This is a genomic window from Thermovirga sp., from assembly GCF_017656375.1.
Classification (GTDB): domain Bacteria; phylum Synergistota; class Synergistia; order Synergistales; family Thermovirgaceae; genus Thermovirga.
On sequence record NZ_JACDOB010000001.1, the window covers coordinates 1 to 57,671 of the forward strand.

A 57,671-nucleotide genomic window follows, 5' to 3' on the forward strand; every position below is an offset into this window, starting at 1 on the left:
CGTCGGGCTCATAACCCGAAGGTCGCAGGTTCAAATCCTGCCCCCGCAACCAATAAGGCGGTGTAGCTCAGATGGCGAGAGCATGCGGTTCATACCCGCAGGGTCAGTGGTTCGATCCCACTCACCGCCACCATTAGTTAAGATGACAAGAGGGTGGATTAATTCCTCCCTCTTATTTTATGTTGTAGTAGGAATTATGCTTTTTTTGAAAAAGATATTAGAATATAAAGTCGGCAGGACGATCAGTGTTTTGCGCAGAATAAAAGGCAAGCCAATCTTTTGGTAGGATGGACAGCATGGGGCTTAAAGTGAAAGATGATTATTGGTACATAAGGCGAGTTGTAGAAGCAGGTGAAAGGCAAGGGTGGTTGAAAAAACCTTCTAAAATGGTTGTTGCTGTTTCTGGGGGGAGTGATTCAACAGCTTTATTATGGCTTCTTTGTCAGGTTTGGGATCCTGATAAGCTTGTAGTAGCTCATTTGGACCATGGCATACGGAAAGAAACGTCAAGAAGGGATGCTATGTTTGTAAAGAATCTAGCTGAATCATGGGGGCTGGATCTAAAGCTGCAGAGAGTTGAAGTTCCTAAGCTATGCGAGAAGGGAGAAAGCATAGAAGTTGCCGCGAGGCGAATTCGCTATGATTTTCTCGAAGAAACTGCACAGTCAGTAGGGGCCGAATGGATAGCTTTAGGGCACACTGCAAATGACCAAGCAGAGACAGTATTGCACAACATAATAAGGGGTTGCGGCATAAAAGGACTTTCTGGGATACCCCAAAGGCGAGGGAAAATAATACGACCCATCATTGATTTTTCTAGAAGAGAGCTCATGGAGCTTCTAAAAAGTAAAGGGATAGAGTGGGTGTCTGATGAAACGAACGAAGAGACTGTGTATACAAGAAATAAAATTCGGCTTGATTTAATTCCTTACATAGAGCGTAATTTCAATAAGCAAGTTATCAAACATCTTTTAGGTATAGCAGAAATTGCAAGGCCGTTATCCGATTTAGTAGAGAACCAGGCTTCAAAAGTAGACCTTTGGAGTAAGAGGGAAGTATACGGGCTACTAAAAGCCTGGGACAAAGATGTAATTCTTAAGAAAGGTATAGATGGCGCGGTGGAAGTTATTCTGCTGGAGGGGAAAAGAAGAAATTTAAGGCCTCTTTCCAGGGAACGAGTTCTTGTTCTTAGAGAGTTATTGAAAAAGAGAAATTTTTGGCGTTTCCAGTGGGAAAAGAATATTGAGATAGCAGGAGAGAGAAGTTTAATAGCCCTTTGTTGCGGATCAGATTTAGAGAATAAAAAAACAAGAGAGCAAGAGCGTATAATCCCTCAAGGGGAGGAGCAAGGAGAATTAGACTGGGATAGATGGAGTATCAGTTGGAAGAAAATTCGGCATGAAGGAAGAAAAGTGAAGCTAGGTGTCTTTTCAGCGTTTATTCCTTGTAACAATAGCTATAAAATTATGAGTCTTGAGCAATTTTTGGCTTCCCGCTCCGTGGGAAAAGCCTTAAAAGAAAAAGTTAATATAGAAAAACATCTTATGAAGAGAAGGCCAGTTGTAACAGATGAGAAAAGTATCTTTTGGATTCCTGGAGTAGGTGGCCTAAGTTTGAAAATAGTTGGACAAGAAAGAGAGTTGTTAGTGCTAAAAGCTCATGAAGAAAGGAGATCTTTATAGGATGAATAAATATGAATTAGGAGGCGTTCTCCTAGGTAGGGATGTTATAAAAAACAAAGTAAAAGAACTTGCTAAAGAAATCTCCTTGTATTATAAAAATAAGCCAGTGCACGTAATAGGAGTGCTCAAGGGTTCTGTTATCTTTCTTTCGGACCTTGTAAGGGAAGTTGATAGATCAATCCAGATGAAGTTGGATTTTTTAAGTGTGTCTTCATATGGAGCATCTACAAAATCTAGCGGGGTTGTTAAAATAAACAAGGATCTTGACGAAAGTGTGGTAAACAAAAATTTATTGATAGTTGAAGATATAGTTGATACAGGTTTGACTTTACAATATTTAATCAATATTCTTAGAGAAAGGTCGCCAAAGGAAATAAAAGTATGTTCTCTTTTAGATAAACCAGAAAGGCGAATTGTAGATTTAAAAGCAGATTTTTATGGTTTTACTATTCCAGATGAATTTGTGGTTGGATATGGCCTAGATTATGGAGGTTATTGGAGAAACCTGCCAGACATTCATATATTACGCAAAGTTGACTAAATAGCAGGACTTGATAGAGCCCCTAATATATAGAAAGGTGGGAAAACCTTGGGACGAATGGCAAAAAACTTAGGATTGTATTTGGTGCTTATAGTACTCGTAGTAAGTTTAGTTAATTTGTTCTTGTCGCCCAATAATGCGCCGTCTGAATATGAGCCTATTTCTTACAGTGAGTTTCTATCTGCGTTCAGGTCGGGGCAGATTGAGTCTGCGGAAATAGATGGAAACACCATAAGGGGAGAAAGGTTAGACGGGAAAAAGTACTCAACCATAGGAGTAGGTGTCGGGGAACTGGCAAAGGAAATGGCCGATAAAGGCGTAAATGTTAAAGTATTACCTCCACAGCAGGCGCCTTGGTGGGCTTCTATGATGACTTCTCTGTTTCCGACGTTGCTTTTGATAGGTGCATGGATTTTCATTCTGTATCACATGCAAGGTGGCGGGAATAGGGTCATGGGGTTTGCCAAAAGCAAAGCAAAGCTTTACTTGGATAACAGACCCAAAGTTACTTTTGCTGATGTGGCTGGATGTGATGAGTCAAAGGAAGAATTGGCTGAAGTTGTGGAGTATCTCAAAGATCCCACCAAATTTTCAAGATTGGGAGCCAGAATCCCTAGAGGGGTGTTATTGTTAGGCCCTCCAGGTTCGGGGAAGACATTGCTTGCCAGAGCTTGTTCAGGGGAGGCCGATGTGCCATTTTTTAGCATAAGCGGATCTGATTTTGTTGAAATGTTTGTGGGAGTAGGTGCTGCTAGAGTAAGGGATATGTTTGAGCAAGCAAGGAAATATCAGCCATGCATAGTTTTCATTGATGAAATAGATGCAGTGGGACGTCACAGAGGCGCTGGATTAGGAGGAGGCCATGACGAAAGAGAGCAGACATTGAACCAGCTATTGGTGGAGATGGATGGTTTTGATGAGAACAGTGGAGTTATCTTAATAGCTGCTACTAACAGGCCAGACATCCTTGATCCTGCCCTTTTGAGGCCTGGTCGTTTTGATAGGCAGATAGTTGTGGATAGGCCCGATCTGAACGGACGTGAAGCTATTTTGAAAGTGCATGTCAAGAAAGTCAAGTTGGGTGATGACGTGGACCTAGCAGTTATAGCAAGAAGGACTCCTGGATTCGTCGGCGCTGACTTGGCGAATCTTGTAAATGAAGCAGCCCTTTTAGCCGCTAGAAAAGGGAAAGACAAGATAGGAATGGAGGAATTTGAAGAAGCCATAGATAGGATTATAGCAGGCCCTGAAAGGAGGAGTAGGCTTATCTCTGAAAGGGAGAAGGCAATAATAGCTTATCATGAGGTAGGACATGCTCTTGTAGCCAAACTTTTACCAGGGTGCGATCCAGTGCATAAGGTGTCAATTATTCCTAGAGGGCATAAAGCTTTGGGTTACACATTGCAGCTTCCAGAGGAAGATCGGTTCTTAATGTCCAAAAAGGAATTGCTGAACAGGATTTCTGTATTGCTTGGGGGTCGTGTAGCCGAGGAGTTGCACTTTGATGATGTGACCACAGGAGCGCAAAACGACCTCGAAAGGGCAACACAGATAGCCCGTCAGATGGTTACAGAATTTGGTATGAGTGACAGATTGGGGCCTGTAACGTTGGGCAAGAAACATCACGAAGTGTTCTTAGGAAGAGATATAATGGAAGATAGAAATTACAGTGATGAGGTAGCTTACGCTATAGATCAAGAGGTTCGAAGGATTGTTGATGAATGTTATGAGCAAGTGAAAGCTCTATTACAACATCACAAGGATGTCCACATAAAGGTTGCGGAAGTGCTTCTTGAAGAAGAAGTGATAGAAGGTGCAAGATTAGATGAAATCCTTAAAGAAGGTTTGAACGAGGAACAAAAGACAAGTGATCAAGGTGACCACGAAGACTCAGAGGGGTTGAAGGAGGCCAACCAGGAAATTTAAACTTGTTGGTATACGCTTGTAATCCTCCACAGAAAATTGCTGCGTTATAATATAAGGATGCCCAAAAATCACCACGGGTGTCCTTATTTTTTAAATAAAAGGAGTGGATAAAAAATAGCTATGGATGAGCATTTTAAATTAGTTGTTCCATGGTCTCCTGCAGGAGACCAGCCTGTTGCTATTTCCAAGCTAGTAGAGGGTTACAGAAAGGGGTTAAGCAAGCAGTGTCTAATGGGGGTTACTGGCAGCGGTAAAACTTATACCATGGCATGTGTCATAGAAAAGCTGCAGCTGCCGGTTCTAGTATTAGCCCATAATAAGACGCTGGCTGCTCAGCTATATAGTGAGTTTAAAAACTTTTTCCCTCATAATGCTGTTCATTATTTTGTGAGCTATTACGATTACTATCAGCCGGAGGCTTATGTTCCGGCTAGCGATGTTTATATAGAAAAAGATGCCTCAATAAATGAGAAGATTGAGAAATTGCGTCTTGCTACGACTAAGGCGTTATTGGAAAGAAACGATGTAATTGTTGTCTCTAGTGTCTCTTGCATTTATGGAATAGGCAAGAAAAAGAATTACGAAGAAGCAGTATTGGAAGTAAATACCGGATCTATTTTTTCGAGGAAAGAATTTTTTAAAAGGCTGGACCGTAATTTCTATAAGAGAAATGACTACTCATTAGAACCAGGTACTTTTAGAGTCAGAGGTAACGTAATAGATATATTTCCTGCATATAGCGATAGCGCTGTAAGGATTGTATTTGAAGACGAAGAAGTCGAGGAGATAATGGAGATCGATCCCTTGAGCGGGAAGATCTCGGGAAGAAAAAATAGGATAAGAATTTATCCTTCACAGCACTACATTACATCTGAGGAATCCATAAACAAGGCACTAAAGGAGATAGAAAGAGAGCTTGAAGAACGATTGCAGGAGCTTAGAAGAGAAGGGAAATTGCTTGAGGCTCAAAGGCTTGAAAGCAGGACAAGATACGACATGGAAATGCTAAAAGAAGTGGGATATTGTTCGGGAATAGAGAATTATTCAAGATATCTTGATGGACGAGAGCCTGGAGAACAACCAGGAACCTTGCTGGATTTTTTCCCCGAGGATTTTTTAATTATTATTGACGAATCCCACATCACTATTCCGCAGATAAGAGGAATGTACAATGGAGATAGGTCAAGGAAACAAACTCTGGTCGATTTTGGGTTCAGGCTTCCGTCATGTTTGGATAACAGGCCGCTTAAGTGGGAAGAGTTTGTGGAGTACTTGAGAAAAGTCTGCTTTTTATCTGCTACCCCGGGCGATTGGGAGCTTTCAGTATCGGAGCAGGTAGTCGAACAAATAGTTCGTCCCACAGGTGTTGTGGATCCTGAAGTTGTGGTTTCCCCAGCAGAAAATCAAGTTGACGACCTTTTGGAAAGGCTTAGGGAAGTTCTTGCAAGAGGGCAGCGAGCTTTAGTAACGACCCTTACAAAAAGATCTGCAGAAGATATGGCAGAGTATTTTCAGGAACTTGGACTACCGGTTAAATATATACATTCAGAGCTGGATGCTTTCGAGAGGGTAGAATTGTTGAAGGAGCTCAGAAGAGGTGATATTTCGATACTTATAGGTGTGAACCTCTTAAGGGAAGGTATTGATCTTCCCGAAGTTTCTCTTGTTGCTATAACAGATGCCGATAGAGAAGGTTTTTTGCGCTCTCACAGGTCACTGATTCAGATGATAGGAAGAGCTGCAAGAAATACGGCAGGAAAAGTTATTTTATATGCTGATCGACAGACGGATAGCATAAAGGCCGCCGTAGAAGAAACAGAGAGGAGAAGACGCCTACAGGTGGAGTTCAACAGGCGAAATGGCATTGAACCAAGGTCGGTCAATAAAGAAATAATTTCCATACTTCCGCAGGGTCTTCAAGATACGCAGAACTTCGAAGCTTTTGATTTAAAAACAGAGAAAAAATGGACTAAAAGTGAGTTGGAAAGGTTGATGTGGGAGGCAGTGGAGAAATTGGATTTTGAGAGAGCAGCGGAAATCAGAGATATTATCAATGAGAAGTTCCAAGGTGGTGGAGAGGTTGCCCCGAGAGATAATAGTAAGAGGCGCAAGAGAGCATAATCTTAAGAATATAGATTTAAAGTTACCTAAAGATAATCTGATAGTGATTACAGGCCCATCAGGGTCTGGTAAATCATCTTTGGCATTCGACACCATATGTGCAGAGGGTCAGCGTAGATACATAGAATCCCTTTCGTCATATGCAAGGCAGTTTCTTGGTGTTCAGGATAAACCTGATGTGGACGACATTGAAGGGCTTTCTCCCACCATATCAATTGAGCAGAAAGGCATATCCCATAACCCTAGATCGACTGTTGGAACGGTAACCGAAATTTACGATTATTTGAGGCTGCTATTTGCGAGGGTAGGGGTTCCTTATTGTCCTACATGTGGCAGGGAACTTAAAAGATACACGGTGGATCAAATTTTAGATTATTTGTACAGGAAATTTTTGTCGGAGAAAGTAGAGATACTTTCACCTGTTGTTATGGGTAAAAAAGGGGAGTTCAAAAACCTATTTGTGCAATTACAAAAAAAGGGATTCTTGAGGGTCAAAGTTGATGGTTATACCTATTGGCTAGAAGAAGAAATCATTTTAGAGAAAAACAAAAAGCACAGTATAGAAGTGTTAATAGACAGGGTCACTGTTAACGAAAAAAACAGGAGCAGATTGTCCGAATCAGTAGAGAATTCAATAGAGTTGAGTAAAGGGTTTGTGAAGATAGAAAAGGGCAATCAACAAGTGATCCTTTCAGATCGTTTTGTGTGTCCTTTTTGTGATATTTCCTTCCCTGAATTAGAGCCCAGGCTTTTTTCGTTCAATAGCCCTTTTGGGGCTTGCCCAGATTGTGAAGGCTTAGGGAGCCATCAGTATTTTTCGGAAGATTTGGCAGTTGATAAGGAGCGTCCTATCTTAGAAGGGGGGATTTTACCCTGGAGTAAGAGGAATCATTATATGCTGCGAAAACTTAAAGCGCTATTTGAAGCTATGGGTGAGAAATTGGAGGACAAATCATTTGCTGATCTAAGAGAAGACCTACAAAAGATAGTGTTATATGGTTCTTCCATGAAGGTTCCGATGAAGTTCATGGAGAGAGGCACAAGCATAGATTATATGGGACGGTACGAAGGTTTGATACCGTGGCTACAAACGAGATGGCGTGAGACTGAATCAGAATCGGTCAGGAATGAACTTTTGACCTATATGGACGAAGATATTTGTAAAAGTTGCAATGGGGCCAGATTGAGGGAGGAAGCCCGTAACGTTAAGATAGACGGCTACTCAATAGTGGATTTTATCAATATGCCTGTAGAAGAGCTTATAAAATTGTTAGAAAGCTTGCCCCTTGAGGGAAGTAAATCATATATTGGAGCGCAGATATTGGAAGAGATAAAAAAACGACTCTCCTTTATGGTAGATATAGGAATAGGGTATCTTTCTCTTTCCAGAAAATCAGACACTTTAAGTTCTGGTGAAAGCCAAAGAATACGCTTAGCAACCCAAATAGGAGCCAAACTTAGTGGGGTCTTATATGTGTTGGATGAACCAACTATTGGTCTTCATTCGAGAGATACAGAAAGATTGGTAAAAATTTTGAAATCCATAAGAGACCAGGGTAACACAGTTTTAGTAGTGGAACATGATAGAGATACTATGAAGATGGCAGATTACATTGTGGAAATTGGTCCTGGTCCTGGAGAGCATGGAGGGCAGGTAGTAGCAAAAGGCCCTCCCAAAAAAATAATAAAAAGCAATTCTCTTTCAGGTGCATATCTTGAGGGGCGTAGTTCTGGTATTGTGGTATGGCCTGAAAGGAGAGAACCAAGCGGGTGGTTAAGTTTTTCTAGTGCCTCGGAAAATAATTTAAAAGAAATAGATATCAAATTACCTTTAGGGCTTCTAACGTGTATTACGGGCGTATCTGGTTCAGGGAAAAGCACTCTATTATACGAGATTATCTATAAGGGATTAAAGAAGAAGCTTGATAAGGCTTACAAAGGGAAAATCGGGAAACAAGGAGAGATAAAAGGTTGGGAGCAACTTAAAAATGTGGTAATGATAGATCAAAGTCCTATTGGGAGAACCCCTCGCTCTAATCCAGCCACATATACGGGAGTATTTACTCCCATAAGAGAACTTTTTGCTCAGTTGCCAGAAGCTAGAATAAGGGGATATAAACCCGGGAGATTTAGCTTTAATGTCCATGGTGGGCGTTGTGAGGCCTGTCATGGCGAAGGAGAAGTTAAAATATCCATGCTTTTTATGCCGGATATGTATGTAAAGTGCGAGGTTTGCAATGGAACGAGATATAACAGGGAAACCCTTGAAGTTCGATTTAAGGGTAAAAACATAAGCGACGTCTTGAATATGACCGTTAGTGAGGCTTTGGAATTTTTTAAAGATGTCCCACGAATAAGGAATAAGCTCTCAGTATTGGAACAGGCAGGTATGGGATATGTGAAGCTGGGCCAACCTGCTACCACCTTGAGTGGCGGAGAAGCTCAAAGAGTAAAGCTGGCAGAAGAGCTTTCGAAAAGATTTAAAGGAAAAACATTATACCTTTTAGATGAGCCTACGACAGGATTGCATTACTCTGATGTTAGAAAACTTTTATTATTGATTCATAAATTGGTCGACAAGGGGAATACAGTTGTTGTAATTGAACATAACTTGGATTTTATAGCTTCTTCCGACTATATAGTCGACCTCGGCCCCGAAGGTGGAATGGGGGGTGGATATGTAGTTGCGACAGGTTCACCATATGAAATACTTAAGAATAAAAAATCGTATACAGGCCAGTATCTTGGCAAATATCTGAAGGAGATAGGGATGGTAAAAGGATAATGAATAAAAAAGATAAGAATAAATATGGCAAAGAAGATAAAAAGTTGGAGGATGTTTGTTTTGGTAAAAATGCAACTGTAAGCTTTATTGAAGAACACCCAGAAAGATGTCTTTCGGTGTATATTGCAGAGAACGCCAATAAGAGTACATACAATAAGATCCTTGCCCTTTGCAAGAGCAGGGGGATACCTTTCCATAAAGTGCCAAGAGAATATTTGGACAAGCAGACGAGTTATTCTAATCACCAAGGAGTAATGGTTAAAATAACTTCTTTGGATATATTTGAGATTGGGAAACTTTACGAAATAGCGAATGAACATGATAAGGGCCCTTTACTTTTCGTGGTTTTAGATCATGTGGAGGATGTGCAAAATTTTTCGTCCATAATAAGAACGGCAGAGGTTCTAGGAGCCTCGGGTGTTGTTTTTCCAAAGAGAAGATCGGCTTTACCTACAGGAACAGTACTAAAAGTTAGCTCCGGAGCTGCAGCTAGGTTGCCTTTGATTAGAGTTAACAGCATATTTAATGCTCTGGAGGTCATAAAAAGCAAAAACCTGTGGGTAATCGGTCTGGATATGGATGGAGAGAGCCTCTGCAATATGGAATTGCCAGAAAGATTGGCGATTGTAGTAGGCGGAGAAGATAGAGGATTGACTAGGACTGTTAAAAACAGTTGCGATGAGTTGGCTAAAATTCCTATGAGTGGAAAGACTGGTTCCCTGAATGCAGCTGTAGCAGCCTCTATAGGCATATATGAATGGCGGAGAAGTGTTGACAAGCTTCAATAAGCCAGGTAAAATGCAACTTGCTCGCTCGGGTGGTTAGTTCAGAGGGAGAACGCTTCCTTGACGCGGAAGAGGTCGCAGGTTCGAGTCCTGCACCACCCACCAAATAGCCTAAAGAAGCGCCTAAAAGGCGCTTTTTTTTTTACCTTTCCGTTAATATCCAGTTTAAGATTTTCAGCCAGCTTAAGTTTTTGGATTTATAATACATAATATATAAACTAGGAGGTAAGTGCATGGCTGTTAAAGGTGTAGGAGTAGATATTTGCAGCATATCAAGGATCAGGGAAAAAATTCAGAAGGCAGAGTTCAAGAAAAAGGTTTTCACAGAAGAAGAAATTGTTTATGCTGATAAACACAAAACTCCTGAAAGACATTATGCTTCTAGCTTTGCGGCCAAAGAAGCTTTTGTAAAGGCCGGAAAGTGGGGCATTGGGAAGATAGGGTTTAAAAACGTATGGGTAGAAAGAACCGATAATGGACCGGTTTTAAGATTCTCTCAAAAAGTTCAGGAATTGTTAGAGAAAGAGAAAATAAGTGGTGTTCATGTTAGTCTTTCTCATGATGATGGATTTGCTGTAGCTTTTGTTGTAATTGAAGAGGAGCGTGGTGAGTAAAGTGCGTCTTTATACCTGTGAAGCTATAAGAAAAATTGAAGACATATTTGTTGGTGAATATGGGTTTGATTTTTCCCAACTGATGGATTATGCCGGGATCGCAACAGCCCAGGCAGTACTATCCAGATTCCCAGATATTAAAACTGCGACTGTCCTTTGTGGAGGAGGTAACAATGGAGGGGATGGTCTAGTAGTAGCAAGACAATTGCTTTTAAAGGGCATTAGTGTAAATGTTTTAGCAGCATCAACATTTGAAAAAGCTACCCCTCAAACCACTAAGAATAAAATAATTCTTGAAAAAATGGGAAAAACTATACATGAAACAAAGAAGATTGGCGATTCAGAGCTGATGAATCTGTTAAAACAGAGTGATGTTATAGTAGATGCCATTTTAGGGATAGGAGCCAAAGGGGCCCCAAGAGGAGAATCCTTGAGATTAATTAGGGCTATAAATCAAAGTGATTGCCCAGTAGTTTCAGTAGATTTGCCTAGTGGGATTGATGGATCCACTGGCCAAGTAATGGGAGAAGCTGTTCGAGCGACTGTGACGGTGACATTTTGGGCACCAAAAGTAGGGTTATATGTGATGCCAGGCAAAGAATATTCAGGCGAAGTTGTGGTAGCAAACAGCGAATTCCTTTCAACTTGCTTTTTTCCAGATGTGGCAGGTGTAGTAGAGAAGGATTTGTATTTGATAGATGCTCCTGAAGCTAAGGCACTCCTGCCAGAGGTGGCCTTAGCAACGCATAAAGGCAAAAGAGGAAGCGTTCTCATCTTTGCGGGTTCTAAAAAATATAAAGGCGCAGCTATTTTATCGTCTCTTGGAGCCCTAAGGGCTGGTGCGGGAAGGGTAATACTTGTAGTACCAGTGGGATGTTGCCTAACTGGGGTAGGTCCGGAAACTATAGTATTTGAAGTGCCTTCCATGGATGGCACTTTGTCGGCTGACAGTTATGATATGGCAATGGATGAATTCGGTCATATCGTTTCTGCGATAGTAGTGGGCCCTGGTGTGGGGAGGACTAATGGAGTTAGAGAATTAGTAGCAAAAATATGGAAGGATTCTTCTGTATCCACTTGTATAGATGCCGATGCTATCTACTTTTTGCCGGCAATTATGGAACAGTTCGCCTGTCGGAAAGACAATATTCTTGTAACTCCCCATGAGGGAGAGGCTGCTCGTTTGTTAGGTGTCAATTCGGCAGAAGTGTCTGCTAAAAGGCTTCAAATGGCAAGGCTTATAGCTGAAAAATATGCTACAGTTCTTTTAAAAGGGCCGGGGACGATTATTGATGATGGAAAGAAAACTGCGGTGATAAAGGATGCACATCCGTGCCTTTCTGTTCCTGGCTCAGGAGATGTTCTAAGTGGAGTTATTGGAGCCTTTATGGCTAGAGGACTTGGATGTTATGATTCGGCACTTTGTTCTGCCTATCTACATGCGAGAGCAGGGGTTACTCTGGGGTTATCCGTAGGCAACGATGGAGTATTAGCTAGTGAGATAGCCGGCCTGATACCAAAAGAAATTAGAAGATTATCGCAGCAGGAGTCCAATCATGGCTAGCTTCAATGGTAAACATGTGGCAAAGGTGTGGACGAATAGTCCTGAGCAAACTTATTTATTAGGTAAAAAGGCCGCCGAGTTTGTATATGGTGGGCTATGTATTATGTTAAGTGGGGATTTGGGAAGCGGCAAGACAGTTTTCGTAAAGGGGTTGGTGCATGGCTTGGGGGAGGATGAAGCTAGAAGCCCATCGTTTAATTTGGTTAACGAATATGATGGAAGAATGAAAGTAGCTCATGCAGATTTATATAGGCTTAGGGAAACAGATGGTTACGAATTGGGACTTTTTGATTATCTGAATGACGGTTATGTAGTAGTTGTGGAGTGGTGTGAAAGGTGGACATCCCCACCCTCTTATGATCTATGGAGTTTTTCTTTTGAACTTGTAGGTATAGAGGAAGGGAACTTTTATGAGATAGGGAATAAAAGAAAAATCAATTTAAGCTGCGTTGGAGAAAAGGCTTGTAAGAATTTATCTATGTATTTAGATGACATAAATGTGGGGGAAATAAAGGTATGTCTTTATTGATAGGTTTAGACTGCAGCACTAAATGGACTGCGTTAGGAATGGTGGAAGATGGTAAGCCATTAGGGGAAATAAATGCCATATTAGGTAGACGGCAATCTTCGCAGCTTCCTCTTATGCTCAACACCCTGATGAATTTTTTGGGAAAAGGTATGGAAGAAATAACTCATATAGCGGTTGCAGTTGGGCCTGGCTATTTTACAGGGCTCAAAGTTGCTCTTTCTTATGCTAAATCATTGGCATTTGGGCTTGGTGCAAAAATCATCCCAGTCTCAACTCTTTGTGCCCTAGCATATCCTCATCTTGAGGAAGGGATGGAAGTAGCCTCAGTTTTCAGAGCCAAGAGCGATTGGGTTTACGTTGCAGCTTATAGGAAGCACAATTCGCAAATAGTGACAATATATGAGCCCACCTGTGTTAGAGTCGGTGAAGTTGCGAGCATCTTATGGGAGAAGTTGGCACCAAATGTGGTTGTCCTAGAGGATTTATCGGACTTTCTGCTTGAAGTGCCTACTTCCCGTAATGTTATTTTGATTAGAGATGGAACTGTCTCAGGTCTCAACGTGGCTAGATTGGGCTTGAAAAAAATACATTCTGCCGTTGCTCCCGCAAGAGTTGAGCCTCAATATTTGAGAGAACCAGACATAGGTTGATAAAAACTAACTATAGTTTATATATGAGGTTTTTTATAACCACACTTGATATTTTCGTAGTAAGATATATCATATATGAGAGATGAGTAATATAGTGAAAATTCTAACACAAATCCAGCCATAAATGTTACATGTCAAACTTATAGTTAACTTATCCTTTATAAGGAAGGAGGTGTAGTGATCTAAGGTTGTTTTGCTTTTTAGTCTTAATGCCTATTAGTTAGGGGGGATTGGCTGTATGAAACTTATTGAGAAACATCCTATTCTTGAGTATAAGCACGGTAGGTTAGTCACTTTTACCTTTGATGGTGTTCCCATGCAGGGATATGAGGGTGAGCCTATCGCTGCAGCTCTGCACGCCAATGGAGTGAAGGTGTATCGAGAAACGCCTATACGCAAGCAGCCAAGGGGATTTTTCTGTGCTATAGGCAAATGTTCATCATGCTTTATGGTTGTCGATGGAGTCCCTAATGTGAGGACATGTATTACGCCGCTTCGTGAAGGTATGAAGGTCGAAACACAACGTGGCAAAGGTATTGTGAAAATGGACCTCTAAGTGAAAGGCGGTGGATGTTTTGCGAGAAACGGAAGTGTTGGTTGTAGGCGGTGGACCAGCTGGGCTTAGTGCTGCAATTGAAGCTGCTTCTTTTGGTGCGAAAGTTACTCTGATGGATAGTGACTTGGCGCTTGGAGGGCAGCTAATCAAGCAGACTCATAAATTTTTTGGATCTAAGAATGAGCGTGCTGGTACAAGGGGCTTCAAGATCGCGGAAGAATTATTTAAGGAATTGAAGGAAAGAGAAGAAAATATTGAAACTTTTACCAATTGTACGGTGACAGGTTACTACAAAGAAGATGGAGTTGTTTCCTGTGTAAAAGGTGAAGATGAGTATTTTCATGTAAAGCCCAAAAAGATAGTTATGGCAACAGGGGCGCAAGAAAGAATAATTCCTTTCCCCAATAATCACCTTCCTGGAGTTTATGGGGCAGGTGCGGTGCAAACTTTAATGAATGTATATGGCGTTGTACCGGGCGAAAGGGTCTTGATGGTGGGTGCAGGAAACATAGGCCTTATAGTGAGTTATCAGCTCATGCAAGCAGGAGTTAAAGTCGTGGGTATAGTGGAGGCCATGAATAAGATTGGTGGGTATTGGGTGCATGCTGCTAAGGTAAGGCGACTTGGTGTTCCCATATACCTGAGGCATACAGTGAAAGAGGCAATAGGGGATCGTTTTGTGGAGGGAGCAGTTATACAAGAGATAGATGAAAAGTTCCAGCCAACGGGAAACGAAAAGAAATTGGATGTAGATATAATCTGCCTCGCCGTTGGGCTTACCCCTACTTGTGAACTTTTATGGCAAGCTGGTTGTAAGATGTCATTTGTTCCTCAGTTGTGCGGTTATGTAGCTCAAAGAGATAAAAATATGAGGACCAGCCACCCTGATATTTGGGTTGCTGGTGATGCTGCAGGAATAGAGGAAGCCTCTTCTGCCATGGTGGAAGGTCGTATTGCGGGCCTTGGAGTTGTAAAGGCATTAGGATATGGGGCCCCAGAGGAAATTCAAGGAAGGTTAGAGGAATATCACATGCGTTTAGCTGATCTTCGCGGTGGAGAAGTTGGAGCCAAAATTCGCGAGGGGATAGCTCTTTGTTCTGTTGAAAGTTGGGAGGTGTAAGCCAGTGGACGAAAAGGAAAAACTTTTTAATAGTGGAATTCTGACAGGAGAAAGGAAAGGGGCTATAAAACCTCCCAAGGAGTTATGGGAAACCAAAAAGAACGGATTGGTAGTAATTGAATGTCCCCAGAGGATACCATGTAATCCATGTCACACCAGCTGTCCTACAGGAGCAGTGAAACCATTTGAGGACATAAACGACCAGCCGCAGATTGACTACGAGAAGTGCACCGGCTGCGCCCGTTGCGTTGCTGTGTGCCCAGGGCTTGCATGTTTCGTTATAGACCTTACTTGGGGGGCTGAAGATAAGGCATTGATAAAACTTGCATATGAAATGCTACCAACTCCTGAAGAGGGCCAGGTTGTAGATTGCCTCAACCGGTTTGGGGAGCCTGTGGCCAAAGGCAAGGTAGTGAAAATTACGGAACCCATGAAAGATAAAACTCTTGTCGTCCATGTGGAAATTCCTAAAGATCTTGTAATGGATATTAGGGCCATAAGGGTGGTGTAGATAAATGTCTAATAAACAAGACGATATAATAATTTGCCGTTGTGAAGAGGTAACTCTGGGGGAGATAAGAGAATGGATAGCAAAGGGATATGACACCTTTGACGAGCTTAAAAGGGTTCTTCGTGTGGGCATGGGGCCATGCCAGGGACGTGGGTGCAGAGACATTATTCTGCGGGAAATAGCGAAAATGACTGGCAAACCTTATGCTGAAATCCCTCCAGGGCGATTCCGCCCGCCTGCAAAGCCAGTAAAACTTGGAGCGATAGCAAAGGCTGGTGAAGCTGAATGACGTGGAAGAACACTGCAGATGCGGTTATAGTTGGTGGAGGAATACAGGGGTGCTCTATAGCGTATCATTTAGCCAAATTTGGCATGAAAAATGTTGTTGTCCTAGAAAAGAATACTGTGTGTTCAGGGTCTACTGGAAGATGTGGAGCTGGTATTAGGGCCCAGTGGGGTACTGAGATGAACTGTCGTTTTGGGTTGGCAAGCCTTGAGAAGTTTGAACAGCTCCATGAAGAATTAGGCATGGATTGCGGATTGCACCAGGGCGGATATTTGATGGTGGCTTACAAGGAGAGCGAGTTTGAGCAGCTCAAAAAAAATATTGCATTGCAAAACAAACTTGGCATAAAAAGCAGAGTAGTAACTTATGATGAGGCACGAGAGATATGCCCTGGTTTGTCTGCCGATGACGCTGTAGGTTTTACATATCATAATAGAGACGGTCATGCTGATCCATTTTTGACTACTTTTGCATATCAGGAAGCCGCTAAGCGTTTAGGAGTCATTTTCCACAAATTTACTGAGTGTATGGACGTTAAAGTTGAAAATGGAGAGGTAAAGGGAGTGTCTACCAATAGAGGGGATATTTATGCTCCTGTTGTTGTCAATGCCGCTGGTGGTTATTCTCAGGAAGTGGCTAAAATGGCAGGAGTAGATATACCAAATTTTTCAGAGAGGCATGAAATTATCATAACTGAGCCTGTGGAAAAGGGAGTTTGCCCTCCGATGCTAATGAGTTTTTCGGGTAACTACTACATCCAACAAAGACCTCATGGTTCTATAATAGGAGGTTGCAGCCCTGAAGGCCATCCTGAGGATTATACTTGTGGAAACTCTTGGCAATTTCTCGAAAAGATGTCCAAGACCATCACTAAATTGCTTCCCAGAACGAAAGGCATAAGAGTGGTTAGACAGTGGTCAGGTTTATATAATATGACCCCAGATAGGCAACCTATTCTTTGTGAAGCCGATAATGTAAAGGGATTCTACTTGTCTGTAGGTTACTCTGGTCATGGATTTATGTTTGGACCTATATCTGGTGAACTTTTGGCCCAGAAAATACTTGGTCAGGAACCCAGGATATCCATAGAGCCCTTGCATTACAAGAGGTTTGAAAGAGGAGAACTTATTATAGAGCCTGCGGTAGTTTAGAGATGGCCTATTTAAGCGACGGGGAGTGGGATAACCTACTCCCCTTTTTATGTGAAAAAGAGGGGACATAAAGTGGACGGAATACGTTCACTTTTTTCTGAATATTTTAGATCATATCAAAACATAACAAAAAGGGTTGTCCTTTTCCTCACAAAATGGCATAATGTCTGATGGTTTATTGAAGCCCGAGCAAACCCTTGGGAGGAAGGTGATTTTTTTGTCGAAGAGCTTTACGGTTGAGGTTAATAAGAAGTGGTGTAAGGGATGCGGCTTGTGTATAGCTGTATGTCCCAAGAAGGTTTTAGAATTGGACTCCGACGTAAAATGTGAGCCAGTTCGTATGGAAGATTGTATTGGATGCAGACAATGTGAAAATATTTGTCCCGATTTGGCAATCACCGTTGAGGAGAGTGGACAGTAATGAGAAAAGCAGAATTTTGGCAGGGTAATGTTGCAATTGCGCATGGTGCTATTGCGGCTGGTTGTAGGTTTTTTGGTGGGTATCCTATAACTCCTTCATCAGAAATCGCTGAAGTTATGGCAGAGGAATTACCAAGAGTTAATGGTAAATTTATACAGATGGAGGACGAGATAGGAGGAATCGCAGCAGCGATAGGAGCTTCTATAGCTGGAGTCAAAGCTATGACGGCTACTTCCGGTCCTGGTTTTTCTCTTAAGCAGGAAAATTTGGGATTAGCCTACATGGCTGAAATTCCTCTCGTCGTTGTGGATGTTATGAGAGGAGGTCCATCTACTGGGTTGCCTACCTCTATTTCTCAGCAGGATGTTATGCAGGCTAGATGGGGAACCCACGGAGATCATGCTACCATTGCTTATTCTCCTGCATCCGTTCAGGAGTGCTATGAGATAACAGTAAAAGCCTTTAACATGGCTGAGAGGTTTAGGCAGCCTGTTTTGATAATGAGTGACGAAGTTTTGGGGCATATGAGAGAAAAGGTTTATGTTCCAGCAAAGGAAGAAATAAAATTGGTAAACAGGAAGAAGCCGACTGCAGACCCTGAAGAATTTATGGCTTATAAGGCTGATCCGGAAGATAATATCCCCCCAATGGCTGGATTTGGCGATGGATACCGTTGGCATGTTACTGGTTTGACGCACAACGAGTGGGGTTTCCCGACCAATGATAAAGACGAAATAGCCAAAAAATCCAAGAGGTTGATGGATAAGGTTGATGCATATAGGGATGAGATAGTGGAGTATGATACAGAGTTCACAGAAGATGCGGATATCATAGTTGTGAGTTATGGCAGTGTGGCAAGAAGCGCCTTAACGGCAGTAAAGCTAGCAAGAGAAGCTGGAATGAAGGTTGGCTATTTTAGGCCTGTAACTCTTTGGCCGTTCCCAGATAAAGAGATAGAAGCCCTTGCAGAGAAGGCGAGGCGTATCGTTGTTCCTGAGCTTAATTATGGTCAAATGGTTTTAGAAGTAGAAAGAGCCGTTCACGGCAAGGCTGATGTGCTTCCTCTCAATATGGTCAACGGAGAGCTCTTTAAGCCTAAGGATATTTTGCAATTTGTTAAGGAGGTGGCTTAAATATGCCCCGCCCCGAGATAGAAAATTGGTTGCGTAAGAGGTTTTTCCCGCATATATGGTGTCCTGGGTGTGGACATGGGGTAATACTGCATGCCTTGCTCAGAGCTCTAGTGAGCTGTGGCAAAAAGAAAGAGGAGACTGTGATAGCTTCAGGTATAGGTTGTTCTAGCAGGATGCCTGGATACATAGATGCTTGTACTGTGCACACTACTCACGGGAGATCTTTGGCTTTTGCGACAGGTATAAAGCTGGCGAATCCCGACCTTACGGTAATTGATGTAATGGGTGATGGCGATTGTTCTGCAATAGGTGGCAACCATTTTATTCATGCTTGCAGGCGTAACATAGATATAACGGCCATAGTAATGAATAACAATATATATGGTATGACTGGAGGGCAAGCTTCTCCAACTACACCTCCTGGCTCTAAAGCGACTACTGCTCCTTATGGAGCAATAGATCCCCCATTCGATATTTGTCAGCTTGCAATTGGAGCAGGGGCTACTTATGTGGCTCGTGCAACCATAGCAAACCCAGTGATGTGCGAGAGATATATAAAAGCAGCTATTGAGCATAAAGGTTTCTCTGTGGTAGAAATAGTATCAAGTTGCCATACCCAGTATGGTAGGAGAAACAAGAGGAGAACTCCAGTAGATAATCTTAACTATCTCAAGGCTGCCTCTGTTCCTGTCGCAAAGGCGAAGGAAATGTCGGAAGAAGAATTGGCTGGCAAGATTACTATTGGTGAGTTTGTCAAGATAGAGGGTAAACCGGACTATACTGAGTTGTACGAAAAGGTTATAGAAGCTGCAGGGGGGAAGCATCATGAGTAGCCGCTACGAGATTCGTTTTGCAGGTTCTGGAGGACAAGGAGTTATCTTGGCTGCCGTTGTAACTGGTGAAGCGGCTGCGCTTTACGAGGAGTTGAATTCTGTTCAAAGCCAAGCTTATGGGCCAGAGGCAAGGGGGGGCAAATCCAAATCGGAAGTTGTAATATCGAAAGATGAGATTGATTATCCTAAAGCTATGGAGCCAGACCTTCAAATTATCTTAAACCAAGCCTCTTGTGATGAGTTTGCTGTTGATACAAAGAAGGGCGGAGTAGTGATTCTCGACGATACATATGTTAAGGAAGCTCCCGAGATAGATGCTGAAGTTTACATGGTCCCTATAGTAAAGACAGCTAGAGAAAAGATAGGTCGCGAGCTTGTAACCAATATGGTGGCTTTGGGTGCTATGGCTAAAATTCTGGAGAGAAAAGGAATAATAAAACCGGAAAACATCAAAAAAGCTATTTTAGCAAGAGTTCCTAAAGGGACTGAGGAGTTAAATGCTAAAGCATTTGATGAAGGGTATGCTTTGATTAACTAAAAAGAGCTTAAACAATTACAATATGAGGAGGATGCCAGTGGCCTTTGACTTTTTGTGCTGGTATCCTCCTTTTGCTTTTAAGAGGGAAGAGCAATTGAATGTGTAGCTGAAAGGACGGTTGTCGCTTACATGGATTTAAAAAAGGGTGAGAAGATAAGACTTTTGGTGGAGTCTGTCAACAGCCAGGGAGATGGAGTAGCGCGGTTAGGTAAAGAAAGGTTTGTGTTTTTTGTTCCGGGGGCGTTACCAGGAGAAGAAGTGGAAGGCGATATTAAAATATTAAAAAAACACTACGGAGTTGTGAAATTAACTAACATATTCACTTCTAGCCCTTATAGAACAACTCCTTCGTGTCCTTGGTACAATGCATGTGGAGGATGTTCCCTGCAGCATGCAGATTATTCAATGCAACTGGAAATAAAAAGACGTATAGTGTCAGATGCACTTATGAAAAGCGTAGGCATAGAATCTTTGCATAAAGTATTGGAGTGTATTCCTTCACCTCAGAAATGGTGTTATCGAAACAAAGCGTCTTTCCCGGTCAAAAAAAGCAGAAAAAATTTAAATATAGGATTTTACATGAAGGGGTCGCATCGTATTGTTCCTATAAGCTCCTGCAATATTGTGACGAGGGATCTTGATGGCCTTTATAAGCTTTTGTTGAAAAATATATCTTTTCTTGGTATTGATGGCTATGATGAAAAGAGAGGCACAGGTGATTTAAGGCATATTGTTTTAAGGCAGACCACTAGGGGAGATAAAGCCGTTATATTAGTTCTCAGGTGTTTTGGCCGAAGGAACGAAAAAAAACTTAAGGAGTTTATATTATCACTGAGTAGAATTTTAGGTGAAAAAGTTTCCTTTCATGTAAACTTGAACCCTCATAGGGGTAATAGGATTTTTGGAGAAAAAACTATTACGATTGCAGGAAAAGACAGTCTAGAGGAAGTGATATGTAAAGAGGTTGTATCTTTTGGCCCAACTTCTTTTTTTCAAGTTAACAGAGAGATAGCCGAATTGTTATTCAGAGAAGTTAAGGATTTGCTTGAAGCAGAAGGTGCAGAACAAGTAACTGAACTTTACTGTGGGGTTGGTGCAATCACCGTAACTTATGCAAGAAGCGTAAAATCGGCAACTGTTGTGGAATCTTGGCCAGAATCCGTTAGATTTTTGCGAAAGAACATAGAAGTGAACAAGATGAGTAACGTTCATGTTTTAGAAGGTGAAGTGGAAAACTTTCCAGGTAATATATTATTTGGAGAAAATAAAGTGGTCATTTTAGACCCACCAAGAAGTGGATGCTCTAGAAGTGTGCTAGAAGGTATCAATAGAGGAAGACCTAAAGCTGTGATATATGTATCTTGTAATCCAGCTACATTGGCAAGGGATATAGCTACGCTTGTTGATGGTGGATACGAACTTGCTTTTGTTAAGCCCTTTGATATGTTTCCCATGACAGCTCACGTTGAGAGCCTTGCATTGTTGACCAGGAAAGATACATGAATGTTGGAGCAACAATAATTTGGTTTGCGTATCTTGGAGGTTGAAAAAAACAACCAAGCTATATATAATAACTCGGGCAGAGGGCGGACATAGCTCAGTTGGTAGAGCATCGGCTTCCCAAGCCGAGGGTCGCGGGTTCGAATCCCGTTGTCCGCTCCATTAATGTCATTAATGTCTAGATAGAATAAAATGGAGGGGATATCCCTCCATTTTTTGTATAAACAACACTAACGCTTTAAAGAGTATGGTGAAAAATAAACGTTTTTTCTGAAATTGCATTAAAATTGACAATAATTTCTTGCGAGTCTAAAATTAATAGGACTTTGTGTTTTGCATAACGTATAATCTTTTGAAGGGGGGTGCTAGCGGTGGCTAAAAATTTAACGGAGGAGATAAGGGCGTCGGAGGAGCAAGCGCAAAAGATACTTTTAGAGGCAAAGACCAAAGCCTCTCAAATAATTTCTGAAGCTCGCACAGAGTCAGAGCAAGCTGTAAAATCATTCAGGCAGCAAATGCATAGGTCCTTCAGGGATGAGTTGGTAAGTATAGAAAAAGAGGCTGAAAAAGAAGTTGAAGAAGCATTGCGTGAAGGACAAAATAAGGCAGAGAGCTTAATAGAGAAATATAAAAGTAAAGTTGACGAGGTAGCTGCCTGGATAGCGGGAGAGGTGATGACCCGGTATGGCAGTAACTAAATTTAAAAAGGCTTCTTTAGTGTTATTAGGAGAGGTGGAAGAAGAGGTTATTTCTATTTTGCAGTCTATGGCGTGTTGTGAGATCTTGCCGGAGACAGCAGAAGCTAAAACTCACAGCTGGGCTGAAGTTATAAAGTCCACTGATGAGGCTTTGTCTGACGTGAGGTTCTTGTTGCGTTTTTTGGAGCCTTACTTTATGGAAGAATCGGGGAAATTGGAGCGTCTTCTAGGTGAGAAACCTACATTTACTATGGAGGAGCTGGAGGGTACAGCTAAAAATACAGATTTGGCTAGTTTATCAGCTAAAGTGCGAAAAGTTGAAAGGCGTTTGCTGGAGATAAGAACGACATTTTCAAAGATTGAGTCTAATGAGGGGATCTTGAGGAAGCTTGAGGGCTTTCCGTATTCGTTGTCTATCATTTCAAGCGGCACTTCACGGATATCTAGCGTGGTTGGCACTTTACCTGTTGTATATCTTGAAAAATTCAAAGATGCTGTACAAGAATTATTGGCCACTGATGGAGAGGTTTTTGTTGCATCTTTTGGGCCCAAAGAAACGGACGCTACAGTGGTATTGATGTACGATAAGGAAAGGGCAAATCAGGTTGGAGAGATATGCGAAAAGGTTCCATTTACTAAATTGGACTTCCCAGGAGAATTAAAAGACACCCCTGAGGAAGAGTTATCCAAATTAGAACAGGCAAAAGATAAGCTTGCCAAAGAAGAAGAAAGTCTTAGAAAAGAAGCTTCGATGCTTGCCTCTGAATGGGTTCCAACGCTCAGGAAGTTGTTGGACTATTACTCTGTCGTTAGAACTCGTTATGAAACGTTGATTGGTACTGCTAGGACTCAAAAGACAAGTTTTATCCGTTTTTGGGTTCCAGAGGCCTCAGTAGGGCGTTTGAAAAAGGAGCTAGCTAAGTTTGAAGAATGCATAGAACTTAAACTAGAGGATCCTGATGAGAGCGACCAGCCGCCAACCTTACTGGAAAATCCTAGATGGGCTTTGCCTTTTGAGCCTTTGACCAGGCTGTATGGTGCTCCAAAATACGGGGAAATAGATCCTACGGTTCCTATGGCACCATTTATGTTTTTGTTTTTCGGGATGTGCTTAGGTGATGGTGGATATGGGATTCTGGTAGCCTCAGCGATAATATATTTGCTCTCAAAGTACAAAATTGTGGGAGATACAAGGAATTTCCTCAATCTTTTACTTCTAGGAGCTTTTTCGACCATAGCAGTGGGAGCTTTAACGGGTAGCTGGATGGGAGATATGGTTGATGCGTTCCCATTCCTTGCTTTGCTTCAACCAATCAAGGAAAAACTTGCTGTTTTGAATCCTATGTCTGATCCTATAACCTTTTTAGGAATATCCCTTGCTCTTGGTGTAATTCAAATCCTTTTTGGGCTTTTCATAGCGTTTTGGGACAGTCTTAGAAAAAAGGATTACATGGCTGCGTTTGGTGATAATGGTGGTTGGATTTCTCTTATAGTTGGTCTACTTTTGCTTGGAGGAGTTAAGAGTGGTTTCCTTTCTGGTTTTTCTGCTGGATTACTTGGGAAAATGCTTTCAATTTTGGGTGCAGTCGTGTTGATTGCTACACAAGGTAGGGAAAAATCTGGACTTTTCAGAAAATTGCTTTCTGGAGTGTTGAGCTTATATAACATAACTTCGTACTTAGGGGATATATTGAGCTACAGTAGGCTTTTGGCTTTAGGATTAGCTACATCGGCAATAGCAATGATAGTCAATACGTTAACTACGCTAGTAATATCTATACCGTTCATTGGCTGGGTATTGAGCATCATAATATTTGTGGGAGGACATCTTTTTAGTGTGGTAGTAAATACTCTGGGAGCATTTATACATTCTTTGCGTTTACAATATGTTGAGTTTTTTAGCAAGTTTTATAGTGGAGGAGGAAAAATCTTCCAACCTTTGGAGTATAAGACTCGTTACGTCAAAATTGTTGGGAATAATCTGTTAGATCAATGAGTAAAATTTAAAAGAGCAAAATAAAATAATTCATTTGAGACAACTTTAAAAGTTTTCGAGAGGGGTGTAAAAGACAATGGAAATCCTTGGAGTTATGTTGGCAGTTTTGGGTGCAGCGTTAGCAGCAGGATTGGCAGGTTCTGGTTCGGCTATAGGCGTTGGAATAGCGGGAGAGGCAGGAGCGGGAATTATGACTGAAGATCCAGGGAAGTTTGGCTTGGTGCTTCTTCTGCAGGCCTTGCCCGGAACTCAAGGTATATATGGTCTTCTGACGGCCTTTTTTGCCATATTAAAGGTGGGTCTGTTGGGTGGAGAGGCAATTGAGGTAAGCGTGTGGCAAGGCTTAGGTGTGTTTTTTGCCTGCCTGCCTATAGCTATAGCTGGTTATTATTCTGGCATAGCTCAGGGGAAGACTTCTGCCGCTTGTATCCAACTTATAGCCAAGAGGCCCGAGGAGACGGGTAAGGCTGTTATTCTTCCGGCTATGGTTGAGACGTATGCTGTTTTGGCTCTTTTGATGAGTATAATTCTCCTCAACAGCATCAAATTATAATATTGCTGTGAGAGGTGAACGTTATGTCTTTGCAAGATATAAAGAAGAAAATTGAATCAGAAGCAGAACAAGAAGCAAAAGAGATAATTGAGAAGGCTAGAGAACAGGCGGAGAAAATAAAACTTTCTGCAGAGGAAGAGATAAGGAAAATAAAAGAACAATATGATAAAAAACTTGAAGCTGAAAGGCCTGAGATTTTCAGGCGTAAGAGGATAGTTGCTAACTTAGAAACCAAAAAGATGGAATTGGGGTCTAAAAGATATTTGGTTGATCTTGCCTTTTCAAAATCAGTTGAGCATTTGGCTAGTATGGACAAAAATAAATACCAACAGTTTGTAAGTGCTCTACTTGAAAAAGCAGCAGGCGATGGGGAAGGTCTATTGTTAGTCGGTGAAAATGAACAGGTTATAACAGAGGAATGGATAGAAGGTTTCAATAAAAAACACAAAACTCATATCGTGTTAGATAAGAAACGTATGAAAACAGCCGGAGGTTTTATCCTAAGTAAAGGCAGGGTGGATGTAAATTGTACCTTTGAGGCATTGGTTAAAAGCCTTAAAGAGGATATTGAAATTGATGTGTTTAACAAGCTTTTCTCGTCCTGAGGAAGTGAGGTTTTTGGAATCATGATTCCTAAAAATGGGTACACCTATGCGGTTTCCAGGCTTAAGGCTATGGCAAATAGGCTGTTAGATAACAATAGCATTATTAGACTGTGGGAAAGTGAAACCTTTTCTTCAGCGATGAAGTTGCTCTCTGAGACACATTATGCGCAGTGGCTTTCTGAGATGAAAAACGAGAATGACTTTGAATCGCTGATATCGTCTGAACTCAACTATGTGGTGTCAGAAACACGTTCGATATCTCCTGATAAGAGGATACCAATATTGTTTCAGTTGCCTTTTGACTTCCATAACATAAAGGTGCTTGTTAAAGACAAAATAACTCGCACTGGTAATCAGGGAAGAAGAATAGACCTATTAACTTCCTTAGGAAATGTTTCAGTTGAAGATCTAATTTTAGCTGTCGAGAGTGAAGATTACAGACTTTTACCTTTTGGTTTGCATGCTGTGTTGCCTGAAAGTCTCTCCATCTGGGAACAGAGCCATGATGTGCTCATGGTGGAAAAGAGGCTTGATGCGGCCTTGTTTGAATTGATGAAAAGTATTGCGGAAAGCATAGAAATAGAAGGCGTTAAAAAATGGGTCCGAGCAAAGATTGACGCAGAAAACATTCGAAATGTGTTGAGGCTTGTTAGATTTGGTTTGGAAATAGGGAAGATATCTTCATTCCTTCATGAAGGTGGATTTATCTCGAAGGAAAAGCTGTTGCTTTTAGTGAACGAACCCTTAGAGGGATGGGGACGCCTTGTAGGATTTGCCGACGCTGCTATGGCTCTGTCTGAAATTACTGATTTTTCTGATACAGAAAAGTCTTTGACGGAGCTTGAAAAATCCTTGGATGATTATGTGACTGGTGTTTTAGGTCCATATCGTTACGATGCTTTTGCTCCTGAAAACATTTTAGCCTTTCTGTGGGCTAAAGATATAGAGGCGAAAAATTTACGTATAATCTTGGTGGGTAAGGCTAACGATGTAGACAAGGATGTTATAAGGGGGTTGCTTAGAAATGTCCTCTAATAGCCTCAAGTTAAAAATGGCAGCGGTTGGCGATTACGAGAGCATACTGCCTTTTCAGGCGGTAGGGGCGGAACCTTTCTTTCTGGATGAAGGGGAAAAAGACAAACTTCAAGAGTTACTTTTTCGTTTTGCTAGGGAGGGTTATGCTGTAGTTTTTCTTCTGGATACTATATTTAAAGAGAGAAAAGATTTAGTTACGGAAATAAACGAAAATTACGACGTTAGTATAATACCTATTCCGGGAGTCAAAGGCTCCATAGGAGCAGGTGTAGAAGCAATAAGAAAAAGTGTGGAAAAAGCAGTCGGAATGGATATATTTGCTGTAAGATGATGAGTCAAATTAAATTAAAGGATTTGATAGGTGGTGGCCATGGAGAAAATCATTAAAGGAGCCATAGCGAAGATTTCTGGACCCCTGGTTGTAGCAGAGGGTATGACCGGAGCTTCCATGTACGATGTTGTCAGGGTAGGAGAACTAGGTTTGGTGGGTGAAATAATCGAATTAAAAGGGGATTTGGCGTCTATACAGGTCTATGAAGAAACTTCAGGCTTGAAGCCTAAAGAACCGGTAGTAAGCACTGGTGCGCCCTTAAGTGTGGAGTTAGGACCGGGTTTAATTGAGCAATTTTATGATGGAGTTCAAAGACCTTTGGCGCTTATAGAGCAGGCAGCACAAAGCCCATTTATAACAAGAGGGATACATGTGCCTTCTCTACCAAGGGATAAGAAATGGCATTTTAAGCCAGTTGTTGAAATGGGGACAGAGGTTGAAGGTGGAGATGTGCTGGGCATAGTGAAGGAAACAGTTCTAGTAGATCATAAGATTATGGTTCCTCCTGGCGTGAAAGGGAAGGTAAAGGAAATAAAAGAAGGAGAATTTACAGTAGAAGAACCTATCGCTGTAATAGGTACTGAAAATGGAGATGTCGAGGTGGCCATGTTACAACGCTGGCCGGTAAGGTTGCCTAGACCTGTTGCTAGGAGACTGCCGCCCAATGTACCTTTGGTAACAGGACAGCGTGTTGTTGATACGTTCTTCCCGATGGCTAGAGGTGGAGCGGCATGTGTGCCGGGTCCTTTTGGCTCGGGTAAGACTGTTATTCAGCACCAGTTGGCCAAATGGGCAGATGCAGAGATTGTGGTTTATGTTGGTTGTGGTGAGCGTGGAAATGAGATGACCGACGTGCTTTTAGAGTTCCCTGAGTTGGAAGACCCAAGATCAGGGCAACCTCTCATGAAGAGAACAGTTCTAATAGCCAATACTTCCAATATGCCAGTTGCTGCGAGAGAAGCTAGCATATATACGGGAATTACCATTGCTGAATATTACAGAGACATGGGTTACTCTGTGGCACTGATGGCTGATTCTACCAGCCGCTGGGCCGAAGCTCTTAGAGAAATTGGGGGAAGGCTGGAGGAAATGCCTGGAGAGGAAGGATATCCTGCTTATTTAGGCACGAGATTGGCCTCTTTCTATGAGAGAGCGGGTCGTGCGATTTGCTTGGGAAAAGATGGCAGAGAAGGATCAATAAGTGCTATCGGTGCTGTTTCACCGCCAGGTGGAGACTTGTCAGAGCCAGTTAGTCAGAATACCCTTAGGGTAACAAAAGTTTTCTGGGGACTGGACGCAAGCTTGGCATATCAAAGGCATTTCCCCGCCATAAATTGGCTTTTGAGTTATTCCCTTTATGCTGAGTCGTTGGGCGAATATTGGGATGATCGTTACGATGGCGAATGGAGTAAGATGAGAACTCAAGCTATGAGTTTGCTGGAAGAAGAGGATAGGCTCAAGGAAATAGTTAGATTAGTGGGTATTGATGCTCTATCTAAGGAAGAGAGAATGATCTTGGAAACTGCAAAATCTATAAGAGAAGATTTTCTGCATCAGAACGCTTTCCATGAAGTGGATACTTATGCCTCAATGGATAAGCAGTTCAAAATGCTCAAGACGATATTGTATTTCCATGAATTAAGCATGGATGCATTAAAGAAAGGTGCACTTTTGAATGACATCTTAAAATTGGAAGTAAGAGAGAAGATAGCGAGAATGCGCTATGTAAGCGAAGACAGGTTAGAAGATATAGATAAGCTTGAACCTGAAATAAAGAGACAAATCGAAGGGCTTTTACCAGAGGGGGGCTTTAGTGATGTTGCTGCCGAAAGAGTATAAAACTATTTCAGACTTGTCAGGACCCCTTGTTGTAGTAGAAAAAGTTGAAGATGTACGTTACGACGAGCTAGTGGAAATAGAGCTTGGAAATGGAGAAATAAGACGAGGCCGAGTGTTGGAGATAGCCAAGGATAGGGCGCTTGTCCAGATCTTTGAGGGAACCACCGGGATTGACGTTCAATCGACGAAAGTGCGGTTCACAGGTAAGGTCCTTACCTTGCCAGTAAGCAAGGATATGCTAGGTAGGATTTTTAATGGTAGAGGAGAACCCATAGATGGTGGTGCTCCTATAATCCCTGAAAAGAAATTAGACATTAATGGGTATCCTATGAACCCATATTCGAGAGATTATCCTTCTGAGTTTATTCAAACTGGAATTTCAACAATCGATGGGATGAATCCTATGGTAAGAGGGCAGAAACTGCCTATTTTTTCCGGTAGTGGTATGCCTCATAATAGGATAGCTGCCCAGGTTGCTAGGCAGGCGACGGTTTTGGGGGAGCATGAAGATTTCGCTGTTGTATTTGCTGCCATGGGAATAACCTTTGAAGAGGCTTCTTTCTTCATGGAGGACTTTCGTAGGACGGGTTCTATTGAGAGAACAGTAATGTTTGTAAACTTGGCAGATGATCCGGCTATTGAGCGAATAACAACTCCCAGATTAGCGTTGACGTGTGCGGAATATTTGGCCTTCGAGCACGATTATCAAGTGCTGGTCATTTTGACGGACTTGACCAACTATTGTGAGGCTCTTAGGGAAATTTCAGCAGCGAGGAAGGAAGTTCCAGGAAGGCGAGGATATCCAGGATATCTTTACACGGACCTTGCAACGATGTACGAAAGGGCTGGCAGATTGAAAGGAAAGAAAGGTTCTATAACTCAGTTCCCAATACTTACCATGCCTGAGGATGATAAGACCCATCCTATTCCTGACCTTACCGGATATATAACGGAAGGGCAGATTATATTGAGTAGGACGCTCCATAGAAAGGGTATTTATCCTCCCGTAGATGTTTTGCCGTCCTTGTCTCGATTGAAAGATAAAGGTATAGGTAAAGGAAAGACTAGGGAGGATCATGCTGATTTGATGAACCAGCTGTTTGCTGCATATGCCCGAGGTAAGGAAGCAAAGGAGCTTGCAACTATTTTGGGTGAGGGAGCACTTACGGAAGAGGATAAGGCTTTTGCGAAATTTGCCGATGAGTTTGAGAACACCTACGTGCGACAAGGTGAGTATGAGAACCGCACAATCGAGGAGACTCTAGAGAAAGGGTGGGACCTATTGACCCTTATTCCTGTTTCAGAGCTCAAACGAGTTCGAGATGAGTATATTGAAAAGTATCTAAAACCCAGACTGGAGAAAAAATAGCTAGTATTTTAAAACCATATGATCTAGATAAAATAAATGAGCATCACGATTGGAAGGTGACCTTATGGCAAAAAAACTAAACGTCAACCCTAATAGGATGGAACTTTCCAGGCTAAAAAAGCGACTCGTAGTTGCCAAAAGGGGGCATAAGCTGTTAAAGGATAAGCAAGATGCTCTTATAAAAGCGTTTCTTGATTTAGCCAGGGAGATCAAAAAGCTTCGGGAAGAAGTAGAAGAGGAGCTAGCAGAATGTTATAGGAGTTTTCTTTTGGCTAGAGCACAAACGCTACCTGCTATGTTGGAACAATCTTTGATGATAACTGGCACCAAGATAAATCTTTCTGTTAAGTATAAAAATGTAATGAGCGTAGTGGTTCCAGAATATCAAGTGGAGCAAAGTGGGAGCATACTGAACTATGGATTAGCGACGTCCCCAGGTTCTTTAGATGTGGCTCTTGAACGATTTTCCAGTGTAATACCCAAGCTTATTTCTCTGGCTGCTAAAGAGAAGAGCTTGAATTTAATGGCGGCAGAGATTGAAAGAACGCGCAGAAGGGTTAATGCCCTAGAGCATGTCCTCATACCATCCTTTGCTGAGACCATACATTATATAAAAATGAAGCTAGATGAGCAGGAAAGGGCTACTTTGAGTAGGTTAATGCGTGTAAAGGAGATTGTAAGATCTCATTAAATGTAGTTTAGTAGCTAGGAGTAATGTGTCTGCCCATTATGGTAAAATATGAGTGGAGTATCCAAAGCGGTCGCTGTCTCCTAGTGAGATGGAGGAAAGTCCGGACTCCAGAGGGCAGGGTGCTGGAGAAATTCCAGTGGGTGCGAACCTAAGGAAAGTGCCACAGAAACATACCGCCTTGTGCTCTAAAATTGGGTTCAATTTTAGAGCACAAGGTAAGGGTGAAAAGGTAAGGTAAGAGCTTACCAGCTGCAGGGTGACCTGTAGGCTAGGCAAACCCCGCCCGGAGCAAGGCCGAATAGGAGGGGATGAGGTGGCCCGCTGACCCTCGGGTACGGCCGCATGAGGCATGGCGCAAGCTGTGTCCCAGATAAATGACCGCCTTGTACAGAATCCGGCTTATTGGATGCTCCATTTTATTGCGAAAATAGTTTATTTGATTAAAGATTGGGACTTTTGACCTCAGTGGAAACGTTAAGGGGGGTCAGAAGTCCTTTTTTTTGTGTTTAAATAGTGGTAAAGTGGTAGAAAGTGGCATGAAGTGTCACAAAATGGGAGGAATTCCCATGTTGGTTGGGACGTACGAACATAGAATGGATTCAAAGGGTAGAGTTGTTCTTCCTTCGAAGTTGAGGGAGGAGATAGGAGAAGGTGCTTTTGCAACGATAGGTATAGATCGTTGCGTCTCTATTTACTCGGCCGCAGAATGGGAAAAAGTATTAGAGCGCCTAGGGCAGTTGCCTTTTTCTAAGGGAAAGGCAAGAGATTTTAGCAGGCTACTGATGGCATCTGCTTATGAAGCCCAATTTGACACATCTGGAAGAATTTTGATACCTCCTCATTTGAGAAATCATGCTTCTTTGAAGCAAGAAGTGACAATCATAGGAGTCGGAGATCATATTGAGCTTTGGGATACGTCAATCTGGAAGGAATACATGGAAAGAATCCGCAGTGAGCTTCCGAATATAGCTGAGGAGGTGGAGGGGCTGTGATAGAACATGTTCCCGTTATGGTTGAAGAAGTCTGTGATGCTGTTAGTCATGCGCCTTCTCTTCATAAAATTGTAGATGCCACTTTAGGTTTGGGAGGATACACAAAAGCCTTTTTAACGCGCTGGCCAGATGTTTCTGTTCTTGGAATAGATAAAGATCCTTTAGCTATTCAAGTAGCAAAAGATAATTTAGCTGATTTTCACAACAGAGTTAAATTCCACAACGGCGATTTTAGAAATTTAGCAAATATTTTGTTAGAAGAAAATTTTATGGAGCCGGATGCAATAGTTTTTGATTTAGGAGTTTCTAATCTCCAGATATCCCAGGGAGAAAGAGGGTTTTCTTTTGATATAGATGGTCCCTTAGACATGCGAATGGGAGTTGGAGGAACTTTAACGGCAGATGAAATAGTAAATAGTTACTCTAAGGAAGAGTTGGCAAATATTTTTCGCAGATATGGAGAAGAAAAATATGCAGCCAGAATTGCTTGGGGGATATGTAAATATAGGCAAGAGAAGGGATCAATCAAGACAACTGGTCAGTTAGTGGAAGTTATTAGAAAAACCCTGCCAGCTCCCGTGCAAAGAAAAATGGGAAAAAACCCTGCAAGGCGAGTTTTTCAGGCATTAAGGATAGAAGTAAATGATGAACTAAGAGCGTTAGAAGATGTCATGGCTGCATGCAAGAAGGTTGTTAAAGGAGGAACGATAATAGTAGTTGTGAGTTATCACTCCTTAGAAGATAAAATAATTAAAAAACAATTTAAAGAGTGGGCGACTACAGGGCTTGGCAAAATGCTAACAAAAAAAGTCTTGAAACCTTCGGAGGAGGAAATATCAAGAAACAAGAAGGCTCGGAGTGCCAAATTGCGTTGTTTTATTTTTAGTAGCGAGGGCAAGGATGCCTAGGGGGGCGATGCTAGTGAATAACGAGCTCACTTCTGTTGCTAAATACAAGTTTGATGTTTTCTCAAAGGACATAAAGCTTAGTCGTATTATGGTTGTTGCTCTTATTTTAATTTTTTTGGCTGTTGGAGGTTTGTTAAGTATAAGGCTTTACGCTTTGAATCTTGAATATCAATTAGCCCGTTTGGAGGAGAAGGTCACAATACAAGAAGAAATAAACTTGAAATTAGAAAAAAAGTTGGCAACACTGGTTAGCCCTGGTCGAGTTTTTGACTATGCGAAAGCAGAACTAGGGATGAATACCAATAGTTATGTTGACATAGTGCGTATAAAAAATAATAATGGCACGGTGTTGGCAGCGAAAAATCTAGAAGTTGGAAAAGATGGAAACCAAACTAATATAAATAGTACTTCCTTGTTGGCAAAACTGTTGAATTTTGTGACAGAGAAGGCGTTTGCTAGATAGTTATTAGTATGCCCATTCCCCAAAATGAAAGGCTTTAGTGACTTATGAAGAGAAGCATAGGCATTCACTGGATTTTGCTTTTTTTAGTATTTTGTTTAGTTTTTTTTAGACTTTATCAACTCCATTTTTACCCTGATCCTAGGATCAAGCAGCAGTCGGAATCTCAATATTGGTCAAAGTTAAGTTTGAGTTCCCCTCGAGGCCGTATAGTTGATAGGAATGGGGTTCCTTTAGCTATTTCTGTTCCTGCTATTACTTTTTTTGTGGACCCTCTTTTTTGGAGGCCGGAAAATGCAGATTTACTAAAGCCTATTATTTCGAGAGAGAGGTATTTTAGGCTCAAAGGTAATCTCAAGGGAAGATATTTCCCTGTTGCAAAGAAAGTCGACCTTGAAAATGCAAACGAGATAATAGAAAAAGATATTCCAGGGTTATTTTGGGTAAAGGAGTATAAAAGATTTTACCCACATGGAGAGTTGATGCCGCAGGTATTGGGATTTTGCGACATAGATGATAGAGGCTTATCAGGGCTTGAATATCTTTGGGATTTTCTATTGTACACACCTCCGGAAATGCTAACAGTTACTAAAGACGCATCAGGTAAAATAATAAATTTTCCCACATATAGTGACAGAAGTTGGGATGGGAGCCGTAAGGGAGAGGTTCGTCTTACTATAGATTCGAGGGTGCAGCATGTCGTGGAAAAATATTTAAGAAAAGCCTTTGAACTCCACCACGCTGATTGGGCTGCCGCTGTCTTAATTAATCCTAAAACAGGAGAAATATTAGCTTCCTCGAGTTTCCCTGATTTTGATCCCAATATAAGAAAGACTTTTTTAAGGTCGGAATCATTGCGAAATAATGTCATTTCAAGAGTTTATGAACCAGGGTCAACTTTAAAACCTGTAATGATGGGAATAGCATTAACGGAAGGGAAGGCTTCACCTCAAAAAGATCATTTTTATTGTACTGGTAAAATACGGGTTGCAGATACTACTATACATGACGTCAAACCTCATGGAAGCTTAGACCTTGAAGGTGTAATAATCAATTCATGCAATATAGGTATGGCAACCATAGGTATGAGGTTAGATCCGAAAAAAACATACAATCACTTAATTAGGTTTGGATTTGGGATGAAGACGGGTATAGAGCTTCCTGGAGAGGAAAAAGGCTTGCTTAATACTCCGGAATTGTGGAGAGGTTCTGTTCCAGCAAATGTAGCAATAGGTCAAGGGATAGGTGTTACTCCTTTACAGCTTGCAAGGGCAATAGCAGCTATAGCCAATGGGGGTTATATAGTAAAACCTTTTATAGTGAAGGAGGCGGTTACTCCTGAAGGTGAAGTGGTATACAGGGGCAAACCGGAAAGGCTAGGACAAGTTATATCCACTGAAACGTCTCGTTGGCTCAAAACTGCTATGGAAAACGTCGTAAAGCGAGGAACAGGGCAAGCTGTTTATAGAAAAGATACCAGGATAGCCGGAAAAACTGGGACAGCTCAGGTTGCTAGAGGGGGCGTTTATCAAAAGGGAGTATTTGTTTCTTCTTTTGTGGGTTTTTGGCCAGTGGACGATCCTGAAAACTTGCTTTTAGTTGTTATAGGATATCCCAAAGGAAGGGAGTATTTCGGCAGTGTTGTAGCAGCCCCTGTTTTTAGGGATGTTATGGAGGAAATATTGAAAATTTCCAAGTGATTGTTGTTCGTTTGGTAAATTCTATAAAGTTGACAGGGGGAGCAGAAATGATTACGTTGAGAGATCTAGTTGCCTTACTTGAGGAAAAAAGATATTTAAAAGGAATTTTTGTTCCTGATGGTGCCGTTATAGAAAGTTATTTTGATGTTGAGATCCATGATTGCTGCCACAATTCAAAAAAAGTTACAAGAGGTTCTTTATTTGCTTGTATTAAAGGAAGTAAATTTGATGGACATGAATATTCGCAAGATGCCTGTAGAAATGGTGCATGTGTCATATTGGCAGATAGACCAGTCAAAGCCGATGTTCCCTATATCGTGGTGGATAGCGTTCGTGATGTCTTAGGAGAAGTGGCTAGCGCAATTTGGGGGAGGCCTTCAGAAAAGCTAATTATGGTAGCTGTGACTGGAACCAATGGTAAAACAACTACAACATACATGGTCAGGTCTATCTTGGAGGAAGCTGGAATAAAGACGGGATTGCTGGGTACCGTGATTTATGACGACGGGAAAAATATATCAGAAGCTTCTAGGACTACTCCGGAAGCTTCTGATATTCAAAGGTTACTGGCAAATATGATAAAAAACGATTGCAAGGCATGTGTAATGGAAGCTTCATCCCATGGGATCGCTCAAGGTAGATTGAATGGGTGTAATTATGATGTGGCCATATTTACCAATTTAACGCCAGAGCATCTAGATTACCATGGAGATATGCAGTCTTATTTTAAAACTAAATCCACACTATTCACAAGCTTTATGAAAAAGGGGGAAACAGGTTTTGTCGTAAACGGGGATGATGAGTACGGAAGAAAGTTGATTGATAAATATCGAGATAGAGTCATTTCTTTCACAATGAAGGAACTTGTTCCAGGTGGTAAAGAATATTTAAGGGCTTTAATAAAAAAAATGGATCTTTTAGGAACACCCGTCGAAGTTAAATCATCAATTGAAAAATACGATGGCATAGTTGTTAATATTCCCATAATTGGAGAGTACAATGTGGCAAATGCCTTGGGAGCAATTGGTGCAGCTGCCCTTTTGGGAATAGATGCAAATTTTGTAGTTAACGGCATAAACAGCATGGGGGATGTTCCAGGAAGGTTGGAAAAGTATATGTTTAAAAACGGCCCTACAGCTGTGATAGATTATGCTCATACTCCAGATGCCTTAGAAAAAGCTTTAGGGGCTTTGAGAAAAATATGCAACGGCAAACTTTGGGTAATTTTTGGCTTAGGAGGAAACAGGTATCAAGCGAACCGCCCAATAATGGGCGAGGTGGCTTCGAAGATGGCTGATAGGGTAATTATTACCTCGGATAATCCCAGGAACGAGGACCCTTACCAAATCGCGATGCAGATTAAAGAAGGAGCTGATAGAATAGGTGGGGTTCCAATAGACATAATTTTAGATAGGAAAGAAGCAGTGTTTAGCGCGCTGGATAGCGCAGCAGAGAATGATATCGTATTGATAGCGGGGAAAGGGCCAGAGAGAAACATCATATATGCTGATAAGGTTATCCCATATAATGATGGAGAAGCAGTTGAAGAGTGGGGCACCTTGAGAGGTAGAGAAAAATGGAGCTAGAGAAAGCTTTGCTCTTGGAAGAAGTTGCGGAAAGATTAGAAGCGATTTTTATAAAAGGTAAAAATATATTTCTAGATAAAGCTATAAGCATTGATACTAGAACTATGGGTCGAGCACAAGGTTTTATTGCCCTAAGGGGATCTAAAACAGATGGGCACGATTATGTCAAAGACGCACTTAAGAAAGAGGCAAGTTATTTGATTGTTGAAAAAAACAGGTTAGATGACATTATACCTGCGGCAAGACAGCAACAAGTTTCAATACTTGCAGTAGAAGATACTGATTTAGCTTTGAAAAAGCTAGCACAATACATTTTTACTGAAAAGAGCAAACTAAAAGAAGTTGTTGCTGTTACTGGAACTGCTGGGAAAACTACCACCAGAGAGTGTTTAGCTAGGATGCTGAGCTCTAAGTTTAGGGTTCATTCTGCTATTAAAAGCCACAATACATGGATAGGTTGTGCTTTGACTATAGTCTCTATGCCTCTTGATACAGAGATCTTAGTTCTTGAGATGGGAACTAATCATCCTGGAGAAATAATGGAAATGGTAGAACTATTCCCACCTTCCATAGGGGTTATTACATCGGTTGGCCCCGGCCATCTTGAAGGGCTTTCTGACATATATGGAGTAGTTAAGGCTAAAACTGAAATTTTAACTTCTCGTAATTTGCACTCTCTTTATTATAATGCCGACATAAGTCTTTTAAAATCGGCTGTGGATGGGTATCCGTCTAGGTTTAAGAAGGTAGGAGTAGGCTTTGAAAGAGGTGAAGTAAAGTTAACTGTAAACAAGTTTGCATTGAATGAAGATAAAGCGCATCTAAGGGTTGTGGTTAGGGAAGGCAATGATAAATATGTCATTGATTCGTCCTTGTTTGGTTCGCAAAATGCCTACGCAATTGGCCTTGCTGTGGCAGTATCAAAAGATTTATCTGTATCGCCTGCGGGCATTGCTATAGCGATGAAAGATTTTTCCTCTTTAGAAGGACGGGGTAAGATTGGCAAGACACCGAGTGGTATTTTGTATGTGGATGAAACATATAATGCCAATCCACTCTCACTAAAGGCTTCTTTAGATAATATTAGAACGTTGGAGATAAAGGGGAAAAAAGTGTTGGTGCTAGGTAGCATGAAAGAACTTGGGGATCACAGCGACTATTGGCATAAGGCTGTTTTAAGAGAAACTGAATTTGCAGATGTCGTAATTTTGGTGGGAGACGAGTGGCCTGCTAGGGGGTTAGCTCCTTCCATCATCAGGTGTAAAAATAACCAGCAGGTTAGCTCGTTATTAAAGAAAATACTAAAGCCAAAAGATGTGGTCCTTTTGAAGGGATCAAGATCCAATAGACTGGAAGAGATAATTCATAATATGAGGGAATGGTAATATGAATAATTACTTTGTATTACTTATAGGAATCAGCGCATTCTTTGTTAGTCTGTTGTTGCAGCGCTTATGGATATCTTACTGCGTGAGAAAAAGTATGTCGCAAAGAATGAAAGAGTATGGTCCAAGCCACCATCTTACTCTTAAAGCTGGAACACCCTCAATGGGTGGAGTAGTTTTTATCCTTACGTTTCTGTTTTTTGCGTTAATTTTTTGCTTTGTAGAAAGTTTTGACTTGAAAACGTTACTGCCTCTTGTTGGAATACCTTGTACTGCTGGGTTAATTGGGTTTCTAGATGATTTTCTTAAACATAAGAAAAATTCCAGCGAGGGCTTTTCTAGCTTGGGCAAATTTTTTCTTCAAGTGTTTCTCTCTATGCCTTGGGTGTACTTCCTAGTGGTAAGTGGTAATACTCAAATTTTGTATGGAATTGAAGTCTGGGGATCAGTAGCAGGTTTTCTCTTTTTATTTTTGTTAGTAGGCTCGATGAATGCTGTCAATATAACAGATGGCTTAGATGGCCTTGCAGCTGGTTGTTGTGCTATTTCTTTTGTTGGCATGTTGTTTCTTTTTAATTTTTCAAGATTGGAGCTTTTAGTTTGTGTGGTGGGGCTTGCAATTTCTGTTTCATTTTTGTGGCACAATGCTCATCCTGCAAAAGTTTTCATGGGTGATACAGGGTCTCATTTTTTGGGAGGTCTTTTAGCGTCTCTTTGTATATGCTCAGGCAACGCAATGATGCTAATACCTTTTGCCTTTATTATGGGTATAGAGACAGTCTCTGTAATATTACAACTGTGGTCCATTCATTTAAGGGGCAAGAAAATATTCAGAATGAGCCCTATACATCATCATTTTGAGCTTATAGGCTGGAAGGAAACCCAGGTAGTAACTAGGTTTTGGTTATCTCACGCTGTGGGTATGTCTGTTTTAATATGGGGGATCGGGCAAATTCTACCTAAGTGAAGTTAAAAACTTGCATTACGGAAATATCCTACGTGTAAGGGGAGAAAAAATTGAAAATCACAACAAAAGTGAAAGATCTAAAAACCGGTAGCAAAGTAACAATCGTAGGAGCAGGAGTTAGTGGGAGAGCGTTGGCTCTTTTAGCTGCTCGTTCAGGTTTTTCTGTTTTTGTAACCGATAGAACAAGTATTTCGCAAGAAACACAGGAGGAGTTCAAAAAAGATGGCATAAAATATGAAGAAGATGGGCATACAGAAAAAGCACTAGAAACCGACGCTTTGGTATTAAGTTCAGGGATACCTCCGAAATCACCAATAGTTAAGGACGCCATAAATAGAGGCATTCCTATAGTTGGCGAGCTTGACTTTGTGTTCCCATACATACAAAGCAAGGTTATTGGGGTAACAGGAACCAATGGGAAAACTACTACCACGTCCCTCATAAGCCATTTATTAAAAGAAGGAGGATTTAAAGTCGAGGCCGTGGGTAATATAGGTAATGCCTTGGCTGATTATGCTTTTTCGGATTATGAATGGCTTGTGGTAGAGGTAAGCAGCTTCCAACTTTATTGGAGCGAGCGAGCAAGCTTCGATATTTCGGTTATAACAAATATTGTGCCCGATCATCTTGATTGGCATGGTTCTTATGAAGAATATTTCATGGCTAAAACGAAGATATTTAAGTTAACTAATGATAAGGGCATAGGTATCTGTCAAGCTAGTGATATGGACAAGATAAAGGAAATGTTACGGACAAGACTTAGAATAATTCCTTTTGTAGGTAAGAGAACTAATTGTACAGGAGATGGCATCTTTTTTGAGGATAAAAGCTGCATGTTATGTGACAACAGCAATAAAATTAAACTGTTTAACCTGAAGAAAGTTAATTTAATAGGAGCTCACAATCTAGAAAATGCATCCATGTCTGCTGCTGTGGGATACTATGCAGGTTTAAGTCCGCAGTTGATAGAAAGTGGAATTGAAACTTTTAAGGCGCTACCTCATAGATGTGAAGAGGTTGTTCAATTTTCTGGTGTAAGGTTTGTCAATGATTCTAAGGGTACTAATGTGGCTGCGACTGTTGCAGCGTTAAATTCTATAGAAGGCAAAATAATAATAATTTTGGGGGGGAAAGGTAAAGGAGAGGAATATACTGCCCTTGCTGAAGCTGTAAAGCAACGTACTGAAGCAGCAGTGTTAATTGGGGAGGAAAAATTCAAACTAGCAGAGGCTTTAATGCAAAAGAGTTACTCGAACTTTCATGTAGTCGATACTATGGAAGAAGCTGTAAAAAAAGCTGTACGCTTAGCTTCTCCTGGAGTCACGATTTTACTTTCGCCTGCGTGTACTAGTTGGGATATGTATAAAAGTTACAAGGCAAGGGGAGAACATTTTAGGAAAATTGTAGAAGAGATAACTGGACAACAGAAGGGATAGAAATGAAGGAAGCCCTTCAAACTTTGGGAACTAATCAAAAAGATGCAGGGCCATACAAGGATAAAAGAGGTAAAGGGATTCTTTACTTGCTGTTGTGGGGAATTCCTTTGCTGCTTAATACGTTAGGAATCATAATGATAACCTCCGTTGGTACAAGCTTTTCGATAGTTAGATGGAATGCTCCTTTTGTCCTAGCTATTAAACAAATTCAATGGACTATTATAGCTGTCTTAGGAATGCTGACTTGCTATGCTATTCCATTAAGATTATGGAAAAAGTATTCCGGCTTATTGTGGTCTTTTGCGTTATTCTTAATGTATTTGACGTTACTCCCAGGAATGCAAAAAGTATATGGCGCTTCTAGATGGATAAACTTGGGTTTTTTTTCAATTCAACCATCGGAGGTGCTTTTTGTTTTTTCTGTTATACATGTAGCTAGAAAAATGCATGAGAAGAATATCACAAAAAGGTGGGCCTTTTTAAGGCTGTTTTTTATATTTATGTTATCTGTAGTTCCGTTTATTTTTCAGCCTGACTATGGCGGGGCAATCTTGTTATTTGTTCTTATGATGGGGATTTATGTAGAAAAGTTTGGATGGCTTTATCCTTTGGTAATAGGGGGAAGTATGGGGGTTTTGGGGTTTATGCCTTTGCTTGTGTCTAGTCCTTACAGGATGGCAAGAGTGCTTGCGTTTTTGGACCCGTGGCAGGATCCGAGAGGTAAGGGGTTTCAAATTATTCAAGGGTTTATTGCCTTCGCTAATGGAGGACTTTGGGGGGTAGGTTTAGGGCAAGGGCTGCAAAAGCTAAAGTACCTTCCTGCTGCTCATACAGATTTTATCTTTGCTGCTATAGGAGAAGAACTTGGATTTGTAGGAACCTCATTGGTTTTACTGCTTTTTGTTTTATGGTTTGTGACGATATTGTGGTTTTACGTTAACATACAAGACGCCTTTGTGCGTACTTTGCTGTGGGGAATAGCAATATCTGTAGCCTTACCCTTGATTGTCAATTTAGGTGGGGTGTTAAAGCTATTTCCTATGACTGGTGTTCCGATGCCATTTATAAGCTACGGAGGTAGCTCTCTAGTAATGATGTGGGCGAGAGTTGGTTTTTTGTTGAGAGGTATAAGAGATGGGCTATCAGAGTAGGAATTTCAAGTTGGCCATAGGCGCAGGTGGTACAGGAGGACATATAATACCAGCTTTGGCCTTTGCAAATTGGTTGAAGAATACTGAGCCCCAAGTGGATATTAAATTCTTTTGTGGTTCTAGGGAAATAGAGAAGGAGGTATATAACGTTCACTCCTTTGCCCCTTATATTTTACCTATTGAAGGTTCTCCTATGTGGGGTAACCCGTTGCGGCGAGCTAAGAGGTTATGGCGGTTGATAAGGTCTTTTGGTATTACCCATAAGCAATTTAAGCGTTGGATGCCGGATGCAGTTATTGTTTTTGGGGGATATGTATCTTTGCCTTTGTTGTATGCTTCCCTCAAACTAAAACTTCCTGTTTTTGTACATGAACAAAATGTTGTAGCTGGCAAAGTAACAAAGCTTGCGAGCATGATAGGCATAACGGTATTGTCGGGCTGGGAAAAATTAGAAGGGGTTAAAAAATATAAACATGTTGGTGTTCCTGTAAGAGAATTTCAATATTTGCCCAGATTGGAAGCTTGGCATAAACTTAATATAGGAGGTTCGTTTCCATCAGGTCCAATAGTATTGAGCCTTGGGGGGTCTCTTTTTAGTGAAAAAATGCAGAATCTAACGCTGAAGTTGGCGGAGAGAGAGTGCTTCAAAGAATGGTTTTTCTTATCCCTTGGGAATGCGGCTTGTCCTAAGAGATTGAAGGAGAATGTGTATTTATTGCCAAGAACGTGGGAAATCTATAAGTTGTATTCCCTGGCAGATATAGTTATTACAAGAGCAGGTGCCTCTACTTTGGCAGAGCTGGTTGATTGGAATATTCCGGCAGTTATTGTTCCATGGCTGCAATCCGCAGATGGTCACCAATTGGCCAATGCAAAGTTGTTCGAAAGAAATGGTTATGGTCGCATATGGATGGAGACTGAAAACAATATAGAAATCTTGGAGAGAAACCTACTGGAATTGAATTCAAGCTTACCCAAGAAAGGTACAAGAACTTCAAGACGTTTGGGAAATAGGCCGTCTGAACTAATTTGGATGGAGATAGTGGAAAATGTGAAAGGAGATGTGAATATTGACAGCAAGGGGCAATAAGCTAGATAAATATAAACGATTTCATCTAATGGGCATAGGTGGGGCAGGAATGAGTGGTTTGGCTTTATTGTTATCCCAGTTGGGATATGAAGTTAGTGGTTGTGATGTTGCCCATAGCTGTTACGTAGAGAAGATAAGTAAGAGGGGAATAGATTTCAAAATAGGCCATGGTAAAGATCATATTGAAGAGTTTGCGCCCGACGCATTGGTGTGTAGTAGCGCGATACCAGCGGGAAATGCAGAGCTGAAATTTGCCTCAAGCAAGGGAATACCCATTTTTAAAAGGGCTGAGGTTTTAAGCTGGCTTTTCAATGATCGCTCCGGAATAGGTGTGGCTGGAACACATGGAAAGACTACTACTGCGTCAATGATAGGTTTGATGTTTGAGCTAGCTAACATGAACCCAACAGTAGCTATAGGTGGAGAATTGTGTGATATAGGTGGCAATGCCAAATTAGGGGAAGGCTCCCATATGATAGCCGAGCTAGATGAGAGTGATGGTTCTTTTGAGCTGTTTCGCAGCGAGGTTGCTGTTGTAACAAATGCTGATTGGGATCACGTTGATCATTATCCTCATTTTCATTCGGTTGTTAATGCCTTTGAAAGATTTTTATGTAACAGAAAAGATGATGGGGTTGCGGTACTTTGCGGAGAAGACAAAGGTGTACAAGTGCTTATAGAAGATAGTGCTTTAGATAACGTGGTTACCTATGGATGGGGAACTTCGTGGGACTGGGGAGCTATTGATGTGTCTCATAAAGCCGGTGGAGGGACAAGCTTTAAAGTTTTACATAAAGGGAAGTTTATTGATACCGTAGAACTTAGGGTATCTGGAGATCATAATGTTTTAAATGCGTTGGCTGCATGTGCTGTGGCCAATTTGTATTCTATACCAATGGAGGTTATCAAGGAAGCGTTAAAACGATTTAGTGGAGCAAAGAGACGCTTGCAACACATGGGTAAGATAGGAGAAGTTGATATATTCGATGATTATGGTCATCACCCTTCAGAAATTAATGCTACATTGATGGCGCTGAAGAAGATATTCCCTGAAAGAAGAATTACTGCAATCTTCCAGCCCCATAGGTATACCAGAACTGCTGCTATGTATAAAGAATTTGCCGAATCTCTAATGGTAGCAGATAAAGTGTTTTTGATGCCAATATATCCAGCTGATGAAGCTCCTATTGAAGGGGTAAGTTCGAGTTTGATATATAACGCCATCATTGACAAAAATAGAGAAAAATTTAGCCTTTGTTCAAATAGTGATGAAGTTGTTGATAGAGTTTGTGAAGGGGTTGAAAGCGGAGACGTTATTCTTACAATAGGTGCGGGCGATGTGTTTATGGTAGGAGATAAAATAATTAAAATACTGCAGGGTAGGGATTTGAGCATTAATGCAGTGGCTGTCGAAGCTTAAAGAAAATTTATCTGGGAATATATCTGAGAATTTATCTTTGGCATCCATAACCTCTTTTAAAGTGGGAGGGCCAGCTAAAGTATATATATGTCCAAGGACGGAGAGGGATATTTCAGAAATCATGTCCTTCTCTTATAGAGAGAGTATCCCCTTGTGGGTTTTAGGTGGAGGAACAAATGTTCTGGTTCATGACAATGGTTTATCTGGAATAGTCGTTGGTACATCTAAGCTAAGGGGGATGACATGGGAAGTAAAAGGTCCTAACGTATATGTTCGTGTGGATAGCGGGGTTACTTTGCCAGAATTAGTGGCGATTTCATTGAAAAATGGATGGTCCGGTTTGGAGTTCGCTGCGGGGATACCTGGAACTATCGGAGGGGCGTTAGCAGGTAATGCTGGGGCGAATGGTAGAGCTGTGGGATACTTAGCTGAGTGGATAAGGACAGTAGAGAGAGATGGAAGGATCATTGAATGGAAGAAGGAAGATCTTAAGTTCTCCTATCGATATTCAAGCGTGTATTCCCCTAGCAGAGTTATCTCCCAGTGTTGCCTAAAACTTGATGTGTCTGATAGGACTAAAGTTCTCGAGAGGTTTATGGAATACAAAAGGCGAAGGGGTTTTCAACCTAAAAACAAAAGAACTGCAGGTTGTGTGTTCAAAAACCCTTCTGCTGATGTAAGTGCTGGAATGTTGCTTGAACAAGCGGGGTGTAAAGGCCTGACAAAGGGAGGAGCTTTTGTCTCTCGAGAGCATGCAAACTTTATAGAAGTAAGGGGAAATGCCAGAGCTTCAGATATATATTTTCTCATAGAATATTGCAGGGAAAAGGTATACGTTTATTCGGGAATTGTCTTAGATCTTGAAATAAAATTACTTGGTGGTCCATGGGTGTATGGTTAATAAATGGCTGAAAAGGGTATCTTTTTTAGCATTATTGGTAGGTGCAATATTTGCGATAGAAGAAAATTTTCAAACCTTAAGACTCAAGGATGTTGCTATTCCGTCCCTTGTAGTCCTTTCGGATTCGGTTCTGTGGCCTAGAATACAGCCAAGAGATGTTAGGTTGTGGCCTCTTTTCTGCATAGATAAGGGGAAGGTTGTCCGGAAGATAGAGAGAAATGTACCAGTTAGAGTGTTTATCAAATGTACAGGATGGGGGCATTTTTTATTTAATGCACACCCTCTAAAACCGAAGTTCATGGTATTCTGGGAAGGTAGTAAATGGTTTATCACAGAAGATGGCTTAATGTGGCCAGCGAATCATCCTATGAATAGAATTATTGCGATCCAAAAGCCAGAGGAAAGTCCGATAGTAATTTGGTCTGTTAAAGATAACACAAAGTACCGAATAGCCCCTGACGAAATAATAAATTCACCTATACCGTTAAGTAAGCTAGAATATTGGAAGAGGTTACTAGAAGATAATGATTTTTATAATAATGTAAAAAGGCTCTCGGTATTTACAGAAGGAAATAGTATTTATTTGGAAATTTTTATGCAACTTGGCAATCAAAAAGTAAAAGTGAAATTGCCAGCCTCTGGTAGGAACTGGCACATGTTGCTTAAAGCCGTGAAAAATATATTGAAAGACCCGGAAATACGAGGAAGTGACGTGTTTATCGATACGACATATGAAGGTAAAATTCTTGTAAGAAAAGAGGATAAATCTGCTGGAGTTCAGTAATTCCTCGAGAAGGAGGAGTTTCACCTATGGTGAAGAAAGAAAAGAATATCATTACAGGAATAGACATAGGCACTAAAGAAATTAAACTAGTTGTAGCAGAAAAGAAAAAGGATTCCGTAATTATTTTAGATCTAAAGAAAACAGCTTCGAAAGGCATAAGAAAGGGAAAGATAGTTGATTCACCTCCTGTAGTTGAGTCAATAAGAAAAGTATTAGATGAGTCTGAGCGGAATTTGGGCTTTCCTATTGAAAGTGCTTATGTTGCTTATGGAGGGCACTTCATTAAAGAGTATGAGAGAAAGGTTGAGTTGAACCTTGATAGTAAAAGAAGAAGGATTGTTTTTTCTGATATAAAAGAAGCGATGAATCTAGCCCTAGAAGATGTTGAGAGTATAGGTAATGTGATTCATGCTTTTTCTATTGATTATGGAGTAGATAATGAGTGGGGGATTGAAAACCCCATTGGGAGAGAAGCTTCTCTTTTGAAGATGCATTTGTTCGTCCTCGAAGGAAATAAAGAAGAGATAGAGATTGCATCAAGTTGTGCTGAGAGAGCTGGTCTTAAGGTTAAAGGCATATTTCATAAATCTGTGATTTCTCCTTTTGGATGCTTTTCATCAAAACCTGACGAATTAGTCTTGTATGTTGATTTAGGCGCGGGGACAACTACTGCAAGCTTACTTAAAGGGACTAAAGTTTTGAACGTAGATATATATCCCGTAGGTGGTAGCCATATAACAAGCGATTTATCATATATCCTGAGAATACCTTTAGAAAAATCCGAAGCCCTCAAAAAGATAGTTTCAATAAATGAACCAGAAGAGAATCTAGATGATGAGCTAGAGTTTGAAGTGAACGGCGAAAAAATTGTCTGTAGAGTTGGTGATGTAGTAGAAATAATTAAACATAGAATAGAAGAGTTGTTTATAGATTTAATATTAAATGATTTACAGAGGAAAAAATCTCTTGATTACCCCTCTTTCTCCAAGATTGTGATTTCTGGAGGGGTAAGTAAAATGCAAGGATTACCTACATTTATCCAAAATTTATGTGGAATACCTGTAGAGATAGGTTTGCCCGCCTTAGATATGCCTGAAAACGAAAGAGGGTCGGATAATGTTTCAATAGCCGGCCTAATAAATTATACGATCTTTAAGGAAGCCCATCCTTATGCAATTTTAAATAGTTGCATTGGCGGAGGAGCGATATCTTTTGATGAAGAGGATCCAGTTTTTAATTCATCAATAGCTGAAAAGGTGAGAAAAGCGAAACAAAAGAGATTCAAGGGGCAACAGGTAAAAAAGGTTATTGCCACTTTTAAAAAAGTGATAAAAGAGCTTTTTTGAGCTTGGAGGGATAATAAATGACTGAATTGTTTGAGGTTGAGAGCTCAGAGCGACATGTGAGAGAGGTCATAAAAGTAGTAGGTGTAGGTGGTGGTGGCGGCAATGCTTTAAATCACATAGTAAGAAGTGGAGTTAGAGGCGTGGAATTTATAGCAGCCAACACTGATGTTGCTCACCTAGGGCTATCTGAAGCAGATCAAAAAATAGTTCTTGGCAGAGATTTAACAAAGGGATTGGGGGCTGGTGCAGATCCCGGAATAGGGCTTAAAGCTGCAGAGGAATCAGCAGAAGAGTTAAGAGAATCTCTAAGCGGCGCTGACATGATTTTCCTCACTGCTGGAATGGGAGGCGGAACGGGTACAGGAGCATCTCCCGTTATAGCTAAAATAGCAAAAGAAACAGGAGCTCTGGTTGTTGCAGTAGTGACGAAGCCCTTCACGTTTGAGGGCAAAAGGAGAATAGCCCAAGCAGAAGAAGGAATACGCAATTTGAAGGAAGAAGTCGATGCATTGATTATTATACCTAATGACAAACTTTTGGAGATAACTGACAGGCGAACGACTCTGTCGGAGGCTTTCAAGTTGGCTGACGAGGTTTTACGACAAGCTGTGCAGGGTGTTACAGATTTGATATTGCGTCCTGGTTTCATAAACGTCGATTTTGCAGACGTCCGGACTGTAATGAAGGATGCTGGTACGGCAATCATGGGTATTGGATATGGTGATGGTGAGGATAGAGCGATAATAGCGGCCCAGGCTGCTATAAATAGTCCGTTGATGGATGTTCCCATTGGAGGAGCAAGTGGAATTCTATTCAATGTGACGGGCAGCAACAATGTCGGAATTCACGAAATTCAGGAAGCAGCCAGAATAATAACAGAGGCTGCAGATCCTGATGCCACTATAATATGGGGTCATGTTACAGATCCTGATATTGATGAGGATAAGATTGTAATAACCGTTATTGCTACTGGTTTTCCTGATAACCCTGGCAAAATGAGATCTTTGAAAGCAGGACAAAGAGCGCTCGGAATAGATTTTGTTGAATCAGAGATAAAACTTGCTAGTGACCAAGAATCAATGAACGTAGGAGAATTGGTATTCGAAAGTGAATTGGACATCCCTCCAATTATAAGGAAAAGAAAAAAAAGCTAAACAAACATATGGTAAGTGTGGAGGCATATGAGCAATAGAGGAAAGAGATATTTGATGAAAAAGACATATAGAGGAATTAGGCAAAACATCTCAACTAAGAAACTCCTAAAGGACGAGCTATGGATGGATAGCCTTAGTGAAGGTGGCGACCCTTTATGGGCAATGGCATATCCAGCAAGGTATGCTGTAGGGATGGCAAATTTAGGTTTCCAGTATATTTGCACTTACCTTAAAGAGCTTGGGGTAGCGGTAGAGCGTTTTTTCGATGATATAGAGGGCGACCGATCCTTGGAAGAGGGCCGCCCTGTAGGGAATTTCCCTATAATTACTTTTTCCGTAGTATATGAACCAGATGTAAAGAAAATGCTTAACATGCTTAATAGGTGGGGAGTTTCTCCTCTTTGGAAGGACCGAGCAGAAAAGAGAGAGCCGATAATTGGTGTAGGTGGTAGTTTATCAGTTATAAATCCTTTGATATTTTCCCATATTGCAGACTTTGTAGTGCTAGGCGATGGGGAGGAAGTAATACCTTATTTGGTAAAAACTGTTCGTGGTTTTTCTGAAACAGGCGATAGGAATGAGTTTTGGGAATTCATAGCGGAACATCCTTCTATATTTGTACCTCCATTACATTTAGATATGTTGCGCAGAGGAGAGACCTTAGAGCGCAAAAAGTCTTTTTGCCTAGATTTGTCTAAAGCTAAAGGGCATGCTTTGTGGGTATCTCCCCACACTGTCTTTCCCGACACTCTTCTGATCGAAACACAGAGAGGGTGTTTTAGAGGGTGTCCATATTGTACTATCCCATCATGTTTTGGCAGGCCTAGATTCAGACAGTTAAAGGAAGTAATAGATGACATAAGAAAAGCATCAAAATTAGGAATTAGAAGGTTGGGGGTTATAGCTCCAGAATCAGGGGATTACCCTTGGATTAAAGAAGTGTTGAAAGAAATAAGAGATGCTCGGTTAGAGGTATCCTTCGCTTCGTTGAGAATCGATAATATAAGCGATCTTTTATTGGAGACTTTAGTTGAAGGTGGCCAAAGGCAAATTACCATAGCCCCAGAGACAGGAGACCAATATTTCAGAGTGTGTTGTGGAAAAAATTTTACAAATGAGCATATCTTAGATACTTTGCAAAAAGCTCAAAAAATAGGTCTTAGGAAGGTAAAAATGTATTTTATGTTAGGGTTACCAAACGAGGAGGATAAACATATACTTGAAACCGCTAAACTCATTATGGAAGTTAAGAAAAACACAGGTATGAATGTAGTGGCTTCTGTCGGCTTGTTTATTCCTAAACCTCAAACTCCCTGGGCGAATATGGGATTCTCCCATTCCACTTATAAAAATAAAGTTTCTTTGCTGAAAAGTGCTATTGCGGGCTTGAAAGGTTCAGAGATAAGAGTTCAAAGTGCAAGAGAGGCGAAAGAGGAGTATAGGATCACATGGGCAAATGCTGACGATACGTTAGATTATTTTTATTCGGATGTTGCTCCCAATAGGAATAAAACAGTAGAACAACTTAAAAATTTAGGATTTTAGTGGCCATGATAAAAAATTTAATGGGATAGAGGTGAGAAAAGGTGAACATAAGGAGAGGCAGGAATTTCAAAAAAAAGAAGCCGTTTTTTTCCTTTGGGTACTTCTTGCTCCCTATGCTGGGATTGTTGGCATTAGGATTCCTTATTTTGGGGGTAAGGTTGTTGTTTTTTCAGCCCCACAATGAATACGAGCCTATAGAAAGCTTGGAGGACTCTGTAGTTGTAGTAGAGCAACCCAAGGAGAATCCAACGACACAAGAAGCTTTAAATAATGGTCATGAAGAGGGCTATGAAGAAGAGAAGATAATAACAGCCGTACCTGTCAAAGTGCCAAGTTACAAAGAGACAGAGGATGCAAATTCCAAGCTGGCTCAAAAATCTACAGAAGAAGATGTAACTCGACATGGGCAATCGCAAAGTAGTGCATCAAATAATGAAGAGAGGGCCAAAGCTGAAACTTTTTACCCATCTACCCAAGGGGCTTTTTGGAGTGTGCAGGTTGGAGCATTCACCAAGAAAGTATCGGCAGAGAATTTAGCCAGGGAACTGCAAAAAGCAGGTTACGATGTTTTTATCGTTTCAGCTGAAGTAGGAGGGAAGAAGTATCACAGAGTGAGAGTTAAAGCTGGGGATACCAAACAAGAAGCTCAAAAGGTCGCAGGGAAACTTTCTGCTGCAGGATATCCAACTTTTATAGCTTACGAAAAATAGAATGAGGGGTTTAACTGTAAATGAGTGGTTTTGTTAAGGAAACTCTTCCAAGAATAGAGACATTGGATGTAATAAAGCAAGCTTTAAATTTCCCATGGGAGGTCAAAAAGCAGAAAGGGGATCTCCTGGCTGCTGTTGGTAAACGTTTAGCTGAAGATGTGTATGCCAGTGAAAATTATCCTCCTTTTTCAAGGAGTACCCGGGATGGATACGCGGTAAGGGCCATAGATACACTAGGAGCCTCTCAAACATCTCCTTCTTTCTTGGAAGTAATTGGTGAAATTCAAATGGGGATAATTCCCGATATAGAAATTACTGAGGGGACCGCAGCCCTTATATATACTGGAGCGGCTCTGCCTAAGGGAGCAGATGCGGTGGTAATGGTTGAGTACACTTCGGCGTTGCAGAACACCTTAGAAATAAGAAAGCCAGTGCAGAGAGGAGAAAATGTAATCATTAGAGGAGAAGACGTTGAAAAAGGAAAATTGTTATTGAAGAAAAACTCCCTATTTGATTTCAGAAGCGCAAGTCTTCTTTCAGGGCTTGGTATAGTACAAGTTAAGGTCATTGATCTTTCTATTGGAGTAATAAGTACTGGAGACGAAATTGTGCCTGAAGATACACCTGTTATTGAACCAGGCAAGGTAAGAGACAGCAATTCCACAATGATAGCAGCTTTATTAATGAGAGAAGGTTACGGAGTCAAAAAGTATGGAATAGCGCGAGATGATATTGAAGATTTGATGAGGATGACTATTAAAGCAATGGAAGAAAATGATGTAGTTATTTTAAGCGGAGGGTCTTCTGTAAGCTCAAGAGATTTTACGCTGGATGTCATGAACAACATTGGGGAGCCTGGATTGGTTGTGAGAGGTCTTAATATCTCTCCAGGCAAACCTACATTAGTAGGGGGTAATAGAGAAAACCAGAAACTTGTCATAGGGTTACCGGGACATCCTTTATCTTGTTCTGTCGTAATGTTGACTTTCGTGTTGCCCTTGCTCTCCAGTTTGTCAGGAGCCGAGGAAGACTCTATATGGAAGAAAAGAATTTCCCTGCCCGCTGGGAAAGACATCTATGGGAGGAGTGGAGTTGAAGAGTTTATTCCTGCTGTTGTAGATGAAGAAGTAGTCAACCCATCAATGGCTAAATCGGGATTTGTATCTGCCTTGCAGAGCGCAGATGGTTTGGTGAGACTCCCGGAGGATAAAGAGACCATAAGGAAGGGCGAGTTTGTGGAGGTATGGCTTTGGTGAAAAAAACATGCAAGGAACATATTAGCCTAAAAGAAATATTGCTGCTTTTAAAGGAGAATATTGTCCCTTTAAACAAAACAATTTCATTGTCTACAACTGATTCCCATTCCGTATTTGTTGGGAAGATTCTTGCAAAAGATGTTTATTCCGAGCGTAATGTTCCTCATTATCCTGCATCTGCTGTGGATGGCTACGCAGTACGAGCATGTGACACTGGTTACGCTAGTCCAGCTACACCAGTTAAAATAGAAAAAGGCAACTTTTTATGGGTGAACACAGGTTCTGTCGTTCCTGAAAATTTTGATGCAGTGGTTATGGTTGAAGATACCACAATTGATGAGCATAGCTTATATGTCTTTAACGCTGTTTCCAAGGGAACAAACGTGCGTCCAGTAGGTGAAGATATAGCTAAGGGGAACATTATTGCAAGGAAAGGAGATTTACTGTCTATCTTCCATAAAGCCTTATTCGTGGCGGCAGGAGTCAAGGAAATAGAAGTCAAGGCTCCCCCAAGGGCTTGTTTTGTACCTACAGGAAACGAAATTGTTGATATCAACACACTCAAAGAATTGAAGCAACTTCCACCGGGGAAAATCCCAGAAACCAATTCTGTTCTCCTAGCTGAATTATTTCAAAAATGGGGATATTCCCTTGATGTATTACCGTTAACCAAAGATGATCCCAAGGCCTTAGGTGACATCTTAAAGCTTGCGATAAAAGACTATGACTTAGTGCTTATGGGCGCGGGTACTGCTAAAGGCAAAAGAGATCACAGCGCGAAAGTTCTTTCGGAACAAGGTAAGTTAGTGTTTAGATGGGTAAGAATGAAACCCGGCAGACCCGTCATTATGGCAGTTGTCGAGGGCAAGCCTGTGGTTGCTTTACCTGGATTCCCTGTTTCAACGCTGGTTGCGTCTTGGTCCGTGGTGTATCCTCTACTTCAACTTTTAGAGAAAGGGAAGATAAGTGAAGAGTATTTATCGGAAGCAATAGGAACAAGAGAAGTTATCAAAGTCGAATTAGGGGATCATTATTCGGCTCGACAGGGCGTTTCAGAATGGCTAAAAGTCCAATGTGCTGAAATAAATGGGCGCAAAATGAGTTGGGTCACGTCTTCTGGTGCTAGTTCAATGATGCCCTTGACGGAGGCTGATGGCTTTTCGCTTGTGAACGAGGAAGCATTAGAAATCCCAAAGGGAAGTCTTATTGATGTTTGGCTAGTCAGAAAAAACAACTGGGAAAGACGAGCAGTATATCAAGGGTCAAATGATCCAGGAATTGAACATACAATAGGTTTTATCAGAGCCAAAAATGCGGATTTGATTATAAGGTCTGTAGGGAGCTTGGGCGGGGTACTTGCCCTTGCGAGAGGGGAGTGCCATATTGCTGCTTGTCATTTGTTAGATCCGAAAACAGGAGAATATAACACTTCGTATATTGAAAAATTTGACGTAAAAAAAGAATGGGAACGAGTTGTCCTGTATAAAAGACTACAAGGCCTTATTGTTAGGAGAGGAAACCCCAAAAAAATAAAGGGCATATCAGATTTAGCTAAAGAAGTTGTAATAGTGAATAGACAAGCGGGTTCAGGAACTAGGGTGTTATTGGATTATTTACTTGGTAAGGCTAATATTGCTCCTACGGATGTTAAGGGATATGAGAATATAGCAGTTACTCATTTTGATGCTGCGTCCAAAGTAGCCTATGGCAGTGCGGATGTGGCACTAGGCATAAAGGCAGTAGCAGATGCTCTTGATTTGGATTTTGTGCCGTTAATAGAGGAACCTTTTGAAATTGTAATACCTAAACGACACTTTGAGCATTATGGAGTAAAGGCATTTTTGGATTCTATAAATGAGAAGGCTTGGAAAGAAACTATAATTAACCTTGGAGGGTATAGGTTGATACGATGAACGATTCTTACGGAAGAGAATTAAATTACTTGAGAATTTCGGTAACTGATCGTTGTAACTTCAGGTGTGTATATTGTATGCCTCAAGAAGGAGTAACTTTTATTCCCCACGAGAGAATAATGACTTTTGAGGACATAGATTTCCTATTGAACGTTCTTATACCTATGGGGATCAAAAAGGTTAGGTTTACAGGTGGGGAACCTTTGGTTCGAAAAGGGGTTACTGAATTCTTAAAGAAACTGAAACAAAAAAGACCACAGCTTAAGATAGCGCTTACCACCAATGGTTCGTTGGTCAAATTTTTTGTGGAAGAAATAAGAGATATAGGCCTTTCTGGGTTGAACATCAGCTTAGATACCATAAATAAGGATAAGTTTAAGGATATAACAAGAGTTAACGAATTTGAAAACGTTGTGGAGGGTATTGATATAATTGGAAAGGCACTAAGGGTACCTCTTAAAATAAACACTGTGGTCATAAAAGGTTTTAACGACGATGAGATAGAGGACTTGATAGAGTTTGCGAGAAAGAAAAATGCAGTTATCCGTTTCATAGAATTTATGCCTTTGGATGAGAGCGTTTGGTCTATGGATAATTTTTTGCCTGCTGATGAGATCCTCTCACGTCTCCCTGGTGGTTTAGAAGTTTGGGAAAAAGAAGAAACTTCTGCAAGTCATAGCATGAATGGGCCTGCTGTTTACTATAAGAATATATATACTGGCCAGAGAATAGGCATAATAGCTGCTGTTTCCAATCATTTTTGTGATAAATGTAATAGGCTTAGAGTGACAGCCAATGGAGAGTTGAGAACATGCCTTTTTGCCCCCAAAGGCAAAAACATATTACCTTTATTGCGAGCTAGAGACAAGGAAACATTGGAAGAAACTATAAGGTCTGAGGTGCGCATGAAGCCTAAGGGGTGGATGTTTTTGGCTAATACCCAGAAGCATATGTGGCAAATAGGAGGTTAAAGAAAAATTATGAATAACAAGTTAACCCACTTGGATTCATCTGGTAAACCACGCATGGTGGATGTAAGTGGAAAAGATGTAACGCTGAGAGAGGCTATAGCCGAAGGACGAGTGGTGCTTCCTTCGGCTATCTTAGAAACGATAAAAGAGGGGAAAAATAAGAAAGGCAATGTGCTGTTTATAGCGGAAACAGCGGGTATAATGGCTTGCAAGAAGACCCCTGAGCTCATACCGTTATGTCATTCCATACGATTAGATAGCGTCTCTGTAAGTTGCGACTTAGATGAGCAAAATTCATGTGTTGTCATTCGCTGCAAGGTTGTTGCGAGGGAAGTTACAGGAGTAGAGATGGAGGCTTTAACTGGGGTTTCGATAGCGGCGTTAACCATATATGATATGTGCAAGGGAATAGATAAAGGGATGAAAATAGAGGGTATACGCCTTTTGAAGAAAAGCGGAGGCAAATCAGGTGTATATTGTGCAGGAGGAGTAGAATGAAAAATAGAATCTTGGGTTTATCGTATGTGAATACCCCATCATCATTACCCGTAGTATTAGTTCATGCTCAAAATAATGGAGAAACTTTAGTTAATGGAAGAAAGGCAAAAATATTATTGCTTCCACCTAAGGAAAAGGTTAATACATTTTGTGAAATTGATGAATCTGATTTTCTAATAATAAGATTGTCGAAAGGCGTCTTTCCCCTTGAGGAAGGGGATTTTGTTTTTTTTAGTAAAGGAGGCGTTTTGCTTCAGGTGGCTGAGCAAAACGATATATATAGCATATGTAAGGTAGTTAAAGAAGGTTTTCTAGTCGTTTCAGAACCCTTGGAAAAATGGAAACCCATGAAAGTTGCTGTCCTTACGGTTAGTGATAAGGGTAGTAGGGGAGAAAGAAAGGATACTTCTGGTCCGGCTCTTAAAGATGCAGTGATAGATATTGGAGGTTTGGTGAAGGATTCTCGAATTGTTCCAGACGAGCAGGGAAAAATATTAGAAGTCATACGTTCATGGATAAGTAGTGAGTACGAGTTGATTCTAATAACTGGTGGTACGGGGTTATCTCCGCGAGATGTAACTCCAGAGAGCCTTTTGAAATTAGAGGGGAAAGAAGTTCCAGGAATAGGAGAATACATGAGATGGAGGACCTCATATTATACCCTTAGGTCTATATTGTCTAGGTGTATGGCTAAAGCCGTAGGTAAAAGTTTGATTATTGCTTTGCCAGGAAGTAAAAAAGCTGTTTTAGAATGTTTTTATGCTGTAGCGCCAGTGATAAGACATGCTGTTGAAATTATAACTGGTAAAGCTGGAGAATGCGCGCATAATCACAATTAATTGTGGGAGGGTATCAAAGGGATAGAGATGGTTACATTGGAGGTTCAAAGATGTATTATCATCACTGGGATGTCGGGCGGCGGGAAATCTACGGTCCTTCATTTGTTAGAAGATAACGGAATGTACCCTATAGATAATATTCCTCCTACGTTGTTGCCACAACTGCTGACAGTGTTATCCAAGCACGAAGCTGCAATTAAAAACGGTGTTGCTGCTGTGGTAGATGTAAGGGGAGATAACTTACTGAAAGATTTATTCTATGTCATAGATGTTTTGCGAGGAGAGAAAATAGAAATAACACTACTTTTCCTTGAAGCTTCTGACGAAACCCTTTTGAGTCGTTATGAGATGACAAAACGGAAGCATCCTCTGGCCGTAAATATATCTGTATTAGACGCCATAAAGGAAGAACGAACAAAAATCGCTCCAGTACTGGAAAGAGCTGATATTATTCTCGATACGTCTAATCTTACGCTTCCTGAACTACGAGAGAAACTTTTTGCATGTTTATCTATCGAAAAAGAACCTTTCACTATATTATTATCATCTTTTGGATTTAAGTATGGAATTCCCTTAGATTGTGATTTTCTTTTCGATGTTCGTTTCTTGCCTAACCCGTATTATGATGAATTCCTTAGGCCACTTTCGGGTAAAGATGAGAGGGTAAAATCATATCTTATGACTTTCAATGAAGTAGAAGAGTTTACGAATTATATCATTTCAATGTTGGAATACGTGTTGCCCTTATACAGAAATACCTGCAAGCAGCAAATAAGTGTGGCTGTAGGATGTACTGGTGGGCGACATCGTTCTGTAGCAATAGTAGATTTGCTTTGGGAACATTTTAATAAGAGTTACGAGAGAATAATAGTACGTCACAGAGATATTGAAAAAGAGCAGGAGAGTTAAAAATGAATTGGTGGACCACATTTACCCTTGGGATCTTGGCAGGCGGCGTATTAGTGTTTGTGTTGCTTCTTGTTTTCAAAGAGGAGCAGCAATATGAAGAAGAAAAGAGATTCCCAATTTCTTCGGTTCGCACAAGGGAGCGCTCTATTATGTCTAAAGCTGTAAGTTTACGTTTGGCTCAGGGGCCTCGTATTGTGGCTGTAGGAGGTGGTACCGGACTATCCACTTTATTGAGTGGTTTAAAGGCATATACAAAAAATATAACTGCCGTTGTCACAGTGACCGATGAAGGCGGGAGTTCTGGTAGGTTGAGATCTGAGTGGGGAATGTTGCCTCCAGGAGATATAAGAAATTGTTTGGTTGCCCTTGCTGAGAATCACGATTCTCTTCATAAGATTCTTAATTTTCGTTTTGACAGAGGTGAACTAGCTGGCCATAGCTTAGGTAACCTTATCTTATTAGCAGTTACAGAAATGACAGGCGATTTCCGTTTAGCTGTTGAAGAGTTGAATAAATTGTTAGCCATGAGGGGACAGGTCCTTCCTGTTACAACTGAGGCAATAACCATTGTGGGAAGGACTAAAGATGGCCAAGCTCTAAGAGGGGAGTTGGAAATTGCGAAAAGGGGTTATCAACTAGATACAATATGGATAGAACCTAGAGGGGCAAAAGCAGCTAAGGGAGTTTTGGAAGCTATCGAAAACGCTGATTTGATAGTATTAGGTCCAGGTAGCTTGTTTACCAGCGTGCTTCCCAACCTTTTGATAGAGGATGTTGCAGCAAGAATGAGGTTAAACAACATTGCTCCTAAAGTTTATGTGGCCAACTTGATGACTCAGCCAGGCGAAACTGATGGTCTTGATATACTTGCTCATTTAAAGTGGGTAGAGAAGACTTTAGGAATGTTACCTGAGCATGTGGTGGCAAATGAAGGGGAAATACCCAATAATCATTTGTTAGAATATAGAAAGAAAGGGGCGAGCCCACTTCATATTGATAAATCTCAACTAAACTTTCTTAAAAGAAAGGGAGTTAATGTAATCAGGGGAGATTTTGTCCTTATCTCCGAAGAAGGAACCATAAGGCATCATTCTCAAAAACTTGCAGAGACTATAATGAAGATAGCGCGAGAGGTACGTGAAAGTTAAATATGGAAAAGATCAAAGATATTTTATGGGATGAATGGGTGCAAAGACCCACAGGACATAAAGATGCCACTGAAGAAATAGCTGGAATCATTTCCGGCATGAAAAGCAGAGAAAATGGGCAGCACGTAATATGCCAAAGTGGCAGGTTGTGGGTTTTTAGAAGATTGAGGAAAATATGGAATCTCTCGTGTTGGACAGATATTGTGGATCTTTCTTCTATTCTCATAATACCTAAGGAT

At 41.0% G+C, this 57,671-nt stretch carries 54 protein-coding genes, 3 tRNA genes and 1 other RNA gene (1 of these 58 running past the window's edge); all 58 read left to right on the forward strand.

Features of this window, described 5'->3' with window-relative positions:
* The first annotated feature begins 56 nt into the window (after positions 1-56).
* Positions 57-133, forward strand: a tRNA-Met gene (locus tag H0Z23_RS00005).
* Positions 134-296: 163 nt separating this feature from the next.
* A complete protein-coding gene (gene tilS, locus H0Z23_RS00010; protein ID WP_296866557.1) occupies positions 297-1,682 on the forward strand; it encodes a tRNA lysidine(34) synthetase TilS in 1,386 nt (461 codons plus the stop codon).
* Between the two features lies 1 nt (position 1,683).
* Positions 1,684-2,223: a hypoxanthine phosphoribosyltransferase gene (gene hpt / locus H0Z23_RS00015; RefSeq protein ID WP_296866559.1), complete on the forward strand. Its 540-nt coding sequence runs from the start codon at positions 1,684-1,686 to the stop codon at positions 2,221-2,223.
* Positions 2,224-2,271: 48 nt separating this feature from the next.
* Positions 2,272-4,149, forward strand: a complete 1,878-nt coding sequence (ftsH, locus tag H0Z23_RS00020) for an ATP-dependent zinc metalloprotease FtsH (RefSeq protein ID WP_296866561.1) — start codon at positions 2,272-2,274, stop codon at positions 4,147-4,149.
* 120 nt (positions 4,150-4,269) lie between these two features.
* Entirely contained in the window at positions 4,270-6,270 is a 2,001-nt protein-coding gene (uvrB, locus tag H0Z23_RS00025; RefSeq protein WP_296866563.1) for an excinuclease ABC subunit UvrB, read from the forward strand.
* On the forward strand, positions 6,203-9,055 hold the full coding sequence (gene uvrA / locus H0Z23_RS00030; protein WP_296866565.1) for an excinuclease ABC subunit UvrA: 2,853 nt from the start codon (positions 6,203-6,205) through the stop codon (positions 9,053-9,055). Before uvrB ends, uvrA begins: the two co-directional genes overlap by 68 nt.
* Positions 9,055-9,843: a 23S rRNA (guanosine(2251)-2'-O)-methyltransferase RlmB gene (gene rlmB / locus H0Z23_RS00035; RefSeq protein ID WP_296866567.1), complete on the forward strand. Its 789-nt coding sequence runs from the start codon at positions 9,055-9,057 to the stop codon at positions 9,841-9,843. Before uvrA ends, rlmB begins: the two co-directional genes overlap by 1 nt.
* Positions 9,844-9,870: 27 nt before the next feature.
* Positions 9,871-9,945, forward strand: a tRNA-Val gene (locus tag H0Z23_RS00040).
* A gap of 128 nt (positions 9,946-10,073) precedes the next feature.
* A complete protein-coding gene (gene acpS / locus H0Z23_RS00045) occupies positions 10,074-10,454 on the forward strand; it encodes a holo-ACP synthase (RefSeq protein WP_296866569.1) in 381 nt (126 codons plus the stop codon).
* A complete protein-coding gene (locus tag H0Z23_RS00050) occupies positions 10,447-12,018 on the forward strand; it encodes an NAD(P)H-hydrate dehydratase (RefSeq protein ID WP_296866571.1) in 1,572 nt (523 codons plus the stop codon). Before acpS ends, H0Z23_RS00050 begins: the two co-directional genes overlap by 8 nt.
* Positions 12,011-12,547, forward strand: coding sequence for a tRNA (adenosine(37)-N6)-threonylcarbamoyltransferase complex ATPase subunit type 1 TsaE (tsaE, locus tag H0Z23_RS00055; protein ID WP_296866573.1), 537 nt, complete (start codon positions 12,011-12,013; stop codon positions 12,545-12,547). The genes H0Z23_RS00050 and tsaE overlap by 8 nt, the downstream gene beginning before the upstream one ends.
* Positions 12,535-13,197 carry a tRNA (adenosine(37)-N6)-threonylcarbamoyltransferase complex dimerization subunit type 1 TsaB gene (gene tsaB, locus H0Z23_RS00060; protein WP_296866576.1) on the forward strand — a complete coding sequence of 221 codons (663 nt, stop codon included), beginning with the start codon at positions 12,535-12,537 and terminating at the stop codon, positions 13,195-13,197. The genes tsaE and tsaB overlap by 13 nt, the downstream gene beginning before the upstream one ends.
* Positions 13,198-13,435: 238 nt before the next feature.
* Complete coding sequence (locus H0Z23_RS00065) at positions 13,436-13,753, forward strand: (2Fe-2S)-binding protein (protein WP_296866578.1); 318 nt, start codon at positions 13,436-13,438, stop codon at positions 13,751-13,753.
* A gap of 19 nt (positions 13,754-13,772) precedes the next feature.
* Complete coding sequence (locus tag H0Z23_RS00070; RefSeq protein WP_296867063.1) at positions 13,773-14,873, forward strand: NAD(P)/FAD-dependent oxidoreductase; 1,101 nt, start codon at positions 13,773-13,775, stop codon at positions 14,871-14,873.
* A gap of 4 nt (positions 14,874-14,877) precedes the next feature.
* Positions 14,878-15,384 carry a 4Fe-4S dicluster domain-containing protein gene (locus H0Z23_RS00075; protein ID WP_296866580.1) on the forward strand — a complete coding sequence of 169 codons (507 nt, stop codon included), beginning with the start codon at positions 14,878-14,880 and terminating at the stop codon, positions 15,382-15,384.
* A gap of 4 nt (positions 15,385-15,388) precedes the next feature.
* Positions 15,389-15,673, forward strand: a complete 285-nt coding sequence (locus H0Z23_RS00080; protein ID WP_296866582.1) for a (2Fe-2S)-binding protein — start codon at positions 15,389-15,391, stop codon at positions 15,671-15,673.
* On the forward strand, positions 15,670-16,821 hold the full coding sequence (locus tag H0Z23_RS00085; protein ID WP_296866583.1) for an FAD-binding oxidoreductase: 1,152 nt from the start codon (positions 15,670-15,672) through the stop codon (positions 16,819-16,821). Before H0Z23_RS00080 ends, H0Z23_RS00085 begins: the two co-directional genes overlap by 4 nt.
* A 217-nt stretch (positions 16,822-17,038) precedes the next feature.
* Positions 17,039-17,242 carry a 4Fe-4S binding protein gene (locus H0Z23_RS00090; RefSeq protein WP_296866585.1) on the forward strand — a complete coding sequence of 68 codons (204 nt, stop codon included), beginning with the start codon at positions 17,039-17,041 and terminating at the stop codon, positions 17,240-17,242.
* Positions 17,242-18,375, forward strand: coding sequence for a 2-oxoacid:acceptor oxidoreductase subunit alpha (locus H0Z23_RS00095; RefSeq protein WP_296866586.1), 1,134 nt, complete (start codon positions 17,242-17,244; stop codon positions 18,373-18,375). Before H0Z23_RS00090 ends, H0Z23_RS00095 begins: the two co-directional genes overlap by 1 nt.
* A 2-nt stretch (positions 18,376-18,377) precedes the next feature.
* Positions 18,378-19,208 (forward strand): 2-oxoacid:ferredoxin oxidoreductase subunit beta, encoded by an 831-nt coding sequence (locus H0Z23_RS00100; RefSeq protein WP_296866588.1) that lies wholly within the window; start codon positions 18,378-18,380, stop codon positions 19,206-19,208.
* Positions 19,201-19,746 (forward strand): 2-oxoacid:acceptor oxidoreductase family protein, encoded by a 546-nt coding sequence (locus H0Z23_RS00105; RefSeq protein WP_296866589.1) that lies wholly within the window; start codon positions 19,201-19,203, stop codon positions 19,744-19,746. Before H0Z23_RS00100 ends, H0Z23_RS00105 begins: the two co-directional genes overlap by 8 nt.
* Positions 19,747-19,875: 129 nt before the next feature.
* Complete coding sequence (gene rlmD / locus H0Z23_RS00110; protein ID WP_296866591.1) at positions 19,876-21,249, forward strand: 23S rRNA (uracil(1939)-C(5))-methyltransferase RlmD; 1,374 nt, start codon at positions 19,876-19,878, stop codon at positions 21,247-21,249.
* An 83-nt stretch (positions 21,250-21,332) separates the two neighbouring features.
* A tRNA-Gly gene (locus H0Z23_RS00115) sits at positions 21,333-21,408 on the forward strand.
* Positions 21,409-21,617: 209 nt separating this feature from the next.
* Positions 21,618-21,944: a cell envelope biogenesis protein TolA gene (locus H0Z23_RS00120; RefSeq protein WP_296866593.1), complete on the forward strand. Its 327-nt coding sequence runs from the start codon at positions 21,618-21,620 to the stop codon at positions 21,942-21,944.
* Positions 21,931-23,940, forward strand: coding sequence for a V-type ATP synthase subunit I (locus H0Z23_RS00125; RefSeq protein ID WP_296866595.1), 2,010 nt, complete (start codon positions 21,931-21,933; stop codon positions 23,938-23,940). Before H0Z23_RS00120 ends, H0Z23_RS00125 begins: the two co-directional genes overlap by 14 nt.
* Positions 23,941-24,016: 76 nt before the next feature.
* A complete protein-coding gene (locus tag H0Z23_RS00130; RefSeq protein WP_296866597.1) occupies positions 24,017-24,493 on the forward strand; it encodes a V-type ATP synthase subunit K in 477 nt (158 codons plus the stop codon).
* Positions 24,494-24,522: 29 nt separating this feature from the next.
* Positions 24,523-25,098: a V-type ATP synthase subunit E gene (locus tag H0Z23_RS00135; protein WP_296866598.1), complete on the forward strand. Its 576-nt coding sequence runs from the start codon at positions 24,523-24,525 to the stop codon at positions 25,096-25,098.
* Positions 25,099-25,119: 21 nt separating this feature from the next.
* Positions 25,120-26,133: a V-type ATPase subunit gene (locus H0Z23_RS00140; RefSeq protein WP_296866600.1), complete on the forward strand. Its 1,014-nt coding sequence runs from the start codon at positions 25,120-25,122 to the stop codon at positions 26,131-26,133.
* A complete protein-coding gene (locus H0Z23_RS00145) occupies positions 26,123-26,464 on the forward strand; it encodes a V-type ATP synthase subunit F (RefSeq protein WP_296866602.1) in 342 nt (113 codons plus the stop codon). The genes H0Z23_RS00140 and H0Z23_RS00145 overlap by 11 nt, the downstream gene beginning before the upstream one ends.
* Positions 26,465-26,503: 39 nt before the next feature.
* Entirely contained in the window at positions 26,504-28,303 is a 1,800-nt protein-coding gene (locus H0Z23_RS00150; RefSeq protein ID WP_296866604.1) for a V-type ATP synthase subunit A, read from the forward strand.
* On the forward strand, positions 28,284-29,672 hold the full coding sequence (locus H0Z23_RS00155; protein ID WP_296867065.1) for a V-type ATP synthase subunit B: 1,389 nt from the start codon (positions 28,284-28,286) through the stop codon (positions 29,670-29,672). The genes H0Z23_RS00150 and H0Z23_RS00155 overlap by 20 nt, the downstream gene beginning before the upstream one ends.
* Before the next feature lie 64 nt (positions 29,673-29,736).
* A complete protein-coding gene (locus tag H0Z23_RS00160) occupies positions 29,737-30,363 on the forward strand; it encodes a V-type ATP synthase subunit D (protein ID WP_296866606.1) in 627 nt (208 codons plus the stop codon).
* Between the two features lie 54 nt (positions 30,364-30,417).
* Positions 30,418-30,780, forward strand: an RNA gene (rnpB, locus tag H0Z23_RS00165) — RNase P RNA component class A.
* A gap of 149 nt (positions 30,781-30,929) precedes the next feature.
* Positions 30,930-31,355: a division/cell wall cluster transcriptional repressor MraZ gene (gene mraZ / locus H0Z23_RS00170; protein WP_296866608.1), complete on the forward strand. Its 426-nt coding sequence runs from the start codon at positions 30,930-30,932 to the stop codon at positions 31,353-31,355.
* A complete protein-coding gene (rsmH, locus tag H0Z23_RS00175) occupies positions 31,352-32,263 on the forward strand; it encodes a 16S rRNA (cytosine(1402)-N(4))-methyltransferase RsmH (protein ID WP_296866610.1) in 912 nt (303 codons plus the stop codon). Before mraZ ends, rsmH begins: the two co-directional genes overlap by 4 nt.
* Before the next feature lie 13 nt (positions 32,264-32,276).
* On the forward strand, positions 32,277-32,726 hold the full coding sequence (locus H0Z23_RS00180) for a hypothetical protein (RefSeq protein WP_296866612.1): 450 nt from the start codon (positions 32,277-32,279) through the stop codon (positions 32,724-32,726).
* 185 nt (positions 32,727-32,911) lie between these two features.
* Positions 32,912-34,423, forward strand: a complete 1,512-nt coding sequence (locus H0Z23_RS00185) for a penicillin-binding protein 2 (protein WP_296866613.1) — start codon at positions 32,912-32,914, stop codon at positions 34,421-34,423.
* Positions 34,424-34,470: 47 nt separating this feature from the next.
* Positions 34,471-36,009 (forward strand): UDP-N-acetylmuramoyl-L-alanyl-D-glutamate--2,6-diaminopimelate ligase, encoded by a 1,539-nt coding sequence (locus H0Z23_RS00190; RefSeq protein ID WP_296866615.1) that lies wholly within the window; start codon positions 34,471-34,473, stop codon positions 36,007-36,009.
* Positions 36,000-37,394: a UDP-N-acetylmuramoyl-tripeptide--D-alanyl-D-alanine ligase gene (gene murF, locus H0Z23_RS00195; RefSeq protein WP_296866617.1), complete on the forward strand. Its 1,395-nt coding sequence runs from the start codon at positions 36,000-36,002 to the stop codon at positions 37,392-37,394. Before H0Z23_RS00190 ends, murF begins: the two co-directional genes overlap by 10 nt.
* A 1-nt stretch (position 37,395) precedes the next feature.
* The gene (gene mraY / locus H0Z23_RS00200; protein WP_296866618.1) at positions 37,396-38,361 is read left to right on the forward strand and encodes a phospho-N-acetylmuramoyl-pentapeptide-transferase; all 966 of its coding nucleotides are present in this window, start codon (positions 37,396-37,398) and stop codon (positions 38,359-38,361) included.
* Positions 38,362-38,429: 68 nt separating this feature from the next.
* The gene (gene murD / locus H0Z23_RS00205) at positions 38,430-39,797 is read left to right on the forward strand and encodes a UDP-N-acetylmuramoyl-L-alanine--D-glutamate ligase (RefSeq protein ID WP_296866620.1); all 1,368 of its coding nucleotides are present in this window, start codon (positions 38,430-38,432) and stop codon (positions 39,795-39,797) included.
* 2 nt (positions 39,798-39,799) lie between these two features.
* Positions 39,800-40,948, forward strand: coding sequence for a putative peptidoglycan glycosyltransferase FtsW (locus tag H0Z23_RS00210; protein WP_296866622.1), 1,149 nt, complete (start codon positions 39,800-39,802; stop codon positions 40,946-40,948).
* Positions 40,932-42,038 (forward strand): UDP-N-acetylglucosamine--N-acetylmuramyl-(pentapeptide) pyrophosphoryl-undecaprenol N-acetylglucosamine transferase, encoded by a 1,107-nt coding sequence (locus H0Z23_RS00215; protein ID WP_296866624.1) that lies wholly within the window; start codon positions 40,932-40,934, stop codon positions 42,036-42,038. Before H0Z23_RS00210 ends, H0Z23_RS00215 begins: the two co-directional genes overlap by 17 nt.
* Positions 42,019-43,458, forward strand: coding sequence for a UDP-N-acetylmuramate--L-alanine ligase (gene murC / locus H0Z23_RS00220; protein WP_296866625.1), 1,440 nt, complete (start codon positions 42,019-42,021; stop codon positions 43,456-43,458). The genes H0Z23_RS00215 and murC overlap by 20 nt, the downstream gene beginning before the upstream one ends.
* Positions 43,436-44,359: a UDP-N-acetylmuramate dehydrogenase gene (gene murB / locus H0Z23_RS00225; RefSeq protein ID WP_296866628.1), complete on the forward strand. Its 924-nt coding sequence runs from the start codon at positions 43,436-43,438 to the stop codon at positions 44,357-44,359. The genes murC and murB overlap by 23 nt, the downstream gene beginning before the upstream one ends.
* The gene (locus H0Z23_RS00230; RefSeq protein ID WP_296866629.1) at positions 44,352-45,143 is read left to right on the forward strand and encodes a hypothetical protein; all 792 of its coding nucleotides are present in this window, start codon (positions 44,352-44,354) and stop codon (positions 45,141-45,143) included. Before murB ends, H0Z23_RS00230 begins: the two co-directional genes overlap by 8 nt.
* A gap of 26 nt (positions 45,144-45,169) precedes the next feature.
* A complete protein-coding gene (ftsA, locus tag H0Z23_RS00235) occupies positions 45,170-46,489 on the forward strand; it encodes a cell division protein FtsA (RefSeq protein WP_296866631.1) in 1,320 nt (439 codons plus the stop codon).
* 17 nt (positions 46,490-46,506) lie between these two features.
* Complete coding sequence (ftsZ, locus tag H0Z23_RS00240; RefSeq protein ID WP_296866633.1) at positions 46,507-47,643, forward strand: cell division protein FtsZ; 1,137 nt, start codon at positions 46,507-46,509, stop codon at positions 47,641-47,643.
* Positions 47,644-47,697: 54 nt separating this feature from the next.
* A complete protein-coding gene (locus H0Z23_RS00245) occupies positions 47,698-49,188 on the forward strand; it encodes a radical SAM protein (protein ID WP_296866635.1) in 1,491 nt (496 codons plus the stop codon).
* A 161-nt stretch (positions 49,189-49,349) separates the two neighbouring features.
* Positions 49,350-49,898, forward strand: coding sequence for an SPOR domain-containing protein (locus H0Z23_RS00250; protein WP_296866638.1), 549 nt, complete (start codon positions 49,350-49,352; stop codon positions 49,896-49,898).
* A gap of 20 nt (positions 49,899-49,918) precedes the next feature.
* Positions 49,919-51,154 (forward strand): molybdopterin molybdotransferase MoeA, encoded by a 1,236-nt coding sequence (locus H0Z23_RS00255; protein WP_296866639.1) that lies wholly within the window; start codon positions 49,919-49,921, stop codon positions 51,152-51,154.
* Positions 51,142-53,067, forward strand: a complete 1,926-nt coding sequence (locus tag H0Z23_RS00260; RefSeq protein ID WP_296866641.1) for a substrate-binding domain-containing protein — start codon at positions 51,142-51,144, stop codon at positions 53,065-53,067. Before H0Z23_RS00255 ends, H0Z23_RS00260 begins: the two co-directional genes overlap by 13 nt.
* Positions 53,064-54,038 (forward strand): GTP 3',8-cyclase MoaA, encoded by a 975-nt coding sequence (gene moaA / locus H0Z23_RS00265; RefSeq protein WP_296866643.1) that lies wholly within the window; start codon positions 53,064-53,066, stop codon positions 54,036-54,038. Before H0Z23_RS00260 ends, moaA begins: the two co-directional genes overlap by 4 nt.
* Before the next feature lie 9 nt (positions 54,039-54,047).
* Positions 54,048-54,536 (forward strand): cyclic pyranopterin monophosphate synthase MoaC, encoded by a 489-nt coding sequence (gene moaC / locus H0Z23_RS00270; RefSeq protein WP_296866645.1) that lies wholly within the window; start codon positions 54,048-54,050, stop codon positions 54,534-54,536.
* The gene (locus H0Z23_RS00275; RefSeq protein WP_296866646.1) at positions 54,533-55,375 is read left to right on the forward strand and encodes a MogA/MoaB family molybdenum cofactor biosynthesis protein; all 843 of its coding nucleotides are present in this window, start codon (positions 54,533-54,535) and stop codon (positions 55,373-55,375) included. Before moaC ends, H0Z23_RS00275 begins: the two co-directional genes overlap by 4 nt.
* Positions 55,376-56,284, forward strand: a complete 909-nt coding sequence (gene rapZ / locus H0Z23_RS00280) for an RNase adapter RapZ (protein ID WP_296866648.1) — start codon at positions 55,376-55,378, stop codon at positions 56,282-56,284.
* Positions 56,285-56,286: 2 nt separating this feature from the next.
* A complete protein-coding gene (locus H0Z23_RS00285; RefSeq protein WP_296866650.1) occupies positions 56,287-57,432 on the forward strand; it encodes a gluconeogenesis factor YvcK family protein in 1,146 nt (381 codons plus the stop codon).
* Positions 57,433-57,434: 2 nt separating this feature from the next.
* A protein-coding gene (gene whiA / locus H0Z23_RS00290) for a DNA-binding protein WhiA (protein ID WP_296866652.1) crosses the window boundary here: on the forward strand, positions 57,435-57,671 show its start. 684 nt of this gene lie beyond the right edge of the window; only the first 237 of its 921 coding nucleotides appear in the window; its start codon is at positions 57,435-57,437; the stop codon falls past the right edge of the window.

Coding starts and splice junctions, on each gene's coding strand:
- murF (WP_296866617.1), top strand. CDS start 36,000: ATGGAGCTAGAGAAAGCTTTGCTCTTGGAAGAAGTTGCGGAAAGATTA.
- H0Z23_RS00245 (WP_296866635.1), top strand. CDS start 47,698: ATGAAAAAGACATATAGAGGAATTAGGCAAAACATCTCAACTAAGAAA.
- H0Z23_RS00215 (WP_296866624.1), top strand. CDS start 40,932: ATGGGCTATCAGAGTAGGAATTTCAAGTTGGCCATAGGCGCAGGTGGT.
- H0Z23_RS00190 (WP_296866615.1), top strand. CDS start 34,471: ATGATTACGTTGAGAGATCTAGTTGCCTTACTTGAGGAAAAAAGATAT.
- H0Z23_RS00095 (WP_296866586.1), top strand. CDS start 17,242: ATGAGAAAAGCAGAATTTTGGCAGGGTAATGTTGCAATTGCGCATGGT.
- tsaE (WP_296866573.1), top strand. CDS start 12,011: ATGGCTAGCTTCAATGGTAAACATGTGGCAAAGGTGTGGACGAATAGT.
- H0Z23_RS00150 (WP_296866604.1), top strand. CDS start 26,504: ATGGAGAAAATCATTAAAGGAGCCATAGCGAAGATTTCTGGACCCCTG.
- ftsZ (WP_296866633.1), top strand. CDS start 46,507: ATGACTGAATTGTTTGAGGTTGAGAGCTCAGAGCGACATGTGAGAGAG.
- H0Z23_RS00125 (WP_296866595.1), top strand. CDS start 21,931: ATGGCAGTAACTAAATTTAAAAAGGCTTCTTTAGTGTTATTAGGAGAG.
- H0Z23_RS00080 (WP_296866582.1), top strand. CDS start 15,389: ATGTCTAATAAACAAGACGATATAATAATTTGCCGTTGTGAAGAGGTA.
- H0Z23_RS00140 (WP_296866600.1), top strand. CDS start 25,120: ATGATTCCTAAAAATGGGTACACCTATGCGGTTTCCAGGCTTAAGGCT.
- H0Z23_RS00145 (WP_296866602.1), top strand. CDS start 26,123: ATGTCCTCTAATAGCCTCAAGTTAAAAATGGCAGCGGTTGGCGATTAC.
- H0Z23_RS00255 (WP_296866639.1), top strand. CDS start 49,919: ATGAGTGGTTTTGTTAAGGAAACTCTTCCAAGAATAGAGACATTGGAT.
- tsaB (WP_296866576.1), top strand. CDS start 12,535: ATGTCTTTATTGATAGGTTTAGACTGCAGCACTAAATGGACTGCGTTA.
- H0Z23_RS00100 (WP_296866588.1), top strand. CDS start 18,378: ATGCCCCGCCCCGAGATAGAAAATTGGTTGCGTAAGAGGTTTTTCCCG.
- mraY (WP_296866618.1), top strand. CDS start 37,396: ATGAATAATTACTTTGTATTACTTATAGGAATCAGCGCATTCTTTGTT.
- H0Z23_RS00285 (WP_296866650.1), top strand. CDS start 56,287: ATGAATTGGTGGACCACATTTACCCTTGGGATCTTGGCAGGCGGCGTA.
- H0Z23_RS00130 (WP_296866597.1), top strand. CDS start 24,017: ATGGAAATCCTTGGAGTTATGTTGGCAGTTTTGGGTGCAGCGTTAGCA.
- mraZ (WP_296866608.1), top strand. CDS start 30,930: ATGTTGGTTGGGACGTACGAACATAGAATGGATTCAAAGGGTAGAGTT.
- murB (WP_296866628.1), top strand. CDS start 43,436: ATGCAGTGGCTGTCGAAGCTTAAAGAAAATTTATCTGGGAATATATCT.
- tilS (WP_296866557.1), top strand. CDS start 297: ATGGGGCTTAAAGTGAAAGATGATTATTGGTACATAAGGCGAGTTGTA.
- uvrB (WP_296866563.1), top strand. CDS start 4,270: ATGGATGAGCATTTTAAATTAGTTGTTCCATGGTCTCCTGCAGGAGAC.
- H0Z23_RS00105 (WP_296866589.1), top strand. CDS start 19,201: ATGAGTAGCCGCTACGAGATTCGTTTTGCAGGTTCTGGAGGACAAGGA.
- acpS (WP_296866569.1), top strand. CDS start 10,074: ATGGCTGTTAAAGGTGTAGGAGTAGATATTTGCAGCATATCAAGGATC.
- H0Z23_RS00210 (WP_296866622.1), top strand. CDS start 39,800: ATGAAGGAAGCCCTTCAAACTTTGGGAACTAATCAAAAAGATGCAGGG.
- H0Z23_RS00065 (WP_296866578.1), top strand. CDS start 13,436: ATGAAACTTATTGAGAAACATCCTATTCTTGAGTATAAGCACGGTAGG.
- moaC (WP_296866645.1), top strand. CDS start 54,048: ATGAATAACAAGTTAACCCACTTGGATTCATCTGGTAAACCACGCATG.
- H0Z23_RS00160 (WP_296866606.1), top strand. CDS start 29,737: ATGGCAAAAAAACTAAACGTCAACCCTAATAGGATGGAACTTTCCAGG.
- H0Z23_RS00275 (WP_296866646.1), top strand. CDS start 54,533: ATGAAAAATAGAATCTTGGGTTTATCGTATGTGAATACCCCATCATCA.
- H0Z23_RS00230 (WP_296866629.1), top strand. CDS start 44,352: ATGGTTAATAAATGGCTGAAAAGGGTATCTTTTTTAGCATTATTGGTA.
- H0Z23_RS00260 (WP_296866641.1), top strand. CDS start 51,142: ATGGCTTTGGTGAAAAAAACATGCAAGGAACATATTAGCCTAAAAGAA.
- hpt (WP_296866559.1), top strand. CDS start 1,684: ATGAATAAATATGAATTAGGAGGCGTTCTCCTAGGTAGGGATGTTATA.
- moaA (WP_296866643.1), top strand. CDS start 53,064: ATGAACGATTCTTACGGAAGAGAATTAAATTACTTGAGAATTTCGGTA.
- rlmD (WP_296866591.1), top strand. CDS start 19,876: ATGGATTTAAAAAAGGGTGAGAAGATAAGACTTTTGGTGGAGTCTGTC.
- H0Z23_RS00085 (WP_296866583.1), top strand. CDS start 15,670: ATGACGTGGAAGAACACTGCAGATGCGGTTATAGTTGGTGGAGGAATA.
- uvrA (WP_296866565.1), top strand. CDS start 6,203: ATGAGAAGTTCCAAGGTGGTGGAGAGGTTGCCCCGAGAGATAATAGTA.
- rlmB (WP_296866567.1), top strand. CDS start 9,055: ATGAATAAAAAAGATAAGAATAAATATGGCAAAGAAGATAAAAAGTTG.
- ftsA (WP_296866631.1), top strand. CDS start 45,170: ATGGTGAAGAAAGAAAAGAATATCATTACAGGAATAGACATAGGCACT.